This is a genomic window from Streptomyces aureocirculatus, assembly GCF_000720475.1.
GTDB lineage: Bacteria > Actinomycetota > Actinomycetes > Streptomycetales > Streptomycetaceae > Streptomyces > Streptomyces aureocirculatus.
The window spans coordinates 115,343-161,626 of sequence record NZ_JOAP01000014.1 but is presented as its reverse complement, the minus strand read 5'-3'; the positions used below and the strand labels follow the sequence as shown (position 1 = coordinate 161,626).

At 71.3% G+C, this 46,284-nt stretch carries 40 protein-coding genes, 1 pseudogene and 1 riboswitch (1 of these 42 running past the window's edge); of the genes and pseudogenes, 14 read left to right on the top strand and 27 right to left on the bottom strand.

Translation table 11 applies throughout. From position 1 onward, the window contains the following. From IG78_RS0115150 to IG78_RS0115110, 8 genes are all read right to left on the bottom strand, one after another. Positions 1–366 (bottom strand): histidine kinase (locus IG78_RS0115150; RefSeq protein ID WP_030563243.1); only part of this gene is annotated, 366 nt, incomplete at its 3' end. A 193-nt stretch (positions 367–559) separates the two neighbouring features. Beyond that, positions 560–1,285 carry a potassium-transporting ATPase subunit C gene (locus IG78_RS0115145; RefSeq protein WP_030563241.1) on the bottom strand — a complete coding sequence of 242 codons (726 nt, stop codon included), beginning with the start codon at positions 1,283–1,285 and terminating at the stop codon, positions 560–562. Positions 1,286–1,307: 22 nt separating this feature from the next. Next, positions 1,308–3,425: a potassium-transporting ATPase subunit KdpB gene (kdpB, locus tag IG78_RS0115140; protein WP_030563239.1), complete on the bottom strand. Its 2,118-nt coding sequence runs from the start codon at positions 3,423–3,425 to the stop codon at positions 1,308–1,310. A gap of 65 nt (positions 3,426–3,490) precedes the next feature. Continuing rightward, positions 3,491–5,155, bottom strand: a complete 1,665-nt coding sequence (kdpA, locus tag IG78_RS0115135) for a potassium-transporting ATPase subunit KdpA (protein ID WP_030563237.1) — start codon at positions 5,153–5,155, stop codon at positions 3,491–3,493. 8 nt (positions 5,156–5,163) lie between these two features. After that, complete coding sequence (gene kdpF / locus IG78_RS44915) at positions 5,164–5,253, bottom strand: K(+)-transporting ATPase subunit F (RefSeq protein ID WP_033264828.1); 90 nt, start codon at positions 5,251–5,253, stop codon at positions 5,164–5,166. Between the two features lie 371 nt (positions 5,254–5,624). Then, positions 5,625–6,404, bottom strand: coding sequence for a DUF3710 domain-containing protein (locus IG78_RS0115120; protein ID WP_030563235.1), 780 nt, complete (start codon positions 6,402–6,404; stop codon positions 5,625–5,627). Position 6,405: 1 nt separating this feature from the next. Then, a complete protein-coding gene (gene dut / locus IG78_RS0115115) occupies positions 6,406–6,912 on the bottom strand; it encodes a dUTP diphosphatase (RefSeq protein ID WP_037685368.1) in 507 nt (168 codons plus the stop codon). 20 nt (positions 6,913–6,932) lie between these two features. Then, positions 6,933–7,517 (bottom strand): PaaI family thioesterase, encoded by a 585-nt coding sequence (locus tag IG78_RS0115110; protein WP_030563231.1) that lies wholly within the window; start codon positions 7,515–7,517, stop codon positions 6,933–6,935. Positions 7,518–7,575: 58 nt separating this feature from the next. On the opposite strand from IG78_RS0115110, the gene IG78_RS0115105 reads away from it, so the two are divergent. Then, on the top strand, positions 7,576–8,022 hold the full coding sequence (locus IG78_RS0115105) for a DUF3093 domain-containing protein (RefSeq protein WP_030563229.1): 447 nt from the start codon (positions 7,576–7,578) through the stop codon (positions 8,020–8,022). Between the two features lie 61 nt (positions 8,023–8,083). Here IG78_RS0115105 and IG78_RS0115100 read toward each other — a convergent pair whose 3' ends face one another. From IG78_RS0115100 to IG78_RS0115085, 4 genes are all read right to left on the bottom strand, one after another. Beyond that, on the bottom strand, positions 8,084–9,166 hold the full coding sequence (locus tag IG78_RS0115100; protein ID WP_037685339.1) for a hypothetical protein: 1,083 nt from the start codon (positions 9,164–9,166) through the stop codon (positions 8,084–8,086). Positions 9,167–9,179: 13 nt separating this feature from the next. Then, positions 9,180–9,476 carry a DUF4193 domain-containing protein gene (locus tag IG78_RS0115095; protein ID WP_003951337.1) on the bottom strand — a complete coding sequence of 99 codons (297 nt, stop codon included), beginning with the start codon at positions 9,474–9,476 and terminating at the stop codon, positions 9,180–9,182. Between the two features lie 393 nt (positions 9,477–9,869). Further along, the gene (locus IG78_RS0115090) at positions 9,870–11,102 is read right to left on the bottom strand and encodes a sensor histidine kinase (RefSeq protein WP_030563225.1); all 1,233 of its coding nucleotides are present in this window, start codon (positions 11,100–11,102) and stop codon (positions 9,870–9,872) included. Between the two features lie 4 nt (positions 11,103–11,106). Further along, positions 11,107–11,760 (bottom strand): response regulator transcription factor, encoded by a 654-nt coding sequence (locus tag IG78_RS0115085; RefSeq protein ID WP_030563223.1) that lies wholly within the window; start codon positions 11,758–11,760, stop codon positions 11,107–11,109. A 318-nt stretch (positions 11,761–12,078) separates the two neighbouring features. Between IG78_RS0115085 and IG78_RS50130 the strand changes: the two genes are divergently transcribed. Then, positions 12,079–12,252 (top strand): hypothetical protein, encoded by a 174-nt coding sequence (locus IG78_RS50130; protein ID WP_169749693.1) that lies wholly within the window; start codon positions 12,079–12,081, stop codon positions 12,250–12,252. 195 nt (positions 12,253–12,447) lie between these two features. Here the strand turns inward: IG78_RS50130 and IG78_RS0115075 are convergent, their stop codons facing one another. Both IG78_RS0115075 and IG78_RS0115070 read right to left on the bottom strand, forming a co-directional pair. Next, positions 12,448–13,290, bottom strand: a complete 843-nt coding sequence (locus IG78_RS0115075; RefSeq protein WP_078964989.1) for an inositol monophosphatase family protein — start codon at positions 13,288–13,290, stop codon at positions 12,448–12,450. Positions 13,291–13,380: 90 nt separating this feature from the next. Further along, positions 13,381–14,508 (bottom strand): ferrochelatase, encoded by a 1,128-nt coding sequence (locus IG78_RS0115070; RefSeq protein WP_030563219.1) that lies wholly within the window; start codon positions 14,506–14,508, stop codon positions 13,381–13,383. A gap of 194 nt (positions 14,509–14,702) precedes the next feature. Here IG78_RS0115070 and IG78_RS0115065 point away from each other — a divergent pair, with 194 nt between their 5' ends. After that, positions 14,703–15,977 carry an MFS transporter gene (locus IG78_RS0115065; RefSeq protein WP_030563217.1) on the top strand — a complete coding sequence of 425 codons (1,275 nt, stop codon included), beginning with the start codon at positions 14,703–14,705 and terminating at the stop codon, positions 15,975–15,977. Then, positions 15,901–17,256, top strand: a complete 1,356-nt coding sequence (locus IG78_RS0115060) for a D-arabinono-1,4-lactone oxidase (RefSeq protein ID WP_078964987.1) — start codon at positions 15,901–15,903, stop codon at positions 17,254–17,256. The genes IG78_RS0115065 and IG78_RS0115060 overlap by 77 nt, the downstream gene beginning before the upstream one ends. 99 nt (positions 17,257–17,355) lie before the next feature. On the opposite strand, the gene IG78_RS0115055 is transcribed toward IG78_RS0115060, so the two are convergent. Further along, positions 17,356–18,693, bottom strand: a complete 1,338-nt coding sequence (locus IG78_RS0115055) for a hypothetical protein (protein ID WP_051852647.1) — start codon at positions 18,691–18,693, stop codon at positions 17,356–17,358. Between the two features lie 497 nt (positions 18,694–19,190). On the opposite strand from IG78_RS0115055, the gene sepH reads away from it, so the two are divergent. Then, entirely contained in the window at positions 19,191–20,252 is a 1,062-nt protein-coding gene (gene sepH / locus IG78_RS0115050; protein ID WP_030563211.1) for a septation protein SepH, read from the top strand. A 196-nt stretch (positions 20,253–20,448) separates the two neighbouring features. Here the strand turns inward: sepH and IG78_RS0115045 are convergent, their stop codons facing one another. Then, positions 20,449–21,303: a sulfurtransferase gene (locus tag IG78_RS0115045; RefSeq protein ID WP_030563209.1), complete on the bottom strand. Its 855-nt coding sequence runs from the start codon at positions 21,301–21,303 to the stop codon at positions 20,449–20,451. 427 nt (positions 21,304–21,730) lie between these two features. On the opposite strand from IG78_RS0115045, the gene IG78_RS0115040 reads away from it, so the two are divergent. After that, a complete protein-coding gene (locus tag IG78_RS0115040; protein ID WP_030563206.1) occupies positions 21,731–22,543 on the top strand; it encodes a VOC family protein in 813 nt (270 codons plus the stop codon). Between the two features lie 25 nt (positions 22,544–22,568). Here IG78_RS0115040 and IG78_RS0115035 read toward each other — a convergent pair whose 3' ends face one another. From IG78_RS0115035 to IG78_RS0115015, 4 genes are all read right to left on the bottom strand, one after another. Next, positions 22,569–23,228: a thymidine kinase gene (locus IG78_RS0115035; RefSeq protein ID WP_030563204.1), complete on the bottom strand. Its 660-nt coding sequence runs from the start codon at positions 23,226–23,228 to the stop codon at positions 22,569–22,571. Positions 23,229–23,333: 105 nt separating this feature from the next. Continuing rightward, entirely contained in the window at positions 23,334–24,524 is a 1,191-nt protein-coding gene (locus tag IG78_RS0115025; protein WP_030563202.1) for an alkaline phosphatase family protein, read from the bottom strand. Further along, the gene (locus IG78_RS0115020) at positions 24,524–25,120 is read right to left on the bottom strand and encodes a DUF5998 family protein (RefSeq protein ID WP_030563200.1); all 597 of its coding nucleotides are present in this window, start codon (positions 25,118–25,120) and stop codon (positions 24,524–24,526) included. Before IG78_RS0115020 ends, IG78_RS0115025 begins: the two co-directional genes overlap by 1 nt. Positions 25,121–25,198: 78 nt before the next feature. Beyond that, a complete protein-coding gene (locus IG78_RS0115015) occupies positions 25,199–28,195 on the bottom strand; it encodes a bifunctional acetate--CoA ligase family protein/GNAT family N-acetyltransferase (protein WP_030563199.1) in 2,997 nt (998 codons plus the stop codon). A gap of 228 nt (positions 28,196–28,423) precedes the next feature. Here IG78_RS0115015 and IG78_RS0115010 point away from each other — a divergent pair, with 228 nt between their 5' ends. Then, positions 28,424–28,705: an HPr family phosphocarrier protein gene (locus IG78_RS0115010; protein ID WP_030563197.1), complete on the top strand. Its 282-nt coding sequence runs from the start codon at positions 28,424–28,426 to the stop codon at positions 28,703–28,705. Between the two features lie 278 nt (positions 28,706–28,983). Here the strand turns inward: IG78_RS0115010 and IG78_RS0115005 are convergent, their stop codons facing one another. From IG78_RS0115005 to IG78_RS0114990, 4 genes are all read right to left on the bottom strand, one after another. After that, positions 28,984–29,670 carry a GntR family transcriptional regulator gene (locus tag IG78_RS0115005; protein ID WP_030563195.1) on the bottom strand — a complete coding sequence of 229 codons (687 nt, stop codon included), beginning with the start codon at positions 29,668–29,670 and terminating at the stop codon, positions 28,984–28,986. Between the two features lie 321 nt (positions 29,671–29,991). After that, a complete protein-coding gene (locus IG78_RS0115000) occupies positions 29,992–30,831 on the bottom strand; it encodes a M23 family metallopeptidase (RefSeq protein ID WP_030563193.1) in 840 nt (279 codons plus the stop codon). 13 nt (positions 30,832–30,844) lie between these two features. Next, a riboswitch (cyclic di-AMP (ydaO/yuaA leader) is annotated at positions 30,845–31,003 on the bottom strand. Positions 31,004–31,315: 312 nt separating this feature from the next. Continuing rightward, positions 31,316–32,701 carry a M16 family metallopeptidase gene (locus IG78_RS0114995; protein ID WP_030563191.1) on the bottom strand — a complete coding sequence of 462 codons (1,386 nt, stop codon included), beginning with the start codon at positions 32,699–32,701 and terminating at the stop codon, positions 31,316–31,318. Next, the gene (locus tag IG78_RS0114990; protein ID WP_030563189.1) at positions 32,698–34,044 is read right to left on the bottom strand and encodes a M16 family metallopeptidase; all 1,347 of its coding nucleotides are present in this window, start codon (positions 34,042–34,044) and stop codon (positions 32,698–32,700) included. The genes IG78_RS0114995 and IG78_RS0114990 overlap by 4 nt, the downstream gene beginning before the upstream one ends. A 361-nt stretch (positions 34,045–34,405) precedes the next feature. On the opposite strand from IG78_RS0114990, the pseudogene IG78_RS0114985 reads away from it, so the two are divergent. Next, positions 34,406–36,853 (top strand): annotated as a pseudogene (locus IG78_RS0114985) (DNA gyrase/topoisomerase IV subunit A); the annotation flags it as partial. Positions 36,854–37,136: 283 nt separating this feature from the next. On the opposite strand, the gene IG78_RS45765 reads toward IG78_RS0114985, so the two are convergent. Beyond that, a complete protein-coding gene (locus tag IG78_RS45765) occupies positions 37,137–38,435 on the bottom strand; it encodes a CobW family GTP-binding protein (protein ID WP_078964986.1) in 1,299 nt (432 codons plus the stop codon). A 367-nt stretch (positions 38,436–38,802) separates the two neighbouring features. On the opposite strand from IG78_RS45765, the gene IG78_RS0114975 reads away from it, so the two are divergent. After that, positions 38,803–39,282 carry a DUF6082 family protein gene (locus tag IG78_RS0114975; RefSeq protein ID WP_249926106.1) on the top strand — a complete coding sequence of 160 codons (480 nt, stop codon included), beginning with the start codon at positions 38,803–38,805 and terminating at the stop codon, positions 39,280–39,282. 93 nt (positions 39,283–39,375) lie between these two features. Further along, positions 39,376–39,612: a hypothetical protein gene (locus IG78_RS0114970; RefSeq protein ID WP_030563181.1), complete on the top strand. Its 237-nt coding sequence runs from the start codon at positions 39,376–39,378 to the stop codon at positions 39,610–39,612. Between the two features lie 462 nt (positions 39,613–40,074). Here the strand turns inward: IG78_RS0114970 and IG78_RS0114965 are convergent, their stop codons facing one another. Continuing rightward, the gene (locus tag IG78_RS0114965) at positions 40,075–41,268 is read right to left on the bottom strand and encodes a citrate synthase/methylcitrate synthase (protein ID WP_030563179.1); all 1,194 of its coding nucleotides are present in this window, start codon (positions 41,266–41,268) and stop codon (positions 40,075–40,077) included. 120 nt (positions 41,269–41,388) lie between these two features. On the opposite strand from IG78_RS0114965, the gene IG78_RS0114960 reads away from it, so the two are divergent. The 4 genes from IG78_RS0114960 to IG78_RS0114945 all read left to right on the top strand — a co-directional run bounded on the left by IG78_RS0114960 (position 41,389) and on the right by IG78_RS0114945 (position 46,094). Next, entirely contained in the window at positions 41,389–42,672 is a 1,284-nt protein-coding gene (locus IG78_RS0114960; protein WP_030563176.1) for a citrate synthase, read from the top strand. A gap of 37 nt (positions 42,673–42,709) precedes the next feature. Continuing rightward, on the top strand, positions 42,710–43,615 hold the full coding sequence (locus IG78_RS0114955; protein ID WP_030563174.1) for a ferredoxin family protein: 906 nt from the start codon (positions 42,710–42,712) through the stop codon (positions 43,613–43,615). Between the two features lie 134 nt (positions 43,616–43,749). Continuing rightward, complete coding sequence (locus tag IG78_RS0114950; RefSeq protein ID WP_030563172.1) at positions 43,750–45,420, top strand: sensor histidine kinase; 1,671 nt, start codon at positions 43,750–43,752, stop codon at positions 45,418–45,420. Next, the gene (locus tag IG78_RS0114945) at positions 45,417–46,094 is read left to right on the top strand and encodes a response regulator (protein ID WP_030563170.1); all 678 of its coding nucleotides are present in this window, start codon (positions 45,417–45,419) and stop codon (positions 46,092–46,094) included. The genes IG78_RS0114950 and IG78_RS0114945 overlap by 4 nt, the downstream gene beginning before the upstream one ends. Before the next feature lie 80 nt (positions 46,095–46,174). On the opposite strand, the gene IG78_RS0114940 is transcribed toward IG78_RS0114945, so the two are convergent. Further along, a protein-coding gene (locus tag IG78_RS0114940; protein WP_030563168.1) for a solute symporter family protein crosses the window boundary here: on the bottom strand, positions 46,175–46,284 show its end. 1,483 nt of this gene lie beyond the right edge of the window; only the last 110 of its 1,593 coding nucleotides appear in the window; its start codon lies off the right edge, out of view — the gene reads right to left on this strand; the stop codon is at positions 46,175–46,177.

Below are 46,284 nucleotides of genomic sequence, written 5' to 3'. Positions count from 1 at the left end.
CGTCGATATGACATCGACGCCCGCCTCCAGCAGCTCCTCGACGTCCTGCCAGCGCTTGGCGTTGCGCGAACCCGGCACGTTCGTGTGCGCCAGCTCGTCGACGAGGGCGACGGCGGGGGTGCGGCGCAGGACCGCGTCGACGTCCATCTCCGTGAACGAGGAGCCGCGGTATTCGAGCTCCTTGCGGGTCACCTGCTCCAGGCCGTGCAGCATCACTTCCGTGCGCGGGCGGTTGTGGTGCTCCACGAAGGCCACGACACAGTCGGTACCGCGTTCGGTACGCCGGTGCGCCTCGGACAGCATCGCGTACGTCTTGCCGACGCCCGGTGCCGCACCGAGGTAGATCCGTAGCTTGCCGCGTGCCATGGCCTCATTGTCTTCCCGAAACTGCTGTGTACGCAGAGTCGACCTTACGGCCAAGATTCACGGCAAAGCGGACGAGGTGGACCTTCTCGGAGCTCTTTGACACATCCCTGATGCCCCCCGGGCGGGCATGGAGAAGGCCCGTGCCGGTTCGGGGGGCGAACCGGCACGGGCCGCGCGACGGCGGGACAGGGGGTCAGCCCTTGTCGGCCGCCAGGTGCCGCAGGTCGATGTTGAGCTTCAGGACGTTCACGCGCGGCTCGCCGATGAAGCCGAGGATCCGTTCGTCGGTGTTGTCCTCGACCAGCTTCGTCACGCTCGCGACGTCCAGGCCGTTGCGCTCGGCGACCCGGTGGACCTGGAGCTTCGCGTACTTCGGGGAGATGTGCGGGTCCAGGCCCGAGCCCGAGGACGTGACGGCATCGGCCGGGATGTCCGCGGGCCGCACCGTGTGCCCGGCCGTCGAGTTGTCCTTGATGACGGCGTTCCGTGCGGCCAGGACCTGGGCGCACAGCCCTTCCTTCGCCTCGGGGTCGCAGACCTCCTTCTTGCCGCCGTCGGTCTTCTTCGCCCCGGAGTCACCCGCCAGGTTGGTCGCGCCGGACAGGATCAGCTTGTACCGGGTGTTGATGACATTGGTGCCGAGTCCGTTGGAGGGCCGGGGCTGGAACCACTTGAGGTCCGGGGCCGGGGTCTCCTGGCCCTTCCTCAGCGGCAGGTCGTAGCGCTGCCCGATGAGCGCGGAGCCGACGACCCTGCCGCCGTCCTCGATCTCGGAGCCGTTGGCCTTGTCCGGGAACAGGGCCTGGGCGGCGCCGGTCACCGCGAGCGGATAGAGCACGCCGCAGAGCACGGTGAGCACGATCAGGGCCCGCAGTCCGGCACCGAGCAACCGTGCGGTGTTACCTACGGAGTTGTTCATGACGGTCAGCACGCTTTCTGGGTCAACGCAGGCCGGGGATGAGGGAGATCAGCAGGTCGATGATCTTGATGCCGATGAACGGGGCGACAAGGCCGCCGAGCCCGTAGACGCCGAGGTTGCGCCGCAGCATCCGGTCCGCGCTCATCGGCCGGTACCGCACGCCCTTCAGGGCCAGGGGTACGAGGGCCACGATGATCAGCGCGTTGAAGATGACGGCCGACAGGATCGCGGACTTGGGGCTGGACAGGTCCATGATGTTGAGCTTGTCCAGGCCCGGATACACCACGGCGAACATGGCCGGGATGATCGCGAAGTACTTCGCGACGTCGTTGGCGATCGAGAAGGTGGTCAATGCGCCACGGGTGATCAACAGTTGCTTGCCGATCTCGACGATCTCGATCAACTTGGTGGGGTCGGAATCAAGGTCCACCATGTTCCCGGCCTCCTTGGCGGCCGAGGTGCCGGTGTTCATGGCCACGCCGACGTCGGCCTGCGCGAGCGCCGGGGCGTCGTTGGTGCCGTCACCCGTCATCGCGACGAGCTTGCCGCCGGCCTGTTCCCGCTTGATGAGCGCCATCTTGTCCTCGGGCGTGGCCTCCGCGAGGAAGTCGTCCACGCCCGCCTCGTCGGCGATCGCCTTGGCCGTCAGCGGGTTGTCACCCGTGATCATGACGGTCTTGATGCCCATGCGGCGCAGTTCGTCGAACCGCTCCCGCATGCCCTCCTTGACGACGTCCTTGAGGTGGATGACGCCCAGGACCCGGGCGCCTTCGGCGTCCTCCAGGGCTACGAGCAGCGGCGTGCCGCCCGCCTGCGAGATCTCGTCGGTGAGTTCCTGGGCCTCGGCCGTGACCGTGCCGCCGCGCTCCTCGACCCAGGCGACGACCGATCCCGTCGCGCCCTTGCGGACCTTGCGCCCGTCGACGTCCACACCCGACATGCGGGTCTGGGCGGTGAAGGCGATCCACTCGGCGTCCACGAGCTCGCCCTGGTGACGTTCGCGCAGGCCGTACTTCTCCTTGGCGAGCACCACGACGGAGCGGCCCTCGGGGGTCTCGTCGGCCAGCGAGGAGAGCTGGGCGGCGTCGGCGACCTCGGCCGCGGTGGTGCCGCGCACCGGCACGAACTCGGCGGCGCGGCGGTTGCCCAGGGTGATGGTGCCGGTCTTGTCCAGGAGCAGCGTGGAGACGTCGCCCGCGGCCTCGACGGCCCGTCCGGACATGGCGAGCACATTGCGCTGCACCAGGCGGTCCATGCCCGCGATGCCGATCGCGGAGAGCAGCGCGCCGATGGTCGTGGGAATCAGACAGACCAGGAGCGCGGTGAGCACGATCATCGACTGCTCGGCGCCCGCGTACACCGCGAACGGCTGCAGCGTGACGACGGCGAGCAAGAAGACGATGGTCAGCGAGGCGAGCAGGATGTTCAGGGCGATCTCGTTGGGCGTCTTCTGCCGGGCCGCGCCCTCGACGAGGTTGATCATCCGGTCGATGAAGGTCTCGCCCGGCTTCGTCGTGATTTTGATGACGACGCGGTCGGAGAGGACCTTCGTACCGCCGGTGACCGCCGAGCGGTCGCCGCCGGACTCGCGGATGACCGGCGCGGACTCCCCCGTGATCGCCGACTCGTCGACGCTCGCGACGCCCTCGACGACGTCGCCGTCACCGGGGATGACGTCACCGGCCTCGCAGACGACGAGGTCGCCGATGCGCAGCTCGGTGCCGGGCACCCGCTCCTCGCTCGTGCCGACGACGCGGCGCGCCACCGTGTCCGTCTTGGCCTTGCGCAGCGTGTCGGCCTGGGCCTTGCCGCGGCCCTCGGCGACGGCTTCCGCGAGGTTCGCGAAGACCGTGGTCGCCCACAGCCACCCGGTGATCGCCCAGCCGAACCAGTCGCCGGGGTCGGTGCAGGCGAGCACGGTGGTGAGCACCGAGCCGATCAGGACAACGAACATCACGGGGGCCTTGACCATCACCCGCGGGTCGAGCTTGCGCAGGGCGTCCGGGAAGGACTTCAGGAGCTGCCCGGGGTCGAAGAGACCGCCGCCGACCTTGCCGCCGTCCGGCGGGTGGCCGCCGGGCACGTCCTGGTGGGGCGCGCGCGTGGAGGTGGCCGGGGAGGCCGTGGGGGCTTGGGACATGGAGCCGGGCTCCTCTTGCTTCCTGGTGTCGGTCTTTCGGGGGCCGGCCCCACTGGTGCCGGTGGTCATGACGCGAGCCCCTCGGCCAGCGGCCCGAGCGCGAGCGCCGGGAAGTACGTCAGACCGGTGATGATCATGAGGGTTCCGACCAGCAACCCGCTGAACAGCGGCTTCTCCGTACGGAGCGTGCCGACCGTGGCCGGGACCGGCTTCTGCGCGGCGAGCGACCCGGCGAGCGCGAGGACGAACACCATCGGCAGGAACCGGCCGAGGAGCATGGCGAGGCCGATCGTGGTGTTGAACCACGGGGTGTCCGCGCTCAGCCCCGCGAAGGCCGAGCCGTTGTTGTTGGCGCCGGAGGTGAAGGCGTACAGGACTTCGGAGAAGCCGTGGGCCCCGTTGTTGAGCAGGGAGTCCTTCGGCGTGGACAGCGCCATCGAGGCGCCGGTGAAGCCGAGCACGAGCGCGGGGGTGACGAGGATGTAGCAGGCCGCGAGCTTGATCTCGCGGGTGCCGATCTTCTTGCCGAGGTACTCGGGCGTACGGCCCACCATCAGGCCCGCGATGAAGACCGCGATGATCGCCATGATGAGCATGCCGTAGAGCCCGGACCCGACGCCGCCCGGCGCGATCTCGCCGAGCTGCATGCCCAGCATCGTGATGCCGCCGCCGAAGCCGGTGTACGAGGAGTGGAAGGAGTTCACGGCGCCGGTGGAGGTGAGCGTGGTGCTCGTCGCGAAGAGCGAGGAACCGCCGATGCCGAAGCGGGTCTCCTTGCCCTCCATCGCGCCGCCCGCCAGGTCGAACGCCGGGCCGCCGTGGTGGAACTCGGTCCACATCATCAGCGCGGTGAAGCCGATCCAGATCGTCGCCATCGTGACGAGGATCGCGTAGCCCTGCCGGACCGAGCCGACCATCCTGCCGAAGGTCCGGGTCAGGGCGAACGGGATGACGAGGATGAGGAAGATCTCGAAGAGGTTCGAGATCGGGTTGGGGTTCTCGAACGGGTGGGCCGAGTTGGCGTTGAAGTAGCCGCCGCCGTTCGTGCCCAGCTCCTTGATGGCCTCCTGCGAGGCCACCGCGCCGCCGTTCCACTGCTGCTCGCCGCCCATGAACTGGCCGACCTCGTGGATGCCGGAGAAGTTCTGCAGGGCACCGCAGGCGACGAGCACCAGCGCGGCGACCACGGAGATCGGGATCAGGATGCGGACGACACCGCGCACCAGGTCGGCCCAGAAGTTGCCGAGCTCTCCCGTGCGGGAGCGGGCGAAGCCGCGTACGAGGGCGACGGCCACGGCGATGCCGACGGCCGCCGAGACGAAGTTCTGCACCGCGAGGCCGCCGGTCTGCACGACGTGGCCCATGGCCTGCTCGCCGGAGTACGACTGCCAGTTGGTGTTGGCGACGAAGGAGGCCGCCGTGTTGAACGCCTGGTCGGGGTCGATGGCCTTGAAGCCGAGCGAGCCGGGCAGTGAGCCCTGGAGGCGTTGCAGCAGATAGAGGAACAGCATCCCGGCCAGCGAGAAGGCGAGGACTCCGCGCAGATAGGCGGGCCACCGCATCTCGGTGTTCGGGTTGGCGCCGATGCCCTTGTAGATCCACTTCTCGACGCGCAGATGCTTGTCGGAGGAGTAGACCCGGGCCATGTGATCGCCCAGGGGGCGGTATGCGAGGGCCAGCGCGGCAATGAGCGCAAGGAGCTGGAGCACCCCAGCGAGGACCGGACTCATGGGGTGGCTCAGAACCTCTCAGGGAACACGAGGGCGAGGACGAGATAGCCGAGCAGGGCGACGGCCACGACGAGTCCGACGATGTTTTCGGCGGTCACAGCTTCGTCACCCCCTTGGCGACGAGTGCCACAAGGGCGAACACCGCGATCGTGGTGACGACGAAGGCCACATCGGCCATCGTGTGCTCCTAGATGAGATTCGGAAGTGCTGACGAGTCGAGGAAACCGCCTCGTTGGCGTATTTCGATCGCTGTTGACGCCTCCCATACGGGGACAGGCAGCGCATTGACGACTCTCTTACGCATCCCGTTTCATCTGGTTTCTACGTGTTTCCTCCGCAAGGTGTGCGTGGCGGGCCAGGTGGGTGCGCGGGGCACGAGGTGCGGGTGTGCGCAGCCGAAAAAAACCGGTGGGCCGCACCCCGTCAGGGAGTGCGGCCCACCGGCTCGCGAAAAGAAAGCTGAGCGGCGTCAGCGGACCTCGGTGATCTCAGGGCCGCGCGCGAGCTGGCCCATGCCGCCGGAGAACCGCGAGGTCTCCTGGTCCTCCTGCTGCACACCGCCCTCGGCGACCATCTGCGCGTCGTCGGGAAGCTTCAGGACGATCGGGTCGCGCGGGGCCATCGGGCCGTCGCCGCGGACCACGACCGTGTCCCGGAAGATCTGCTCGAGCAGGCCCGCGGCCTGCGGCTGCACGGCCCCCTGGCCGGAGATGACACCGCGCAGGAACCACCGCGGGCCGTCCACGCCCACGAACCGGACCACCTGGAAGCCGCCCGTGCCGTCCGGCAACTGCACCGGCACCTGCGCCCGCAGCTCCCAGCCGAGCGTGCCCTCGACCTCGTCGATGACACCGCCCTGCTGCGTGATGCCGGAGGCGATCTCCTCACGGACCTCGCCCCAGATGCCCTCGCGCTTGGGGGCGGCGAAGCCCTGCAACTGGATGGCGCTGTCCTGGAGCACGACGGTGGCCGCGACGATCGCGTCACCGGCGACCTCCACCCGCAGCTCCATGCCCTCGACCCCCGGCACGAAGAGGCCGCCCAGGTCCACCCGGCCCTCGCCGGGCTCACGGACCTCGGAGATGTCCCAGGGACCATCGGGACGCGGCTCCGGCTCCAGGCGCACGCGCTGCGACTCGCCTTCGCCCTCCGCACCCTCGGCGTCCTCGTTCACGGTGCCGTCGACGACCTGCTCGGCCTCGCCCGCCGCGTCCTCGGCGGCACTGCTCTTCTTGCGACGTCCGAACACGTCACTGTCCTTCCCGGTCGGATACGACCGATGCGTATCGATTCCCACCCGTTTGTTCACCCGCGCTTGCGCCCACGGCGGCATGGCCTCCGGTGGACCCGAATCCCCCCTCGGCCCGCACCGAGCCGGGAAGCTCCGCCACCTCCTGGAAGCGGACCTTCTCGACCTGCTGGACGACCAGTTGGGCAATCCGGTCGAAGCGCTCGAACCGCACGCTCTCGCGCGGGTCGAGATTCACCACGATCACCTTGATCTCCCCACGGTACCCGGCATCAATCGTCCCCGGGGCATTCACCATGGCGACACCGCAGCGGGCGGCGAGGCCGGAGCGGGGGTGCACGAAGGCCGCGTACCCCTCGGGCAGCGCGATGGCCACCCCGGTCGGCAGCACGGCACGCTCACCGGGCGCGAGTTCGCAGGGCTCGGTCGTGCGCACATCGGCGCCGGCGTCACCGGGTTGTGCGTACGCCGGCAGCGGTACGTCGGGGTCGACGCGCCGGATCAGCACGTCCAAAGGAGCAGGGTGGGTCACGGGTTCACCTCGAAGGCGCGGGCGCGCCGGATCTGGTCCGGGTCGTTCATGGCCGCACGGATCTCCTGCGGGCGGCCGTTGTCGATGAAGTGGTCCACCTTCACCTCGATGAAGAGGGCGTCGGCACGCACGGCGACGGGACCGTCGGGACCGCCTGTTCGCCCGGTGGCCGTCGAGTAGATCTTGCGCCCGGCGACGGCGGTGACCTCGGCCTCCAGGTACAGGACCGTGCCGACGGGCACCGGCCGCACGAAGTCGGTCTCGAGCCGCCCGGTCACCGCGGTCACCCGCAGCAGCCAGTTCAGGGAGCCGAGCGTCTCGTCGAGCGCGGCGGCGAGCACACCGCCGTGCGCGAGCCCCGGAGCGCCCTGGTGCGCCTCGCGCACCGTGAACTCGGCGGTGATGGCGACGCCTTCACCGGCCCGCGCCGCCAGGTGCAGCCCGTGGACCTGGCCTTCCCCGCAGCCGAAACAGTGCTCGTAGTGCGCGCCGATGAGCTCGCCGGGCGCGGGCGCGTCCGGGTGGCGGACGGGAGGTATGGCGTCCGCCGGGGGCGTCAGAGCTGCTGATGTACCACTCACAGGCGCAGACCTTACCTCCGCGTCAGCGACCGTCGCGCACCATGCCAAGCTTGGCTTCATGCAGCCTTACGAAGAACGCCTGACCGCGCCCCGTTCGTGGTGGCTCGTCTCGGTCCTCGTCGGTCTCGCGGCGGCCCTGACGATGCTCCCGTTCGGCACCCTGCCGCTCCTCGGCGGCCTGGTCGGCGGTACGGCCCTGGCGGCGGTCCTCACCAGCGCGTACGGCTCGGTACGGATCCGGGTCGTCGCCGGGTCCCTGGTCGCGGGGGACGCGAAGATCCCGGTGACGGCCCTGGGCGAGGCCGAGCCCCTGGACGAGGCCGAGGCCCGCGCCTGGCGCTCCCACAAGGCGGACCCGCGCGCGTTCATGGTGCTGCGCAGCTACATCCCCACGGCGCTGCGGGTGGAGGTCACGGATCCCGAGGATCCGACGCCGTACGTCTATGTGTCGACGCGTCATCCGGAGGCCTTGGCGGCGGCCCTGAACGCGGTCCGCACGGCCTAGCCGCCCGTTCCACGGCCCCGCCCGTCCCACGGCCCAGGCGTCGGCTGTCCGTCGTCGGCTGTCAGCTACCGAGTTCCTTGCGTTTCCCGGCCGTCCCTCGCAGCGTCTTGCCCAGGGGCAGCGGGTCGAGAGGGGTCTCCATGGGCGGCAGGTCCGCGAGGGCGTCCCACGGCACCTGCGTCCGGCGCAGGTCGCTGCGCACGCGCTCGGCGAGCTTCTTGGTGTCCCTGCGGTTCATCACCGCGCCCACCGCCGCGCCCACCATGAAGGGCATCAGGTTCGGCAGGTTGCGGACCATGCGCTTCATGATCTGCTGGCGCAGTTCCCGCTTCAGTTGGCTGCCGAGGGCGGCGTTCATCGACGAGGGCTTCGCCACGTCGATCCCGCGCTCCTCGGTCCAGGCACGCAGATACGCCGTGCTGCGCTCCTTGAGGTTCCCTTCGGGCCTGCGGCCGTAGACCTCGTGCAGCTCGGCGATCAGCTTCAGCTCTATGGCCGCGACGCCGGTGATCTCGGCGGCCAGTTCGGCGGGCATCGCGGGCGGCACGGGCAGCATCGCCGCCGCGCCGACTCCGGCGCCCACCGTGGACGTCGCGTTCGCCGCGCCGGCGATGAGTTTGTCCGCGAGCTGCTCGGGGCCGAGGCCCGGGAACTGCTTGCGGAGGGTCGCCAGGTCGCGGACCGGGACCCGCGGGGCGTTGTCGATGATCCGGTCGGCGAGATAGCCGATGCCGGCCTTGGCACCGCGCCCACCGCGGCGCACCCCGTTCTTCAGTCCGTTCGTGACGGCGGCGAGCCGCTGGGCCCTGGTCGAAAGCCCTTGGCCGTCCGCCGCCGCGCCGTCCCCGTTCTTGGTGTTCTCGGTGTTCTCGGTGTTCTCCGTGCTCTCCGGGCCGGCCGCTGCTTCACGGCCGGGCCTGTCCGGCAGGTCCACGGCGGAGCCGTGCACCGGCGCGGGGACCGCCTTGTACGCCGCCTCAGCGGCCTGTGGCGTCCCCGCGGCACCATCGCCCCGCTCTGCCGCGGCGGCCGACTCGAGCGAGGCCTCAGGGCCCCGCCCGGCGTCCGTCGCGCCCTCGGGCGCATCCGCGTCCGCTTCCCGGTCCCGGAAGCGGCGCTTCCAAGGCGGGGTCGAGCCTGTCACGGCCGACCCCTCCTCAGTCGCAGTCGCGGCAGATCGGCTGGCCGTTCTTCTCCCTGGCCAGTTGGCTGCGGTGGTGCACGAGGAAGCAGCTCATGCACGTGAACTCGTCCTGCTGCTTGGGGAGCACGCGCACGGCGAGCTCCTCGTTGGACAGGTCCGCGCCCGGCAGCTCCAGGCCTTCCGCGGCCTCGAACTCGTCGACGTCGACGGTCGACGTGGACTTGTCGTTCCGCCGGGCCTTCAGTTCCTCGATGCTGTCCTCGTTGAGATCATCATCGGTCTTGCGTGGGGTGTCGTAGTCCGTTGCCATGTCGCTCTCCCCCTCTGGGTGTCTGCGGTGTCTCAGCGCACGTAACGCGTGAGAGGCCGGACTTGTGCCCGACCTGAGGCGGAGATTTTGCCTCACATCAAGGTCTGTTACTCAATCGACACCCAACCGCACCCCTGAAGAGGTGATCGGTTTGGATGGCGATCGGGACCGTACACGGTCCGAATGTCGCACTTCACGGGCGCCACCCCGTGTACTTCCCGTGATCAAGACCCCTGAAAACCCGCATTTTCCCGGCTTTCCGGCGACTTCAACGGTCACGGAGAGTAGATGGCAAGAAATTCGCTCCTGTGATCGATCACACAGGAATCTCCGAGGACCAGGTCCCGAAAATTCCGCTCAAAGCGAACATCCTGCCGCTTCCGCGGAAGCATCTCAGATCGGCAGGGTGACTCGCATCACGAGGCCACCCCCCTCGCGCGGCTCCGCGATGATACGGCCCCCGTGGGCCCGCGCCACCGACCGGGCGATGGACAGGCCGAGACCCACGCCCTTGTCGCTCCCGGTGCGCTCCGTGCGGAGCCTGCGGAAAGGCTCGAAAAGGCTGTCGATCTCGTACGCCGGGACGACGGGACCGGTGTTGGTCACCACGAGGACGGCCTGCCCGTGCTGAGCCTCCGTGGTCACCTCGACCCAGCCCCCCTCCTTCTGGTTGTAGCGCACCGCGTTCTGTACGAGGTTCAGCGCGATGCGCTCCAGGAGGACGCCATTGCCCTGCACCACCGCGGGGCCCCGCTCACCGCGGATCTCGACGCCCTTCTCCTCGGCCTCGGAGCGCGCCTGGTCGACGGCCTGGCCCGCCACCTCGGCGAGGTCCACGGGCTTGCGCTCCACTATCTGGTTGTCGCTGCGGGCGAGCAGGAGCAGGCCCTCCACGAGCTGCTCGCTGCGCTCGTTGGTGGCGAGGAGCGTCTTGCCGAGCTGCTGCAGCTCCACGGGCGCGCCGGGGTCGGACAGGTGTACTTCAAGGAGCGTGCGGTTGATCGCGAGCGGGGTGCGCAGTTCGTGCGAGGCGTTGCCCACGAAGCGCTGCTGGGCGGTGAAGGCTCGCTCGAGGCGGTCCAGCATCTCGTCGAAGGTGTCCGAAAGCTCCTTCAACTCGTCGTCGGGCCCGTCCAGTTCGATACGGCGGCTCAGATCCGTGCCGGCCACCCTGCGGGCCGTGCGCGTGATGCGGCCGAGCGGGGACAGGACGCGGCCCGCCATCGCGTACCCGAAGGCGAAGGCGATCACCGCGAGTCCGAGCAGGGCCAGCAGGGAGCGGCTCAGGAGGTTGTCCAGGGCGTGCTGGCGCCGGGTGTTGACGCAGTCGTTCATCGCCTGGTTGAAGTCGCTGGGCGAGGCCTGGCCGGGAAGGTTGCAGACCTCGCTCGTCACCTTGCCCGAGACGATCTTGAACGGCAGCTCGCTGCCCACGTTCAGCGCCTGTGCCGCGAGCAGGTAGATGATCGAGAGCAGCAGGATGCCCGCGATCAGGAACATGCCGCCGTACAGCAGCGTGAGCCGTATGCGGATGGTCGGGCGCAGCCACGGGAAGGGCGGCTCGACCTTGCGCGGGTCCCAGGTGGGCTTCGGGGGCGCCGCCGGAGGCGCGGGGGTCGCGGCCACCGGCTCAGATCCGGTAGCCGGAGCCCGGCACGGTCACGATGACGGCGGGCTCGCCGAGCTTGCGGCGCAGGGTCATGACCGTGACGCGGACGACGTTGGTGAACGGGTCCGTGTTCTCGTCCCAGGCCTTCTCCAGGAGCTGCTCGGCGGAGACCACCGCGCCCTCGCTGCGCAGCAGCACCTCAAGGACGGCGAACTCCTTGGGCGCGAGCTGGATCTCCCTGCCCTCCCGGAAGACCTCGCGGCGGTTCGGGTCGAGCTTGATGCCGGCGCGCTCGAGGACGGGCGGCAGCGGCACGCTGGTGCGCCGCCCCAGGGCGCGCACGCGGGCCGTGAGCTCGCTGAACGCGAACGGCTTGGGGAGATAGTCGTCGGCGCCGATCTCCAGGCCCTCGACGCGGTCGCTGACGTCGCCGGACGCGGTCAGCATCAGCACGCGCGTGGGCATGCCGAGCTCGACGATTTTGCGGCAGACGTCGTCGCCGTGGACGACCGGCAGGTCACGGTCCAGGACGACCACGTCGTAGTCGTTCACGCCGATGCGCTCCAGGGCGGCCGCACCGTCGTACACGACGTCGACTGCCATGGCCTCCCGGCGCAGTCCGGTGGCCACCGCATCGGCGAGCAGTTGCTCGTCCTCGACGACGAGTACGCGCACGTCGCTTGTCCTTCCTCTGTGCCCCGCGCGCAGCCACGGCGGGGCAGGTCTTCTACGTTGAGTGAGGGCTCCATCCTGCCCCTTTCGGCCATAAACCGGCTGTAAGGCGGTCTGGGGCCCCGGGAATGCGGGATTTTCTGGTCCGGTTGAGGTTTCCGTGGGACAGGGCGGGGGGAGGACGGCCTTACACCCCGCGATCACGCTTCGTATGTGGCACGCCACGACCTGCTTCACGCAGCGGGCGCCGGACGTGATCGCCCCTTCTCCACGGCACACCCCCGTGCCACCGACCCACGACCCAGCCGAGGGGGCGCAACCATGGACGCATTCACCGCAGGTCTCCTGCAGCGCATAAAGACCACGGAGTCCGACCTCACGCGGGCCCGCGAGACAGGCGACGAGTTCCTGGCAGAGGTCGAACTGGCCGAGCTGGAGGACCTGCACCGCCTGGCGGCCGAGCACGGCGTGGAGGTCGCCGCCCTGACCTCCTGACCGGGACGTCTCCAGCGTCCGGTCGCATTCGCTCGTGACAGGGCCCCGGCACCTCGCTCAAGGTGCCGGGGCCCTGTCATGTGCGGTGGCCGGGTGCGGTCGGGCGGGTCCGGTCGGGCGGGTCCGGTCGGGCGGGTCCGGTCGCCGGGTGCCGTCATGTGCGGTGACCGTGTGGGTGGCCGAGGCGGGCCCGTCTCAGTCGTGCCAGGCTCCGAGGCCGTCGAGGAGGCTCTGGAGCGGCTCGAAGAGGCCGGGCGGGCCCGCTACCGTCAGCTCGCCCGACAGGGGCTCTCCGGGGCGTCCACCGGTGCGGGCGCCCGCCTCCCGGGCGATGAGGTCGCCGGCCGCGAAGTCCCAGGGGTTCAGGCCCCGTTCGTAGTACGCGTCCAGGCGGCCCGCCGCCACGTCGCACAGGTCGATGGCCGCGGAGCCGCCGCGCCGGATGTCCCGTACCCGCGGCAGCAACTGCGCGACGACCTCGGCCTGGCGGACCCGCCGCTCGGCGATGTACCCGAAGCCCGTGCCGACGAGGGCCTGCTCGAACGGGGGTGCCGTGCGGACCCGCAGGGGTGTGTCACCGACGTACGCGCCCTGGCCGAGCACCGCGCGGAACGTCTCGCCGCGCACGGGCGCGTGCACGACGCCGACGAAGGTCTCGCCGTCCTTGCGGGCCGCGATGGACACCGCCCAGTCCGGGCGCCCGTACAGGTAGTTCACCGTGCCGTCGATGGGGTCGATGACCCACTGGACACCGCTGGTGCCCTCGTGGTTCGCGCCCTCCTCGCCGAGGACGCCGTCGCCGGGCCTGCGCTCGGCGAAGAAGTCCGTGATCAGCTTCTCCGAGGCGAGGTCCATCTCGGTGACGACGTCGACGGCGCTGCTCTTGGTGGCGGCGACGCCCAGATCGGCCGGGCGGCCGTCGCGCAGCAGGTCACCGGCGCGGTCGGCGGCCTCCAGGGCGACGGCGAGCAGTTCGGCCTTGAGCTGGTCCTGCCGTTGGTGGTCCTGTCGTTGGTCCTGCCGGGCGGGGTCGGTCACGGTGCTCCTTGGTCGTGCGGGGCGCGCGCCTCGGGTCGTGCGCGCGCGCCTCGGGTCGTGCGGGGCGCGCGCCGGTACGCGCGGGGCGCGCTATGCGTACGGGCTGTCGGCGCCCGCGGCGGCGGGCTTCGGGGTGCGGGCCGGGCAGCAGCCCACGGGACACAGGTCGTGGCCGGGGCCGAGCGCGCCCAGGGCGCACGGCGTCGCGGGGCGGCCGGTCTCGGCGGCGGCGCGCTCAAGGACAAGGTCGCGGACCGCCGCGGCGAACCGCGGGTCGGCGCCGACGGTGGCCGAGCGGCGCACCGGCAGGCCTAGCTCCGCGGCCTTCGCCGTGGCCTCGGTGTCGAGGTCGTACAGGACCTCCATGTGGTCCGAGACGAAGCCGATCGGGACCATGACCACGGCGGGGGCCCCGGCCTCGTGCCGCTCCTGGAGGTGGTCGCAGATGTCCGGCTCCAGCCACGGGATGTGCGGGGCGCCGCTGCGCGACTGGTAGACCAGCTCCCAGGGGTGGTCCACGCCGGTCTCCGCGCGCACCGCGTCGGCTACGACACGGGCCACGTCCAGGTGCTGGCGCACGTACGCGCCGCCGTCGCCATGGCCCTCCGCCGGGCCCGAGGTGTCGGCCGCGGCGGTGGGGATGGAGTGCGTGGTGAAGGCCAGGTGCGCGCCGTCGCGGACCTCTTCGGGGAGGTCCGCAAGGGACTTCAGGACGCCTTCGATCATCGGGCGCACGAAGCCGGGGTGGTTGAAGTAGTGCCGCAGCTTGTCCACGCGGGGCACGTCGAGGCCCTCCGCGCGGAGGGTGGCGAGAGCGGCCGCGAGGTCCTCGCGGTACTGCCGGCAGCCCGAGTACGACGCGTACGCGCTGGTGGCAAGGACGAGGACGCGGCGGCGGCCGTCCCTGACAAGGTCGCGCAGGGTGTCCGTCAGGTACGGCGACCAGTTGCGGTTGCCCCAGTACACCGGCAGGTCCAGGCCGTGCTCCGCGAAGTCCTCGCGCAGGGCCTCCAGGAGGGTGCGGTTCTGGTCGTTGATGGGGCTCACGCCACCGAAGAGGAAGTAGTGCTGCCCCACCTCCTTCAGGCGCTCCTTGGGGATGCCGCGGCCACGCGTCACGTTCTCCAGGAACGGGACCACGTCGTCCGGCCCTTCGGGGCCGCCGAACGAGAGCAGCAGCAGGGCGTCATAGGGAGTGGGATCCAGCGCTTCGGACATGTATGTGATCCTGCCACCCGCCACTGACAGGGCGGAAACCGCCACCCTGGGGCGCGTGCCCAGGGAGCCCCCGGGCACCTCCGGAAAACACGGTGCGCGCCCCGCCTCGGCAGCCGTAAGCTGTATCAGCCATCTTCACGCCTTACCCGGAGCGGTCGCGCCCCCGCGCGCTCCGGCGCCTCCGCGGAGTCCATGTGCCGAGCCCCTACCGCGCCATATTCGCCGCCCCCGGCTCCCTGGGGTTCTCCGTCGCGGGCTTCCTCGGGCGGATGCCGCTGTCGATGATGGGCATCGGCATCGTCACGATGGTCTCCCAGCTCACCGGCCGGTACGGCCTCGCGGGCGCCCTGTCGGCCACCGTCGCGCTGTCGGCCGCGGCGATCGGCCCGCAGATCTCCCGGCTCGTGGACCGGCACGGCCAGCGGCGGGTGCTCAGGCCCGCGACGCTGGTGTCCCTGGTCGCGGTGGCGGGACTGCTGCTCGCCGCGAAGTTCGAGGCCCCGGACTGGACGCTGTTCGTCTGCGCCGCCCTCGTCGGCTGCGTGCCGAGTGTGGGCTCGATGGTCAGGTCCCGCTGGGCGGCCCTGTACCGCGACACCCCGCAACTGCACACGGCGTACTCCTTCGAGTCCGTCGTCGACGAGATCTGCTTCATCTTCGGACCGATCATCTCCATCGGGCTGTCCACGGTGTGGTTCCCCGAGGCCGGGCCGCTGCTCGCCGGTGTCTTCCTGGCCGTCGGCGTCTTCTGGCTGACGGCGCAGCGCGCCACCGAGCCGGTGCCGCACCCGCGGGAGCACCACACCGGTGGCTCCGCGCTGCGGGCCGGTGGCCTCCAGGTCCTGGTGGCCACGTTCGTCGCGACCGGGGCGATCTTCGGCGCCGTGGACGTGGTGACGGTGGCGTTCGCGGAGGACGAGGGCCACAAGGGCGCCGCGAGCCTGGTGCTCGCCGTCTATGCCCTCGGTTCCTGTCTGGCGGGGGTGGGCTTCGGTCTTCTGCACTTCAAGGGGGCGCCCGCCCGCAGATGGCTGCTGGGTGTCTGTGCGATGGCCGTGAGTATGATCCCGCTTCAACTGGCCGGGAACCTGCCGTTCCTTGCCGCGGCGCTCTTCGTCGCGGGCCTGTCCATCGCACCGACGATGATCACGACGATGGCCCTCGTCGAACAGCACGTACCACGCGCGAAGCTGACCGAGGGCATGACCTGGGTCAGCACAGGACTCGCCGTCGGTGTGGCGCTCGGCTCCTCCGTGGCGGGCTGGGTGATCGACGCTGCGGGGGCGCGCGCGGGGTACACGGTCCCGGGAGTGTCCGGGGCCGTCGCGGTCGTGGTGGCGTTCCTGGGCTATCGCCGGCTGCAGCGGCCGGCGCAGCGAGGGGGAGGGACCCATGAGCACGGAAACGGGCAGGGGCACGGCAGCGGGGACCACGGCCACCGGCGGGAAGAAGCCGGCGACGTGGCGTAACTGGGCGGGCACCGTGTCCGTGCGGGCCGCGCGCGAGGCCACGCCCGCCTCACGGGACGAGCTCGTCGCCGCGATCCGCGGCGCCCGCGAGGACGGCCTGAAGGTCAAGCCCGTCGGCAGCGGGCACTCCTTCACGGCGGCCGCGGCGACCGACGGCCTCCTGGTGCGGCCCGACCTCCTCACCGGTATCCGCAGGATCGACCGCGAGGCGGGCACGGTCACCGTGGAGGCGGGCACCCCGCTCAAGCGCCTGAACGCCGCGCTGGCCCGCGAGGGCCTGTCGCTGACGAACATGGGCGACATCATGGAGCAGACGGTGTCGGGCGCCGTCAGCACCGGGACGCACGGCACGGGCCGGGACTCGGCCTCGATCGCCGCGCAGATCACGGCCCTTGAGCTGGTCACCGCCGACGGACGCGTCCTGACCTGCTCCAAGGACGAGAACCCGGACGTCTTCGCCGCCGCCAGGATCGGGCTCGGCGCGCTGGGTGTCATCAGCGCGATCACGTTCTCCGTAGAGCCCGTCTTCTTCCTCCAGGCCCGCGAGGAACCCATGGCCTTCGACCGGGTCACCGCCGAATTCGACCAGCTCGTCACGGAGAACGAGCACTTCGAGTTCTACTGGTTCCCGCACACCGGCAACTGCACCACCAAGCGCAACAACCGCAGCGTGGGTCCGGCCGCTCCCCCGAGCGCGATCAGCGCCTTCGTAGAGGACGAACTCCTCTCCAACGGCCTCTTCCAGGTGGTCAATTCCCTCGGCCGTGCCGTGCCCGCCGCCATCCCCGCCATCGCGAAGCTCTCCAGCAAGGCCCTGTCCGCCCGCACCTACACGGACATCCCCTACAAGGTCTTCACCAGCCCGCGCCGCGTGCGCTTCGTGGAGATGGAGTACGCCGTCCCGCGCGCGGCCCTGGTGGACACGTTGCGCGAGCTGAAGTCGATGATCGAGCGGTCCTCGCTGCGGGTCAGCTTCCCCGTCGAGGTCCGCACGGCCCCCTCGGACGACATCACGCTCTCCACCGCCTCGGGCCGCGAGAGCGCGTACATCGCCGTCCATCTGTACAAAGGCACCCCGTTCCGCAGGTACTTCAGCGCCGCGGAGGAGATCTTCACCGCCCACGAGGGGCGGCCGCACTGGGGCAAGCTGCACTCCCGTGACGCCGCCTACCTGGCAGGGGCCTACCCGCGCTTCGGCGAGTTCACCGCCCTGCGCGACCGGCTCGACCCGGACCGGCTCTTCGGCAACCCCTACTTGCGGCGGGTTCTCGGCGACTGAAGCCACGCGGCGGGTTCTCGGCGACTGAAGCCACGCGGCGGGTTCTCGGCGGCTGAAGCCGCGCGGCCCGGTTCCGGTCCCGGACCGCGCGGCCCGCGGTCACTGCTCCGGCGTCTGCTGCTGCTCCTGGACGCTGCCGTTGCCGGTGCCGGTGCCGGGTCCGTTGCCGCCGCCGTTGGTCGGGGTCGGCGTGGGAGTCGGGGTCGGCGTGGGGGTGGGCGTCGGGTCGGTCTTCGAGCCGCCGTCACCGGAGCCCTTGCCGCTGCCGTCGCCCTTGTCGGTGCCGCTTCCCGTGCCCTTGCCGCTCTCGTCGGTCCCGCCCTGGCCGGAGCCGTTCCCCGACCCGTCGCCGGAACCGGTGCCGTCACCGGGTGAGGGCTTGTTCTCCGGGTCCTCGGGGGTGCCGCTGCCCCGCTGCGAACCGTCGCCCGACCCGGACGTGCCGTCGCCCGACGGCTCCTTGGTGTCGTCGGTGGCGGGCTCGTCGTCCGACTTCGACGACGAACCGTGGTTCGTCAGGGCGTCCCGCAGCGTGGTGCTGCTGTCGTCGCCGCTGAAGCTCTTGCCGCTCACCAGCTCGTACGTGGTGATGCCGCCGAGTGAGACCCCGAAGACCAGCGCCGCGGCGATCAGCGGCCGCTTCCAGCTACGCGTCTGGGTACGGTGCGTGGTCGCCCCGGAGAACTCGTCCGAGGGGAGCGGGGCCGGGGCGGGGCCCGGACCGGCGGGAGGCACGGGGCCCCTGGGCGTCGCGGGTCCGGCCTGGCGCAGCAGCCGGGTCTCCTGATCGCCCGGACGGTCGCGCGGCATCATCCGGGTGGCGTCCACGGAACCGAGGAGCTGGGTCTGCTCGGGGTCGGTTCCGGCCACGGGGAGCGCCGCCGTCGGGTCGGCCGGGTCGACTCTGGGGAGGGCCGTCGTCGGGTCGGCGGCCTCGATCGCGGGGAGTGCCCTGGTCGGGTCGGCCGGGTCGAACGCCGGGAGTGCCGCCGTCGGGTCGGCGTCCGCGGCTGCCTTCCCCCAGGTCGTGGTGACCGGGCCGTGGCCCGCGTACGCCGCCGCCGACGTCGAAGCGGACGTGGACCTGGTCGCGGACGTTGACGTGGACGCTCTGAACGTCTCCGGCACCGGCGTCGCCGAAGTCACCGGGACCTGCTGGGCCTTCGGTTTCGCCTGCACCGCCACGTCGCGTAGCTGCTCGCCCGTACGCGAGAAGAAGTGCTGGAATATCGTGCCGCCGCTGGTGGCGATGGTGCTCACCACGCCGGCGCCGAGGATCGTTCCGTAGACGCCGAAGGAGGACGCGAGCTTCGCGGCCAGCACGGCCGCGACGGCGCTCCCCGCCACCTGCGGCACGCTGAGATCGAACCGCTTCTTCTTCGGCTCGCCCTCCGTCACACCCTTCGGCTCCGCGCCGGGTTCCGGCTTTTCACGCATCTGCGGACCTTGCCTGCCTTTCTCGACATCACGTATGACTTACGTGTTCACGTATGAGCTACGCGAGGTACTGAGAAAGGGACGTACGCGCGAAGCGAATAGTTCCGCTTCCGGCTGTTTCGTGAAGAGCGCCACGCGTACGCGGGGCGCGCTCAGGACGGGTCGACACCAACTCCCTTCCACCCCGAGAAGTTCGGCGGCGTGCCGGTCCACCCGGGTGGCCCGAATGGAGTAGTGTTGCGAGCCCTGGGTCCGGTCTCCAGCCAGGGTGCCCGGGGCCAGCCAGGACCGCCGGATGGGGGCTCGTGCCCAGGGTGACCAAATCAGTCACTCAGCGTTGCGAATAGGTAACCGTGTCATAACGGCGGTTCAGGGCCCACGCCCGACACGCCGGGCAACTCGGCAAGGTTGTGGCAGGCTGCACCCGGGCAGGCCACACTCGACTAGCGGAAGCAGCGACGCACGTGACGTCGGCAGGCACCACCCGGGAGGTCCCCATGCCCGAACTGCGTGTCGTGGCCGTCAGCAACGACGGCACACGGCTGGTGCTGAAGGCTGCGGACAGCACGGAGTACACGCTTCCGATCGACGAACGGCTGCGCGCCGCCGTGCGCGGCGACCGGCCGCGGCTCGGACAGATCGAGATCGAGGTGGAGAGCCACCTCCGCCCCCGCGACATCCAGGCGCGTATACGTGCCGGTGCCAGCGCGGAAGAAGTCGCCTCGCTCGCCGGTATCCCCGTCGACCGGGTCCGCCGCTTCGAGGGCCCCGTGCTCGCCGAGCGCGCCTTCATGGCCGAGCGCGCCAGGAAGACCCCGGTGCGCCGCCCCGGCGAGAACACCGGACCCCAGCTCGGCGAGGCCGTCCAGGAGCGCCTGCTGCTGCGCGGCGCCGACAAGGACACCGTCCAGTGGGACTCCTGGCGCCGCGACGACGGCACCTGGGAAGTCCTGCTGGTCTACCGCGTGGCGACCGAGCCGCACTCCGCGAGCTGGACGTACGACCCGCCACGGCGCCTCGTCCAGGCCGTCGACGACGAGGCCCGCGCGCTGATCGGCGAGACCGACGACATCGCGGCGCCCGAGCCCAGCTTCCCGTTCGTGCCGCGCATCGCCCGGCTCCCCCGGGACCGTCCGCTCGACCGCGCCCCGGAGCGGGCCGGAGCCCCCGGCCCCGACCCCGAGCCGGAGCCCGTCGCGCCCGCGGCGGTCGCCGAGCAGGAACGCGACTCGCTCACCAGCCTCTTGGAGGCCGTCCCGAGCTTCCGCGGCGACATGGTCGTCCCGGAGCGGCCCGCCACGACACCCGCCGAACTGCCGTCCGCACAGGAGGAGCCCGAGCAGGAGCCGGAGGCCGAGGAGCCCCCGGCCACGGCGGCCTCGGCCGGCTCCGCCTACGCGGACGTCCTGATGCCGCGGGCCGTGGCCAGCCACCGCGACCGCCTCGTCGGCTCCACGGACCGCCAGGCAGAGGCCGACGGCGTCCGCCCCGGTCGCCGTGCCGCCGTGCCGAGCTGGGACGAGATCGTGTTCGGCACCCGGCGCAAGAAGCAGGAGTGACCGGACGGGACCGACCGGACAGAAGTGACCTGACCCGGTGAGAACCTAGTGAAGGGCCTGTACGCAATATGCGCACAGGCCCTTCACTCGTTGCTCCCAAAAGCGGCCGGGCGATCAACGGCGGCGTTCCGCGCACGCCCCCTCAACGGCCACTACGAGCCACCCTGAGCCGCCCCGCCCGCGTGCGCCACGCCCCTTACTGCGGGTCCGGCCCCGTCGCCACCGGCCGCGCCGGGTCCGACGACCACTCCGACCACGACCCGACGTACAGCGCCGCCGGGATCCCCGCCACGGCGAGGGCGAGGACCTCATGGGCTCCGGAGACGCCTGAGCCGCAGTACACGCCCACTGGTGAAGTGCTGGAAGCGCCGAGGGACTTGAAACGGGTCGCCAGCTCGTCAACGGGGCGGAAGCGGCCGTCCGCCGCGACGTTCTCCGCCGTGGGCGCCGAGACCGCGCCGGGGATGTGGCCGCCGACCCGGTCGATCGGCTCCACGTCGCCCCGGTAGCGCTCGGCGGCGCGGGCGTCCAGGAGCAGACCGGAGCGGGCGAGGGCCGCCGCGGCGTCCGCGTCCAGGAGGTCCACGGAGTTGGGCTCGGGTACGAAGGTGCCCTCGGCCGCCGGGGTCACCTCGCCGGACTCCAGGTCGCCCGCCCACGCGGCGAGCCCGCCGTCCAGGACCCGCACCGACGGATGGCCGGTCCAGCGCAGCAGCCACCAGGCCCGGGCGGCCGCCCAGCCCTGCCCGCCGTCGTACACCACCACCGGCCGGTCGGCCGAAACCCCTGCCGCCCGCATGACGGAACCGAAGTGTCCGAGATCCGGCAGCGGATGACGGCCGCCCGCCCCCGCGGCGCCCGCGAGATCCGCGTCGAGGTCCACGAAAACGGCCCCCGGGATGTGCCCCGCCGCGTGCTCGGCCCGGCCGTCGAAGGGCGGCTCACCGGCCGCCTTCGCCGTGCTCAGTTGCCAGCGGACGTCGAGCAGGACCGGCGGCTCACCGCCCGCCAGGTCGCTCGCGAGTTCGGATGTGGAGATGATGACGTTCATGGCTCCCATCCTTGCGTACGGGGTGGCCGCAGCGCTCAGCTCCGGATAGCCTGCTCGGCCGGACCACGCCCGGACACGCGGCGTACAGAAACGTGCACACCGCGTACTGCAGATGGACACAGCCCTGCCATCGCGCGTTAACGGATGAGAACGGCAAAACCGGGCATCCTCCGCGAGGAAGCCCATGAGCGCGGCGCGGCCGGAGCGCGCTCGGCGACTGGTGGTGCGAGCATCTGCACGGACGGGCATACGCGCGGCGGAAGCACGCGCGTTCGGACAGTGAAGCGAAGCGGAGTGGCAGCGGCCGGGCGACGACGGATGACAACCGACGAACGACAGATGACGCTTTTCGGACTCTGTCGATCGTCCTGGGAGACTCCGACGTGCCGGGCCGCCGAAGTCACGAGGGCCCGAGGAGAGAGTGACGATGACCGAGGCACGGTGGCCGGACGACTCGCGCGACCTGGGCGCGCGGCACACACCCGGCACGCCCTGCTGGGTGAGCCTGATGGCCCACGACGTGGCCGCGACCCAGGAGTTCTACGCGGCGCTCTTCGGCTGGACGTACCGGCCGGGGCCGCATCAGCTCGGCCCTTATGTGCGGGCCATGCTGGACGGATACGAGGTGGCGGGCATCGGGCAGTTGCCCGACCGGCAACTGCCCATCGTGTGGACCCCGTATCTGGCGTCCGACGACGCGGACGTGACGGCCGAGACGGTGCGCCACTGCGGCGGCACGGTGGGCGTGGGGCCGCTGGAAGCGGGCAGGGCGGGGCGGATGGTGGTCGCCCTCGACCCGGCGGGTGCGGTGTTCGGCATCTGGCAGGCGGCGGCACACATCGGCGCGGGTGTCGCGGGGGTGCCGGGCACGGTGACGTGGAACGAGCTCCTGACCCGCGAGACGGTGGAGGTGTCGAAGTTCTACCGGACGATTTTCGGCTTCACCGAGGCGGCGGCCACCACACCCGGCCTGGACTACCTGACGCTGTCCTTGGAGGGCCGTCCCGTGGCGTCGGTGCGCGGGGTGGGACAGGCACTGCCGCGGGACCGGGGCGCGCACTGGATGACGTACTTCGAGACGGTGGACGTGGACGCGTCGGCGGCGCGGGTGGTCGAGCTCGGCGGCCATGTGGTGCGGCCCCCGGAGCCCGGCAGGTACGGGCGGGTCGCGACGGTCGCCGACCCCGAGGGGGCGATCTTCACCCTCATCCGCTCGGAGCGGAGGGACGCCGCCGGGTGAGGGCGCATGACGACCACCGTACGGTCTAGGAGCGTTCCAGGGTGTCCACCGGCAGGACGTCGGGCGAGAGGGCGCCCGCGCGGGCGGAGGCCGCCGTCATGCGGCGCCGGTGGTGGCGGCGGCACAGGACCTCGTACCCCACTTCGCCGGGCGCCTGGTTGACGTCGCCGACGACGACCTGGGCGCCCTCGACGACCATCTCACCGCCGATGGTGCGGGCGTTGTGGGTGGCGCGGGCGCCGCACCAGCACAGCGCCTCGACCTGGAGCACCTCCACGCGGTCGGCGAGTTCGACCAGGCGCTGGGAGCCGGGGAACAGCTTGGAGCGGAAGTCGGTGGTGATGCCGAACGCGAAGACGTCGAGGCCCAGGTCGTCGACGACGCGGGCGAGCTGGTCGATCTGTTCGGGGGCGAGGAACTGGGCCTCGTCCGCGATCACGTAGTCGGCGCGGGAGCCGCGTGAGAGGTGGTCGACGAGATAGGCGTAGATGTCGAGGTCGTCGGCCACCTCGATCGCCTCGGTGACCAGACCGAGCCGCGAGGAGAGCTTGCCCGTGCCCGCGCGGTCGTTGCGCGCGAAGATCATGCCCTGCAGCCCGCGGGCCGAGCGGTTGTGCTCGATCTGCAGCGCGAGGGTGCTCTTCCCGCAGTCCATCGTTCCGGAGAAGAACACCAGCTCAGGCATGGGAAGTCGAGAACCTTTCGGTTGTTTCGCGGTCGCGGGGAGTGGGGAGGGGCCGACGGTCACGGGCCTGCCGGGGATGCCGGTGGCGCGCAGGTCCCGGCGGCGCTAGGAGCGTACTTCGAGGAGCGGTACGAGCTGTTCGGCGGGGGTCATCGAGCCGTGGTTGCCGACCAGTGCGGACTCCTTCGGCTCGTTCCTCGACGCGGTGATCAGCACGTCGTCGTGGGCGGCGGCGACGACGTCACCGATGCGGCCGTGGACGCGCTCGTCGATCCGCGGGCCGAACCAGCCCGCCGCGATCGCCTCCTCCCGGCTCGCCACCCAGAACTGCTCGCCGAGCACGTCGCGCCAGACGGCGAGAACGTCGGCCGCGGCGCCGGGCACCGCGTAGACGTGGCGGGCGCGGCCCTCGCCGCCGAGCAGGGCGACGCCGGCGCTCAGCTCCCAGTCCTCGTCGAAGTCGATGCGGGACGCGTCGCCGAAGGGGATGTCGACCATGCCGTGGTCGGCGGTGACGTAGAGCGCGCTGCGCGGCGGGAGCTGTTCGGCGAGGCGCTGGGCGAGCCGGTCGACGTACATGAGCTGGCCGCGCCAGGGGTCGGAGTCGACGCCGAAGCGGTGGCCCTTGCCGTCGACTTCGGCGTAGTAGGTGTAGACCAAGGCGCGGTCGGCGGCGGCGAGTTGTTCGGCGGCGAGGTCCATGCGGTCCTCGCCGGAGAGGCGGCCGCGGAAGGTGCCGCCGCTGAGGGCGATCTTGGTGAGCGGGGTGTGCTCGAAGGTCGGCGAGGAGACCTGGGCGGTGTGGACGCCCGCGTCGTGGGCGCGCTGGAAGACCGTCGGATACGGCTGCCAGGCGTGCGGGTCGGTCCAGGGTTTCCAGCGGAGCTGGTTCATCAGCTCGCCGGTGTCGGGGTTGCGGGCCGCGTACCCGGGCAGGCCGTGGGCGCCCGGCGGCAGGCCCGTGCCCACGGAGGCGAGGGAGGTCGCGGTGGTGGCCGGGAAACCGGCGGTTATCGGGCGCCCGGTGCCACCGCGCGAGGAGCCGAGGAGCGAGGTCAGGAAGGGGGCTTCGGCGGGGTGGGCGCGCAGTTGCTCCCAGCCGAGGCCGTCGATCAGGAAGACACACGCCCGGTCGGCGGGGGCCAGCTCGGGGACGAGCGGGGTGAAGCCGTCGACTCCCTGGTGGGCGACCAGGGTGGGCAGCAGGTCGGCGAGCGAGCCCGTGCCGTACTCGGGTCGGGGTGCGGTGTCGAGGGCGAGTGGCTGGATGTCGTCCCAGGCGGTGGGGTGCGCCATCAGCGGCCGGTGTCCGTGCCCGCCGCGGTGGCCTCGGAGAGCGCCTGGGCGAAGGCCAGGGTCTGGCGCACGGTGTCGGGGCCGTCGCCCGCTTCGCTGACGCGCAGGCTGAGGTCGTCGGCGGTGGAGCTGCCGGTGTAGCCGTGGTCCGCCTCGCAGTTGGGGTCGCCGCAGGCGGCGGGCTCCAGGTCGATGCGCGACACGGCGCCCCAGCCGATGGTCAGGACGACCTCGCGGGGCACGGATCCCGGAACGTACTTCTCCGGGTTGGCGACGACACGGCTGACGACGACCGACGAGATACGGCCGATCTTCACGGATTCCGTGGAGGTGGTGGCGTACGGCGTCGGGGACGTGGAGTCCGCGGCCTGCTCGTCGGTGTGGCTGACGATGAAACGGGTGTCCGTGAGGACGAGGACGGTCACGTGCCTGCGGACCTCGTTCGCGTCGAACGTGGTCTCCTGGTGGACCAGGTACGACCCGATGGTCTCGCCGCCGATCGCGGCCTCCACCGCCTCGGCCACGAGGGCCGGGTAATAGCCGCTGCGCTCGATCGCTGCGCGCAGCCCCTGGGTCGTCGTACCGGTCTTTGCCATGCCGCCCATCCTACGACCCGGCGCGTGGCCGAGGTGCCCGGTGGCCGCACGGCCCCGCCCCGCCCCGCCCGGCCGGGGTCAGTAGGCGGGCAGGGTGCGGGGGCCCAGGTCGTCCCGGGCCGGTGGCGGGGCGAGGCGGACGGTGGCGCTGAGCACGGAGAGGCCCTTCTGTGCGACGACGACCGGCTCCAGGGAGACGGTGACCACTTCGGGGTGGTCGTCGACCAGCCGGGAGACGCGCATCAGGAGCTCTTCGAGGGCCGGGGCGTCCACCGGGGCCGAGCCGCGCCAGCCGAACAGGAGCGGTGCCGTCCGGATGGACCTGACCAGGTTGCCCGCCTCGCGGTCGGTGACCGGGATCAGCCGGTGGCCGGTGTCGCCGAGGAGCTCGGAGGGGGCGCCGGCGAGCCCGAAGGACAGGACCGCGCCGGCGACGGGGTCGTGTCCGGCACGCACGACGGTGTCCACCCCGCGGGCCACCATCGCCTGGACGACCGGACGCAGCTCGGCGGGCCTGCCGAGGGTCTGGGTGAGCTCACGGTACGCGCGCCGCAACTGATCCTCGTCGGCGAGGTCCAGGCGGACGCCGCCGAGGTCGGGGCGGTGACGCAGGTGGGGCGCCGTGGTCTTGACGGCGACGGGGTAACCGACCTGGCGAGCGGCGAGCACCGCGGAGTCCGCGTCGGGCGCGGGCAGGGCCCCGCGTACGTCGATGCCGTACCGCCCGAGCAGGTCCCGGGCCGCCTCGGCGTCAAGGGTGATCCCCCCGGTGTCCCCGCCCTCCCCCAACAGCCGCCCGATGAGCTCACCCGCCCCCTGCTCGTCGATGTCGTCGTACTCCGGCACCTTGCCGGGCTCGGCGATGTCACGCCGCCACTGGGCGTACTTCACGGCTTCGGCGAGGGCGCGGACTGCGCGTTCGGCGGCGGGGTAGGCGGGAATGCGGTGGGCTCCCCCGGTGGGGGTGGCTCCTCTGCCGGTGGGGGCGGCTTCCCTACCGGTGGGGGCGGCTTCGCTGCCGGTGGGGGCGGCTTCGCTGCCGGTGGGGGCGGCTTCCCTGCCGGTGAGGGTGGCCCCGCTCCCCGGGTCGGGCTCGACACTCGGGGTCGCTCCGCCTCCCTGGGGGGTGCCGATCCCGTCCCCGGTGGGAGGCGCACCCGCGAGCTGCCTCCCGCCAGCAGGATCCGCCCCCGCGGCCGCCCGAGGCCCCGTGCTGGCCGCCGCCGACAGGGCCTCCGCGAGGCCGCCGAGTTCCACGTGGACGACGGTGACCGGCTTCGTCGGGCAGCTCGCGGCGGCGGAGCGCAGGGCTGCGGCCAGGGAGGCGTCCTCGCCCTGGCGGGTGGACTCGCCCAGGGAGGGGATGACGGTGACGACCACCGCGTCGCACGCCTCGTCGGCGAGGGCGGCGGCGAGCGCCGTACGGAAGTCCTCCGGGGCGGCGGCGGTCGTGAGGTCCCGGGGCGGCAGCGGCCGCAGGCCTTCAGCGACGCAGGCGTCGTACGTGAGCAGCCCGAGCGACTCGGAGTTGCCGAGGATGGCGACGCGCGGCCCCGCGGGCAGCGGCTGCCCGGAGAGCAGCAGCCCGGCGTCGACGAGTTCGGTGACGGTGTCCACACGGATCACCCCGGCCTGGCGCAGCAGCGCCGACACCGTGGCGTGCGGGAGGCGCGTGGCCGCGCCCGCGTGCCCGGCCGGTGCGATGCCGCTGTGCCGGGCGCCCTGGACCACCACGAGCGGCTTCACGGCGGCGGTGCGGCGGGCGAGGCGGGTGAACTTGCGCGGGTTGCCGATGGATTCCAGGTACATCAGGGCGACGTCGGTGTCCGGGTCGTCGTACCAGTACTGGAGTACGTCGTTGCCCGAGACGTCCGCTCTGTTGCCCGCGCTGACACAGGTGGAAAGGCCCCACAGGCCGCGCCCGCGGCGGTGCAGACGGGACAGGAGCGCGATGCCGATGGCGCCGGACTGCGTGAACAGGCCGAGGCGCCCGGCGGCGGGCAGTTCGGGCGCCAGGGAGGCGTTGAGGCGCACTTCGGGGGAGGTGTTGATGACTCCGAAGGCGTTGGGCCCGATGAGGCGCATACCGTACGAGCGGGCCCGGCCGACGAGTTCCCGCTGCCGCTCACGTCCTTCGGGGCCGCTCTCGGCGTATCCGGCGGAGATCACCACGAGCCCCTGCACGCCGTGCTCGCCGCAGTCGGTGACGGCCCGCGGGACGTGTTCGGCCGCTACGGCCACGACGGCGAGGTCGACGGGCTCGGCGATGTCGCGCACGGAGCGGTGGGCGGGCACGCCCTCGACCTCGGCGGTGCCTTCGGGCAGTGCGCTGTTGACGGCGTGCAGGCGGCCCGTGAAGCCCGCGCCGAGGAGATTGCGCAGGACACCGCGGCCGACGCCGTCCGGGGAGCGGCCGACGCCGACGACGGCGACCGATCCCGGCGCGAGGAGGCGCTGCACGGAGCGGGCCTCGGCGCGCTGTTCGCGGGCCCACTGGACGGCGACGGAGCGGTCGGTGTGCTCCAGGTCGAGTTCGAGGCGGACGACGCCGTCCTCGAAGCTGCGCTTCTGCTGGTAGCCGGCGTCCGTGAAGACCTTGACCATCTTGGTGTTGGCGGGCAGGACCTCGGCGGCGAAGCGCCGGATACCGCGCTCACGGGCGACCGCCGCGATGTGTTCGAGCAGCGCGGAGGCGACACCCCGGCCCTGGTGGGCGTCCTGGACGAGGAAGGCGACCTCGGCCTCGTCCGCGGGCGCCGACGCGGGGCGGCCCTGGGCGTCGATGCGGTCGTAGCGCACGGTCGCGATGAACTCGCCGCCCACGGTGACGGCGAGCCCCACGCGGTCCACCTGGTCGTGGTGGGTGAACCGGTGCACGTCCTTGGCGGAGAGGCGCGGGTACGGTGCGAAGAAGCGGTAGTACTTCGACTCGTCCGACACCTGCTCGAAGAAGCTGACGAGACGGTCCGCGTCGGCGGCCGTGATGGGCCTGATCCGGGCGGTGCCCCCGTCGCGCAGCACCACGTCGGCCTCCCAGTGGGAGGGGTAGGCATGCCGGTCCGGCGGGGTCTGCATGGGGCCAGGGTACGGGTCGCGCGGCAGCCGGGGCCGGGGCAAGGTAGGAGGCGCCGGACGGCGGTCGGCGGGCTGCTCCGCTGCTCCACGAGGCGGTGTCGTACGGTCGGCGGTGTCGTACGGTCGGGCGGTGCCGACAGGTATCCGGACGATGGCAGTCCGGTGCACCCGGGTCGGCATGAGACACTGGTCTAGACAAGTGTGAGACACCTGGAAGGGCAGCAACACATGGCTGAGCGCCGCGTCAACGTCGGCTGGGCCGAGGGCCTCCACGCCCGGCCCGCCTCCATCTTCGTCCGTGCGGCCACGGCCGCGGGCGTTCCCGTGACGATCGCCAAGGCCGGCGGCAACCCGGTCAACGCCGCCTCGATGCTCGCGGTGCTCGGTCTCGGTGCGCAGGGCGGCGAGGAGATCGTGCTCGCTTCGGACGCCGAGGGTGCGGACGCCGCGCTCGACCGGCTGGCGAAGCTGGTGGCTGAGGGGCTCGAGGAGCTTCCCGAGACCGTCTGAGTGCGCGCCCGACCGGGTCGGGTGCGATGCGGTGGAGCCGCGCGGGCCTGTCGGGCCTGCGCGGCTCCACCGTTTTTTCGGCTGTCCGTATGCACTGCCCGTGCGTGCGCTCCGCGATCCCGAATGTGCGGGATGAAAAGAAGCACCGTACCGAAGGGACGGGACCGGGCCGGGATTTCCGAACTCGCGAACTCGCGAACTCGCGAACTCGTGAGCCGGAAAAGGGCAGCCCGAATTACCGGGTCCGAAATTGTTCCTCTTTGTATACGGCGCCACCGTTAATTCCGCGCGCTCACCGTGTTTACGGGATGTTGCGAACCACTCACACGCCCCGTGCGGGCACCTCGCCGCGGCCGGTGCGCGACGACGGACCGTTCGACGTGCAGCGCGGCGAGAGCCCGGGCCCGCTCCCCGTCCCTGCGGGCCACGGCGTCGACGACCGCGGCCCGCTCGGCCCACGACTCCGCGGGCGCGGCCTGCGGCTCGGCCACGTACATCCAGGTGATCTTCTGCCGCAACTGGGTGAGCAGAGTGATGAGGCCGGGGCTCCCGGAGGCCTGGGCGAGCGTCTCGTGGAACCAGCCGTCGAGTGAGCGCAGCTCCTCGGCGCCGCCGCGCCGGGACCGCTCCTGGCCGAGCCGGACGAGGCCCCGCAGGACCTTCAGGTGCGCGTCGGTGCGCCGCTGCGCCGCGCGGGCGGCGGCCAGCGGCTCCAGGAGGGTGCGGATCTCCAGGATGTCGGCCGCGTCCTGCTCGGTGGGCTCGGCGACGCAGGCGCCCGCGTGCCTGCGGGTGACGACGAAGCCCTCGGCCTCCAGGGTGCGCAGGGCCTCGCGCACGGGGACGCGTGAGACTCCGTAGCGGCGGGCGAGCAGGTCTTCGGTGAGGCGCGTGCCGCGTTCGTAGACACCGGAGACGATGTCGCCCCGGATGGCCGTGCACACCGATTGCGCGGGAACGCGCATGACGGACCTCCGCTTTGATGCCCGCGAAACGCGTCGGTCGGCGCGGCGGCCGACGCACGGGCCGACGCCTCGAACGGCGCTCTTTCAACGATTTCGCGGACCCTGCCGATATGGACCTCTGCCGACATGGACCAGTTGCCGACATGAACTCTATTGCAGCTCGCCGGATTTTCCGACGGGCGGGCGTAATCCATGGATATCTTTTGGCCAACGGGCGCGGGTACCTGGGGGTGTTTCGGGTGTGTTTCCGGTACGCGGAAAGCCCCGGCTCGGGTGAGCCGGGGCTTTCGCGTGGGGACTTCGGATGTCGACCGTGGGACTTCAGACGTTGACGCCGTGCGAGCGCAGGTACGCGACGGGGTCGATGTCGGAGCCGTAGTCGGGGCCGGTGCGGGCCTCGAAGTGCAGGTGCGGGCCGCTGGAATTGCCGGTCGAGCCGGAGAGGCCGATCTGCTGGCCGGGGGTGACCGCCTGGCCGACCGTGACGCTCAGGGACGACATGTGGCCGTACTGCGTGTACGTGCCGTCGTTGTGGCGGATCACGACGTTGTTGCCGTACGCCCCGCCCCAGCCGGCCTCGACGACGGTGCCCGCGGCGACCGCCTGGACCTGCGTGCCGGACGCGGCGTGGAAGTCGACGCCGGTATGGCTGCCGGAGGACCACATGGCGCCGCCGGTCTTGTAACCGGTGGAGACGTAGCTGCCGGCGATCGGCGAGACGTACGAGCCCAGGCGCTTGCGCTCGGCCTCGCGGGCGGCGCGCTCCTTGGTCTCGCGCTCCTTCTCGGCCTTCGCCCGCGCCTCGGCCTTCGCCTTCGCCTCGGCCTTGCGCTTGGCCTCGGCGGCCTTGCGCTTGGCCTCCTCGGCCTTGGCCTTGGCCTCGGCTTCGGCCTTCTCCTTGGCGGCGGCCTCGTCGGCGGCCTGCTTCTGGGCGGCGGCCTGGGCGTCGATCTCGCCGGCCAGGGAGTCGCCTACGGAGATGGACTGGGTGAGGCCGGCGTGCGCGTAATCGGCGGAGGCTCCTTCGGCGGCGAGCGCCGGGGCTGCCAGACCCGAGATGACACCGGTGGTGGTGAGCGCGGCAACACCCGCGGCACCGGCGGTCGTACGCGTGATACGGCTGGGACGGCGGTGCTTGCCGGTCGGGCGGATGAACGCCATGAAGCGGCTGATCCTTTCCTTCCTTCTCGCCTACCGGGTTAGCTGACGGGTTCGGAGCAGGAAGGTCTCCTACGGGCTCCTCGCCTCGCGGCAAGGGGTCCGATTCACCCCAGGGACGTGGGTCCCCGGCTCCCCTGGCTCGCGCCGTACGGGGACTCGGCGATGACTGTCCGGTGCCGCGGGCGCGGCGTGGTGCCTGACGGACAGCCGGACCGACGCTAAACGTCTCTTCTTTCAAAGGACAAACGGATCAGCACTTTTGTAGCGCACGCCACAGGGCAGACGAGCAACCTCCCCATCAATTCGGACATATGGCGGCATGCAGGGACCCCAGCGACATCTTGCGTCGCTGGGGTCCCTGTTCTTCCGCCTCGGATTGCCTGCCTCCGGGTGGCTGTCTCCGGCTGGCTGTCTCCGGCTGGCTGTCTCCGGATACGTACCTCCGGATACGTGCCTCCGGAGACATGCCTCCCGGGCTGCGGAATCAGCCGGTGACCACGCTCACTTCACCGATGCCGAGCGCCTTCACGGGCTCCTCGATCTGTGCGGCGTCACCCACGAGGACCGTCACGAGGCGGTCGTCGGGGAAGGCGTTCACCACGGCCGCGGTGGCCTCCACCGTGCCGGTCTCCGCCAACTGGCGGTACAGGCGCGCCTGGAAGTCGTCCGGCAGGTTCTGCTCGACCTGGTCGGCGAGGGTGGCGGCGACGGCGGCTGCGGTCTCGTACTTCAGCGGGGCGACCCCGACGAGGTTCTGCACGGCGACGTCCCGCTCGGGGTCCGTGAGCCCTTCCGCGGCGAGCGTGCGCAGGACCTTCCACAGGTCCTCCAGGGCCGGGCCCGTGTTCGGGGTGTCCACGGAGCCGCTGATGGCGAGCATCGCGGCGCCCGTGCCGTCCGGCGCCGAACGCAGCACCTGGCTGAAGGCGCGCACTCCGTAGGTGTAGCCCTTCTCCTCGCGCAGGACGCGGTCCAGACGCGAGGTGAGCGTGCCGCCGAGGCAGTACGTGCCGAGGACCTGCGCGGCCCACACGCGGTCGTGCCGGTCCGGGCCGACGCGGCCGATGAGCAACTGCGTCTGCACGGCGCCGGGACGGTCCACGATGACGACGCGGCCCCGGTCGTCCGCGGTCACCGCGGGCACCGGGCGCGGCTCGGCCGCTCCCCCGGTCCAGGCGCCGAGCGTGTCCGCGAGGACGGCGTCCAGATCGGTGCCGGTGAGGTCGCCGACCACCACGGCGGTGGCCGCGGCGGGGCGGATGTGCTTCTCGTAGAAGGCGCGTACGGCCGCGGAGTCGATGGCCGTGACCGTCTCCTCCGTGCCCTGGCGGGGGCGGGACATCCGCGAGGACGCCGGGAAGAGCTGCCGGGAGAGCTCCTTGGCCGCGCGGCGTGCCGGGTTGGCGCTCTCGTGCGGGATCTCGTCCAGGCGGTTGCGGACCAGGCGCTCGACCTCGCTGTCCGCGAACGCGGGTGCGCGCAGGGCGTCGGCGAGCAGGCCGAGCGCCTTGGGCAGACGGGAGACGGGCACCTCGAGGGAGACGCGGACGCCCGCGTGGTCGGCGTGCGCGTCGAGCGTGGCGCCGCAGCGGTCGAGCTCGGCGGCGAACTCCTCCGCGGAGTGCTTGTCGGTGCCCTCGTTGAAGGCCCGCGCCATGATCGTGGCGACACCGTCCAGGCCCTGCGGTTCGGCGTCCAGGGGCGCGTCGAGGTGGACCTCCACGGCGACGAGCTGCTGCCCGGGGCGGTCGCAGCGCAGCACCGTGAGGCCGTTGGGGAGCGCGCCGCGCTCGGGGGCCGGGAACGCCCAGGGCTTGGCGGTGCCCGCCTGGGGCTGCGGGTGGAACTCCATCGTTGCGGCCTCGGTCACTTCGCCGCCTCCTCGTTGGCTTCGTGGTCGGCGTCTTCGGGGGTGACGGGCTCGTACACGAGCACCGCGCGGTTGTCCGGGCGGAGCCGGGCCTCGGCGATCTCCCGGACCTCCTCGGCGGTGATGTCGAGGACGCGCCGCACGGCCGTGAGGGCGAGCTGGGGGTCTCCGAAGAGGACGGCGAACCGGCACAGTTCGTCCGCGCGGCCCGCGACCGTGCCGAGCCGGTCGAGCCACTCGCGCTCCAGTTGCGCCTGGGCCCGCTCCATCTCCTCCGGAGTGGGGCCCTCGGCGGCGAACCTGGCGAGCTCCTCGTCGACTGCGGCCTCGATGACCGGGACCTCCACGTCGCCGGACGTCTTCACGTCCAGCCAGCCGAGGGAGGGCGCACCGGCGAGGCGCAGCAGGCCGAACCCGGCCGTGACGGCGGTGCGGTCACGGCGCACCAGGCGGTTGTACAGACGCGAGGACTCGCCACTGCCGAGGACCGTGAGCGCCAGGTCGGCCGCGTCGCACGCGCGCGTGCCGTCCTCGGGGAGGCGGTAGGCGGCCATCAGGGCGCGCGCCGGGACCTCCTCCTCGACGACCTCGCGCAGCTCCTTGCCGATGCGCTCGGGCAGCGAGCCGTCCCGCGGCGGCTGCTTGCCGTCGTGCGAGGGGATGGAGCCGAAGTACTTCTCGACCCAGGCGAGCGTCTGCTCGGGGTCGATGTCACCGACGACCGACAGGACGGCGTTGTTGGGCGCGTAGTACGTACGGAAGAAGTGCCGCGCGTCTTCGAGGGTGGCCGCGTCCAGGTCGGCCATGGAGCCGATCGGTGTGTGGTGGTAAGGGTGACCCTCCGGGTAGGAGAGGGCGGTCAGCTTCTCGAAAGCCGTGCCGTACGGAACGTTGTCGTAGCGCTGACGGCGTTCGTTCTTGACGACGTCCCGCTGGTTCTCCATCGACTCCTCGTCGAGCGCCGACAGGAGCGAGCCCATGCGGTCCGCCTCCAGCCAGAGGGCGAGCTCGAGCTGGTGGGCGGGCATCGTCTCGAAATAGTTGGTGCGCTCGAAGCTGGTGGTGCCGTTGAGCGAACCGCCGGCGCCCTGCACCAGCTCGAAGTGACCGTTGCCGTGCACCTGCTGCGAGCCCTGGAACATCAGGTGCTCGAAGAGGTGCGCAAGGCCCGTACGGCCCTTGACCTCGTGGCGCGAGCCGACGTCGTACCAGAGGCAGACCGCGGCGACCGGGGTCAGGTGGTCCTCGGAGAGCACCACGCGCAGGCCATTGGACAGCCGGTGCTCGGTCGCTGTCAGGCCGCCGGAGCCGGTCTCGGCTGTGGCCGTGTGACCCATGGGCATGTACGTCCCTTCGATCGCAAAATACGCAATGAGTGCTGCCAGTCCTGCCACTGTATGCAAGGCCCCGGACACCTGGCGAAGTTCCCGCTCCGCCCTTGGCGTAGTCGGATTTCGCCCTGGGCGTGATCGGCTGGGTGCGGGCCGCCGCGAGCGTCGCCGGACGCGCCCCGGGACCCGCTGCGTGATCTTGGTGGTGGGTGGCGACCGGATGCGGTGACAGCGTGCCACCAGGTTGACGCCCACCGTCCGCACCAGGTCGTGGTGGGCGTTCACACCGGGTCGCGGTCCGCGTTGTCAGTGGGACAGTCCACAATGGTCGGCATCAGATCCCGCACTTGTTGGTGAAGGAGCCGCAGCAGCGATGGCCCGCCGCAGCACGAAGACCCCGCCGCCCGACGACTCGTTCGAGGAGAAGATCCTCGACATCGACGTCGTCGACGAGATGCAGGGCTCCTTCCTCGAGTACGCCTATTCGGTCATCTACTCCCGTGCCCTGCCCGACGCCCGGGACGGCATGAAGCCGGTGCACCGCCGCATCGTCTATCAGATGAACGAGATGGGCCTGCGCCCCGAGCGCGGGTATGTGAAGTGCGCCCGTGTCGTCGGCGAAGTGATGGGCAAGTTGCACCCGCACGGCGACTCGTCGATCTACGACGCCCTGGTGCGCATGGCGCAGCCCTTCTCGATGCGCCTCCCCCTGGTCGACGGCCACGGCAACTTCGGCTCCTTGGGCAACGACGACCCGCCGGCCGCGATGCGGTACACCGAATGCCGCATGGCCGACGCGACGTCCCTGATGACGGAGTCGATCGACGAGAACACGGTCGACTTCGAGCCCAACTACGACGGCCAGGAGAAGGAGCCGGTCGCCCTCCCCGCGGCGTACCCGAACCTCCTGGTGAACGGCGCGTCCGGCATCGCCGTCGGCATGGCGACGAACATGCCGCCGCACAACCTCGGCGAGGTCATCGCCGCCGCCCGCCATCTCATCAAGCACCCGGGCGCCGACCTGGACACGCTGATGCGCCACATCCCCGGGCCCGACCTGCCCACGGGTGGCCGGATCGTCGGCCTGTCGGGCATCAGGGACGCCTATGAGTCAGGACGCGGCTCCTTCAAGATCCGCGCCACGGTCTCCGTGGAGGCCGTCACGACCCGCCGCAAGGGCCTCGTGGTCACGGAACTGCCCTTCTCCGTGGGCCCCGAGAAGGTCATTTCCAAGATCAAGGACCTGGTGGGCTCCAAGAAGCTCCAGGGCATCGCCGACGTCAAGGACCTCACCGACCGTCAGCACGGCCTGCGCCTCGTCATCGAGATCAAGAACGGCTTCGTCCCGGAAGCCGTCCTGGAGCAGCTCTACAAACTGACGCCGATGGAGGAGTCCTTCGGCATCAACAACGTCGCCCTGGTGGACGGCCAGCCGCTGACCCTCGGTCTGAAGGAACTCCTCGAGGTCTATCTCGACCACCGCTTCACCGTGGTGCGTCGCCGCAGCGAGTTCCGCCGTGGCAAGAAGCGCGACCGGCTGCATCTGGTGGACGGTCTGCTGATCGCCCTCCTGGACATCGACGAGGTCATCCGCCTCATCCGCTCCAGCGACAACTCCGCACAGGCCAAGGAGCGCCTTGTCGAGCGCTTCTCCCTGAGCGAGGTCCAGACGCAGTACATCCTGGACACGCCGCTGCGCCGCCTCACCAAGTACGACCGCATCGAGCTGGAGGCCGAGCGCGACAAGCTGAACGCCGAGATCGACGAGCTGACGCGGATCCTGGATTCGGACGCCGAGCTGCGCAAGCTGGTCTCCACCGAACTGGCCGCCGTGGCGAAGAAGTTCGGCACGGACCGGCGCACGGTGCTCCTGGAGTCGGGCGGCACACCAGCCGCCACGGTGCCGCTGCAGGTCGCGGACGACCCGTGCCGGGTGCTCCTGTCGTCGACGGGGCTGCTCGCGCGGACCGCCAACGGCGAGCCCTTCGGGGAGAGCGAGGGCAGGCGCGTCAAGCACGACGTGATCGTCTCCGCGGTGCCCGCGACGGCGCGCGGCGAGGTGGGCGCGGTGACGTCCGAGGGACGGCTGCTGCGGCTGCCCGTGGTGGACCTGCCACAGCTCCCGGACACGGCGTCGGCCCCCAATCTCTCCGGTGGGGCGCCGGTATCGGAACTGCTCGCCCTGGAGGGGGACGAGAAGCTCATCTGCCTGATGACGCTGGACGAGTCCTCACCGGGCCTCGCCCTCGGCACCGCACAGGGCGTCGTCAAGCGCGTGGTCCCCGACTACCCAGGCAACAAGGAAGAGCTCGAGGTCATCACGCTGCGGGACGGTGACCGCGTCGTCGGCGCGATCGAGCTGCGCACCGGCGAGGAGGACCTGGTCTTCATCACGGACGACGCGCAGTTGTTGCGCTATCCGGCGGCGCAGGTGCGCCCGCAGGGGCGCCCGGCGGGCGGCATGGCGGGCATCAAGCTCGCCGACGGCGTGAAGGTCATCTCCTTCACCGCGGTCGACCCCGCGGTGGAGGCCGTGGTGTTCACGATCGCCGGTTCGCGCGGCACGCTCGACGACTCGGTGCAGACGACGGCCAAGGTCACCCCGTTCGACCAGTATCCGCGCAAGGGGCGCGCGACGGGCGGCGTGCGCTGTCAGCGCTTGCTCAAGGGGGAGGACTGCCTGAGCTTCGCCTGGGCGGGCCCGACCCCGCCGCGCGCGGCCCAGCGCAACGGCACACCCGCGGAGCTGCCCGAGCCCGACCCGCGCAGGGACGGCTCCGGGGTGTCCCTCGCGAAGCCGGTGGCCGCGGTGGCGGGGCCGCGGTGGCTTCCGTCCGGCCGGTGGCTTCCGTCCGGCCGGTGGCTTCCGTCCGGCCGGTGGCTTCCGTCCGGCCGGTGGCTTCCGTCCGGCCGGTGGCTTCCGGCGGGCATGGGCCGCGGGCGCGGGTGCGGGCCGGAGCCGCGGGTAGGGGCCGCACGCCGGGTCGCGGGCCGGGACCGCACGCCTGGGCCGCGAGCTTGGACCGCGAGTCGGAGGCGGAGCTGCAGTCCCGAGCCCGAGCCGGAGTCCGAGCCGGAGCCGCAAACCGAAGCCGCGGGCCGGGTCAGCTCTCCGGGTCGGGCGAAGGCCCTGAGCCGTCGCCCGACGCCGCGTACTCCGGCTCGCCTGGCGCAAGCTCGTCGGGCACAGGCTCGTCGAGCGCAGGCTCGTCGAACCCCTGCGCCCCATGCACCCCATACGACCCAGGCGAGTCGGACCCCTGCTCCGGATCCTGTACGTAACGCAGGACGCCCCACATGCCGAACTCGTCGGTACCGGGGGCGTCCTCGTCGTTCTCGCGGCACAGCGTCAGCCCCTCGTCGAGGGCCGCGACATCAAGACCGGCCCCGATGAGGACGAGCTGCGTGAGCCGTTTCTCGCCCGGCTGCCACGGCTCGGGGTAGAAGCGCAGGAAGCGCCCTACGGAGTGCACGGCGTACCGGTTGCGGGCGTCGGCGGCGCCGAAGTCGACGTAGCCCTTGATCCGATACAGCCCTTCGGGCCTGCTGTCGAGGAAGGCCATGAGCCGGCGCGGGCTGAGGGGTGCGTCCGCGGTGAAGGCGAGGCTTTCGTAGCCGTGGTGCAGGTGGTGCCCGGGGTTGTCGCATCCGCAGAGGCCGTGGTCCGGGCGGTCGGCGGCGTCCGCGCCGCCGGTGTTCTCTCCGCCGTCGACGGCTTCCTCGCGGTCCGGGCCGCCGTCGTCCACGTCCTCCCCGTGGTCGTGCAGGTCGTCGAAGGAGAGCTGCCCCACGCGCTCCCCCACGGGCTTGCGGTCGAGGAGGAGGCCCACGTCGACGCGTCCGTACGAGGCGGGGACGATCGCCGCGCGGTCGGCGAGGCGGTGCACCTCGGCGAGGATCCGCTCCCGCTCGGCGTCGCTCACCCGGTCGGCCTTGTTGACGACGACGAGGTCGGCGATGCCCAGGTGCCGGTCCACCTCGGGATGCCGCTGCCGGGTGGCGTCGAACTCGGCGGCGTCGACGACCTCCACGAGACCGCCGTACACGATGTGCGGATTCTCGCTGGCGAGCACCATGCGCAGGAGTTCCTGCGGTTCGGCGAGCCCACTCGCCTCGATGACGATGACGTCGATATCCGCGGCGGGGCCTGCCAGCCGCTCCAGGTACTCGTCCAGTTCGCTCGCGTCCACGGCACAGCACAGGCATCCGTTGCCGAGGGAGACGGTGGAGTCGCCGAGCGCCCCGGCGACGGCCATGGCGTCGATCTCGATGGAACCGAAGTCGTTGACGATCGCACCGATCCGGCTGCCGCCACTGCGGTGGAGCAGGTGATTCAGGAGTGTCGTCTTCCCCGAGCCGAGAAAACCGGTGAGTACAACGACCGGAATCTGCTGCTCCCGCACGTGCTGCCCCTCGCGTCAACTCGCATCAAGCTGGATCAAGTCACCACAACGCGTACACATCGCGGGCGGCGAAAACCGTACGACGATTGAAGCTTGCTCCAGGATATGTGCGCGTAGACGCGCCGGTTGGTGAACGATTGTTAGCGGCGCTCGCGGGGCACACATTGGGCACGGCGCAGGGATATGTGAGCATCGTTTCCTTCCGTGCGCCTCCTCTCCGCCTCCCGACCGACCAGAGCCGCTCGGGCACCCTGGGAGACGGCAAGCGCCGCCCATCGCTCGCCGGTCCGCACCCTGTCGCCCCGCACCGACGACCGGCGGACGGTCGCCTGATTCGGGGGTTGACATGGTCACACAGAAACACTGGATGCGAAGGGCAGGCTACGCCGCTGTCGCCGGGCTCGGGTTCGCATGCGGCATGCTCACCACGCGCAGCACTCACCGGAGCAGGCGGGCCGCGCTCACGCAGCAGCATCGACTCCACTTCGACCTGCTGTGCAGGGCCATGAACGACACAGCCCTGGCCGCCGTGCTGGACACGTACGACAGCGACGTGCCCTTGGACAAACAGCGCCAGTATCTCTTCGCGAACGCCCTCTACATCAACGCGTTGCACGCGCATCGCATCGGCGCCCTGGACATCGAAGAGCTCTACGGACACCTGCGAGTGATGTGCCAGAACCACATCTTCCGGGACTACTGGGAAGCGACCCGACACCACCGCGCGAGCTTGCACAGCAGCTCTACGGAAGCCCAGTTGGGCCGGATGATGGACCGCCTGGCCCGTGACCTGGCGGAGGCGGACACCGACGAGTGGTGGGTCGTGGGTGAACCGCCCACTCCATAGGTTCGGTCGGCGATGGTCACGCACTCGATCCCGGGATCAAGACGCTAGCCTGTCCCCGCCCTGACCACCTATCCCCCAAGGACCGGGATCCCCTTGAAGATCGTGCGCCGCATCGGCGCGTCCCCGCGCGAGCGGGGCAGCGCAACCGGCCAGACTTGCCCCGACATCTTCGAGCTCAGCGACGGCAACTTCGCCGTCATCGGGACAGACAGGACCGAGGCGCTCGAACGCGAACTACCGAACGACGCCGCACGTGCCGACTACGAGCGCATCGTCGTCATCGACCGTGCCACCCTCATCCGAGCCAAGGCCGACATCCCAGAGGCCTGAGGGGCCCGGACCCGGACTGCCGTCGTCTCGCCGCACCCCTGGCCAGCGACACGGCCTGCCCGTACGTCACACAGAGGTGATCACTTCACACAAAGTGATCACCTCTTCACTTCAGTGACACGTCCTTTGCTTTGCCTGCCGCAAGGACCAGATTGGCTGCTGACCCCGGGCGCGAGGCTGCCCGCGCCCCTTACGTAAAGCACCGGATAGGCCGCGCCCCGCACCGTCGGGGCAGCCTGACGGCACGACCGCCAAGGCGTCCATACCCGACGCGTAGTAGCGATCGCCGCCAGCGCCGGATCAAGTGATTGAGCGTCAACACCGCCGCCGACCCCGACCTCTCCCGAAGGCCGGGGTCAGCTTCCCCTCTCCTGTGCCAGCAGCGAGAGCGACGGATGCGGCGCCTCGAACTCTCGCTGTAGCGGGCGGAGCGTAGGCCCGCCCCTCTCGTTTCAGATCGCTTCAGATCGCTTCAGACGGCCTCACCGGCGCCGGCACCGGCTCCGGCGGAACCGGTCCCACATAGCGTGCCGCAGGCCGAATGATCTTCGAGTCCTCCGCCTGCTCCAGGACGTTGGCGCTCCACCCGACCACCCGCGCCGACGCGAACGTCGGCGTGAACATGTCGCGCGGCAGCCCGCACAGCTCCATGACCACGCCCGCGTAGAACTCCACGTTCGTGTGGAGTTCCCGGCCCGGCTTGAGCTCCGCCAGGATCGCCTCGACCTGCCGCTCCACCTCGACGGCGAACTCCACCAGTTCGCCGCCGAACCCTTGCGCGATCTCGCGGAGCATCCGCGAGCGCGGGTCCTCCGTGCGGTACACGGGGTGGCCGAAGCCCATGATCCGCTCGCCCGCGAGGACCCGCTCACGGATCCAGGGGTCGATCCGGTCCGGAGTGCCGATGGCGTCGAGGGTGTCCAGGGCCCGGCTCGGCGCACCGCCGTGCAGCGGCCCTGAGAGCGCCCCGACGGCACCCACGAGACAGGCGGCGACATCCGCGCCGGTCGAAGTGATGACGCGAGCGGTGAACGTTGACGCGTTGAAGCCGTGATCAATAGTGGAGATCAAGTATTGCTCGACCGCACGAGCACGATCCTGATCCGGTTCCGAACCCGTCATCATGTAGAGGTAGTTGGCCGCGTACGGAAGATCGTCCCGGGGCTCCACGGGGTCGAGCCCCAGGCCGAGCCGGTAAAGCGCGGTGAGCAGTGTGGGCACCACGGCGGAGGCGGCGAGCGCGTCCGCACGGCGTCGGTCGCCGTCGATGTCGTACACCGGACGGAACCCCTTGGCGGCACCGAACAGCGACAGCGCCGAGCGGAGCCCGGCGAGCGGCCCCGACAGCGCACTGGCGCGGGCGATGCCGGGCAGCGCCGCGCTCACCTCCTCGGGGAGGTGCCGCAGGGCGGCGGTCTGCCGGGCGAATTCGGCTCGTTGCTCGGCGTCCGGCAGCGACCCGTGGAACATCAGGTGCCAGACGTCCTCGAAGCTGCGGGTCTGCGCGAGCTCCACGGCGGAGTACTGGCGGTAGTGGTAGAAGCCCTCGTACCCCCGGACGTCACCGAGCTGTGTCTCGGTGACGACGACACCCGCGAGCCCGCGTGGGACCTCGACGGGAGCGGTGGGGGTGGTGGCGGAGCCATTGATCGGCATGTTGTTCCTCGACTTCCTCCCTGGACTTGATTTGACTGTCCATGCTTGACTGAAAGTCTGTCAATGTTGATCGAATCAATATGTCAATCCAGTTATCGAGTCGGGGATACGGTGACGCCCATGACGGATCAAGGAGCGGACCGCGGCACGTCCGCGCGCGAAGACCGGCGGCTCAGCACCAAGGAGGCGGCGGAAGTACTGGGCGTGAAGCCGGAAACCGTGTACGCCTACGTGAGCCGCGGCCAGCTCGGCAGCCGCCGCGGCCCCGGCGCACGCGGCAGCACCTTCGACCCCAAGGAAGTGCGGTCCCTGGCGCGCAGGAACAGGCGCGAACGCGCGGCGGCGACAGGAGCCAATGAACTGTCCGTCCGCACCCGGATCACGTTGATCGAAAAGGATCGTTACTACTTCCGTGGGGTGGACGCGACCGAGCTGGCCCTGCGCCACTCCTACGAAGAGGTCGCCGAGTGGCTGTGGACCGGCGAGCTGCGGCACGGAGTCCACTTCACGCCCCCTCCGGAGCCGGCCGGAGCCGCGCGCCTGGCCGTACGCGCCCTGCCGGAGCACTGCGGCCCCACGGACCGGCTGCGGGTGGCGGCCATCGCCGCCGGGGCCGCCGACCCGCTGCGCTTCGACCTCTCCGAAGAAGCCGTCACCGGCACGGCTCGCACCTTGATCCCGACTCTCGTCGCGGCCCTCCCGCCGGTCCTGCCCACCCACCGCGACGGAGGCCCTCTCGCCGGGCGCCTGTGGGGGCGTCTGAGCGGCCACGAGCCCGACGAGGCCTCCCTGCACGCCCTGGACACCGCCCTCGCGCTGCTCGTCGACCACGACCTGGCGGCATCCACGCTGGCGGTGCGCGTGGCGGCGTCGGCGCGCGCCCATCCGTACGCGGCCGTGTCCGCCGGCCTGGGCGTCCTGGAGGGCCCGCTGCACGGCGCGGCGAGCGGTATCGCCCACCGCATGCTCCTGGAGGTCCTCGACCGCGGCACGGCGGCCCCGGTCGTCGCGGCCGAACTGCGCGCGGGCCGTCGCGTACCCGGGCTCGGCCACCGTCTCTACCCGGGCGAGGACCCGCGCGCGAAGGCGTTGTTCGGCCTCCTGGAGACCATGCCGAAGGCCGGCCCGGCGCTGGCGGCGGCCCGCGACGTCGTGGTCACCACCGCGCGCCACACCGACCTTCACGCCAATGTCGACCTCGCGCTCGCCGTCCTCACCGCGTCGTCCGGCATGGCCGCGGAGGCGGGAGAGACGATCTTCGCCGTGGCGCGCACGGCCGGCTGGATCGCGCACGCCCTGGAGGAGTACGAGGAGCGGCCGATGCGGATGCGCCCCGTCGGGCAGTACGTCGGAGTGCGTCCGCCGCAGCCGCTTCCGGACGCGGGCGAACTGCCCGGCGAGTGAAACCGCCCGGACCGGACGGCAGGTTAGGCTCACCTGTGTGAGTACGTGCGCGACCGCCTCGCGAGGCCTGAACGAGCCCCTCGCGGGCACCGCGGCCACCGCGAGGACGTGGCTGCTCCTGGAACAGCCTGGCCCCTGGGGCGCCAAGGCGCTCACGTCCAGTCATCTGGATCCGGACGTCGGGCGCGCACTGGAGCGGGCCGCCGATTCCACGGGTGTACGCGTCGCCCTCATCCGGCGCCCGGGACGCCACGCGGACTGTGCCGCGTCCCGGCGTCACCAGGTGTACGTCGCGCACACCACCCCGGGCAACGCCTGGCTGCGTTCTCATGTGGTGGACACGCCACGGCAGTTGCTGGACCTGGACTTCGAGGCGCTGGGCGCGGGCGACCACGGCGGTTTCGGCGCACCGCACACCGGCGCGCCACTCGCCCTCGTGTGCACCAACGGGAAACGCGACCGCTGCTGTGCGCTGCTCGGCAGACCCCTCGCGAGCGAACTCACGGCCTCCGGAGAGGAGGGCGTCTGGGAGATCACTCATCTGGGTGGTCATCGGTTCTCGCCGACTCTGCTCGTGCTGCCCCACGGATACGCGTACGGCCGTACGGCGGCGCACGCCGTGAAGGAGATCCTGCAAGGCGTGCGTGACGGGCGCGTGGTCACCGAGGGGTGCCGGGGCAGCTCCGCCTGGGAGCGTCCCGGGCAGGCGGCCGAACTGGCGGTGCGCAGGGCCGTGCGGGAGGAGGCCGCGGGCGCCCTGAGCATCGTGCGCACGGCGGGCGACGCACCTCGCTGGGAGGTGACGGTCGCCCACACCGACGGCCGGCGCTGGCGGGTCGCCGTCGCGCAGGGCTCCTCGCTGCCGCCTCGTGCGGAGAGCTGCGGGGCGGTGCTGGGGACGCCGGCGCGGATGGACGTGGTGGCGGTCCGCGAGATCGCGTGACTCCGCGGTCACGCGGGTCACGCGGGTCACGCGGGTCACGCGGGTCACGCGGGCAAGGCAACAAGACCCACGCCGGGATATCCACGCCACACTGGCTTCGGTGTGGACCGCAGACCGCCGTACCGTTCGTACACATGAGCCCGACTCCCCCTGCCCGACGACTGCGCCTCGGTCTGCCGCGGCGCGTCTTCTCGCAGGTCCTGCTGATGCAGGTGGCGATTGCCGCCGGGGTCGCCGTGCTCGCGACTGGGCTCTTCCTCGCGCCGCTGAGCGATCAGTTGGACGACCAGGCCATGCGCCGGGCCCTCGCTATCGCGCAGACGACGGCGGCCCAGCCGCGGATCGCAGCGGACCTGACCTCCACCCGGCCCTCCGTCGACGGGCCGGTGCAGGCCGCGGCGGAGCGGATAAGGAACGCCAGCGGCGCCGAGTACGTCGTGATCATGAACAAGCAGGGTGTGCGCTGGTCCCACACCGACAGCGACGAGGTCGGGAAGGTCGTCTCGACCGACCCCAGCGACGCGCTCGCGGGCCGCGACGTCATGGAGATCGACAACGGTACGCTCGGCCGCTCCGCGCGCGGGAAGGTGCCGCTGCGGGACGCGGGCGGCGAGACAGTGGGCGCCGTCTCCGTAGGCATCGAGTACGACAGTGTGCGCGCCCGGCTGATCCACACGATCCCAAGTCTCTTCGCGTACGCGGGCGGAGCGCTGGCCGTCGGCGCCCTAGCCGCGTACCTGATCTCCCGCAGGGTGCACCGCCAGACCCGTGACCTGGCGTTCTCCGACATCTCGGCGCTGCTCGCGGAGCGCGAGGCGATGCTGCACGGCATTAGGGAAGGCGTGGTCGCGCTCGGCCGGGGCGGCCGGATCAGGCTCCTCAACGATGAGGCGCAGCGCCTTCTGGGGCTCGGTACGGAGGCGATCGGGCAGCCGCTGGAGGCGGCACTCGGCGAGGGCCGCACCACGGACGTCCTCTCGGGCCGTGTCACCGGCACCGATCTGCTGACCGTCCGCGGTCAGCGCGTCCTTGTCGCCAACCGCATGCCCACTGACGACGGCGGCGCCGTCGCGACCCTCCGCGACCGCACGGAGCTGGAACAGCTCGGGCGTGAGCTCGACTCCACGCGTGGTCTCATCGACGCCCTGCGCGCCCAGGACCACGAGCACGCCAACCGCATGCACACCCTGCTCGGCCTGCTCGAACTGGAGATGTACGAGGAGGCCGCGGAGTTCGTCGGCGAGGTGGCGGGCGCCCACCGGGTGACCGCGGAACAGATCACGGAGAAGGTCCACGACCCGCTGCTGTCGGCGCTCCTCGTCGGCAAGGCCACGGTCGCCGCGGAGCGCGGTGTGACCCTCGCGGTCTCCGAGGACACCGTTCTGCCCGACCGTCTCGTGGACCCCGGAGGTCTCGTCACGATCGTCGGCAATCTCGTCGACAACGCTCTGGACGCGGCAGTCGGCCTGCGGGCCGCAGACGCGGGTGCCCGGCACGCGCGCGTGGAGGTCGCTTTGCGTACCGAGGGTCTACTAGGACGCACGGTTGTGCTTCGGGTGCGGGACACGGGCCCGGGTGTGCCCGCGGATCAGCGGGAGTCGGTCTTCACGGAGGGCTGGTCCACCAAGGAGCCGCCTGCACACGGGCAGCGCGGTATCGGGCTCGCCCTGGTGCGCAGGCTCGCCGAGCGGCAGGGCGGCAGCGTACGGGTCGCCTCGGCGCCCGGTGGGGGCGCCGAATTCACCGTCGTACTGCCCGAGGGGCTCACGGAGCCCCGCCCGGTCGCCTCTGAGGAGACGCGATGATCGAAGTGCTGGTCGTGGACGACGACGTGCGGGTGGCAGACGTCAACGCGGCGTACGTGGAGAAGGTGCCCGGTTTCCGGGTGGCCGGGCGTGCGCACAGTGCCGCGCAGGCGCTGCGACTCGTCGAGGAACGACCGGTCGACCTGGTGCTCCTCGACCACTATCTGCCGGACGAGACCGGACTCGCCATGGTCCGGTCACTGCGCGAGCGCGGCCACCAGACCGACGTGATCATGGTGACGGCGGCACGCGACGTGGCCACCGTGCAGGCCGCGATGCGTCACGGTGCCCTGCAGTACCTGGTGAAGCCGTTCTCGTACGCGGGACTCCGCGCCAAGCTCGACGCGTACGCGACGCTGCGCCGCACGCTCGACGGGGGCGGTGAGGCGGAACAGGCCGAGGTCGACCGCATCTTCGGTGCCCTCTCCGCCACACCCGCGCCTGATCTGCCGAAGGGGCACTCCCCCACGACCGCGGAGCTGGTGCGCAGGGCGTTGATGGCCGCCGAGGGGCCTGTCTCCGCCCAGGAGCTGGCGGAGGACACGGGGTTGAGCCGACAGACCGCTCAGCGCTATCTGAAGCTCCTGGAACGCACGGGGAGGGTACGGCTGAGCCTGAAGTACGGCGACACCGGCCGCCCCGAGCATCGCTATGTATGGTCGTCCGTTCTCTGACCGCCAGGCCGCGCCCGTTCCCTGACCGATCAGGCGACGCCCGTTCCGTGACGGCTGGACGGTCCCCATCGTCTGTCCGGCTACGCGGCACCCGCCCCGGTCAGTGACCGCACCTCCGTCTCCGCGTACTTGGCCTCGTCGGCGCGATCCCGTGAGGTGACCGTGCCGAGCCATCCGGCGACGAAGCCGA

Excerpts from the sequence above, each read along its gene's own strand:
- IG78_RS0114960 (WP_030563176.1), top strand. The coding sequence starts at position 41,389 with ATGACGGATCAAGGAGCGGACCGCGGCACGTCCGCGCGCGAAGACCGG.
- IG78_RS0114965 (WP_030563179.1), bottom strand. The coding sequence starts at position 41,268 with ATGCCGATCAATGGCTCCGCCACCACCCCCACCGCTCCCGTCGAGGTC.
- IG78_RS0115070 (WP_030563219.1), bottom strand. The coding sequence starts at position 14,508 with ATGTCCGAAGCGCTGGATCCCACTCCCTATGACGCCCTGCTGCTGCTC.
- IG78_RS0115060 (WP_078964987.1), top strand. The coding sequence starts at position 15,901 with ATGAGCACGGAAACGGGCAGGGGCACGGCAGCGGGGACCACGGCCACC.
- IG78_RS0115015 (WP_030563199.1), bottom strand. The coding sequence starts at position 28,195 with ATGCAGACCCCGCCGGACCGGCATGCCTACCCCTCCCACTGGGAGGCC.
- IG78_RS0115095 (WP_003951337.1), bottom strand. The coding sequence starts at position 9,476 with ATGGCAACGGACTACGACACCCCACGCAAGACCGATGATGATCTCAAC.
- IG78_RS0115145 (WP_030563241.1), bottom strand. The coding sequence starts at position 1,285 with ATGAACAACTCCGTAGGTAACACCGCACGGTTGCTCGGTGCCGGACTG.
- IG78_RS0114945 (WP_030563170.1), top strand. The coding sequence starts at position 45,417 with ATGATCGAAGTGCTGGTCGTGGACGACGACGTGCGGGTGGCAGACGTC.
- kdpB (WP_030563239.1), bottom strand. The coding sequence starts at position 3,425 with ATGTCCCAAGCCCCCACGGCCTCCCCGGCCACCTCCACGCGCGCGCCC.
- IG78_RS0114990 (WP_030563189.1), bottom strand. The coding sequence starts at position 34,044 with ATGCCCATGGGTCACACGGCCACAGCCGAGACCGGCTCCGGCGGCCTG.
- IG78_RS0115045 (WP_030563209.1), bottom strand. The coding sequence starts at position 21,303 with ATGAACGTCATCATCTCCACATCCGAACTCGCGAGCGACCTGGCGGGC.
- IG78_RS0115005 (WP_030563195.1), bottom strand. The coding sequence starts at position 29,670 with ATGCGCGTTCCCGCGCAATCGGTGTGCACGGCCATCCGGGGCGACATC.
- IG78_RS0114975 (WP_249926106.1), top strand. The coding sequence starts at position 38,803 with ATGCGAAGGGCAGGCTACGCCGCTGTCGCCGGGCTCGGGTTCGCATGC.
- IG78_RS0115000 (WP_030563193.1), bottom strand. The coding sequence starts at position 30,831 with ATGGCGTTCATCCGCCCGACCGGCAAGCACCGCCGTCCCAGCCGTATC.
- IG78_RS0115035 (WP_030563204.1), bottom strand. The coding sequence starts at position 23,228 with ATGCCTGAGCTGGTGTTCTTCTCCGGAACGATGGACTGCGGGAAGAGC.
- kdpA (WP_030563237.1), bottom strand. The coding sequence starts at position 5,155 with ATGAGTCCGGTCCTCGCTGGGGTGCTCCAGCTCCTTGCGCTCATTGCC.
- IG78_RS0115025 (WP_030563202.1), bottom strand. The coding sequence starts at position 24,524 with ATGGCGCACCCCACCGCCTGGGACGACATCCAGCCACTCGCCCTCGAC.
- IG78_RS0115055 (WP_051852647.1), bottom strand. The coding sequence starts at position 18,693 with ATGCGTGAAAAGCCGGAACCCGGCGCGGAGCCGAAGGGTGTGACGGAG.
- IG78_RS0115105 (WP_030563229.1), top strand. The coding sequence starts at position 7,576 with ATGCAGCCTTACGAAGAACGCCTGACCGCGCCCCGTTCGTGGTGGCTC.
- IG78_RS0115020 (WP_030563200.1), bottom strand. The coding sequence starts at position 25,120 with ATGGCAAAGACCGGTACGACGACCCAGGGGCTGCGCGCAGCGATCGAG.
- IG78_RS0114950 (WP_030563172.1), top strand. The coding sequence starts at position 43,750 with ATGAGCCCGACTCCCCCTGCCCGACGACTGCGCCTCGGTCTGCCGCGG.
- IG78_RS0115010 (WP_030563197.1), top strand. The coding sequence starts at position 28,424 with ATGGCTGAGCGCCGCGTCAACGTCGGCTGGGCCGAGGGCCTCCACGCC.
- IG78_RS50130 (WP_169749693.1), top strand. The coding sequence starts at position 12,079 with ATGGACGCATTCACCGCAGGTCTCCTGCAGCGCATAAAGACCACGGAG.
- IG78_RS0115040 (WP_030563206.1), top strand. The coding sequence starts at position 21,731 with ATGACCGAGGCACGGTGGCCGGACGACTCGCGCGACCTGGGCGCGCGG.
- sepH (WP_030563211.1), top strand. The coding sequence starts at position 19,191 with ATGCCCGAACTGCGTGTCGTGGCCGTCAGCAACGACGGCACACGGCTG.